The organism is Pseudoclavibacter sp. JSM 162008 (assembly GCF_041366455.1).
GTDB lineage: Bacteria > Actinomycetota > Actinomycetes > Actinomycetales > Microbacteriaceae > Pseudoclavibacter.
Window position 1 is genome coordinate 1 of the sequence record NZ_JBEWYX010000008.1, and the last position, 57,671, is coordinate 57,671.

A 57,671-nucleotide genomic window follows, 5' to 3' on the forward strand; every position below is an offset into this window, starting at 1 on the left:
GAGGGTAGCGTTACGCATGTCGAGGTCTCTCGGATGGGTGTGTAGGAACTTCCATCATGGGAGACCTCGACCTCTACCAGCGCAACGACGCACTCCCCCACTCCTACACTCTCAAACGCGATGAGCCGGTAAGGCTCTTCCCAGATGAGGGTGTAGGTCGGCCGGGAGCGTCGGTCCGCAGATAGACGTCGAGGTCTCCCGACGACGGAGGTTCCTACGCCATCCGTCCGAAAGACCTCGACGTGACCGACGCTACCCCGCCGGCCGGCTTCGGCCGCCCTGACCTGACCGCCTTCGCGTCTCATCCCAGTCGACCCTGATCGAGTCTGCTGACCCCCTCGACGAGCTGCCCGGTCTCCTGGGCGAAGCTGATCTTGCTGCTGCGCCAGTTCCCGCTCTTTCGATCCGACGGGGCCAACGGCGTCGAAGTCGCCGCCCTCGTGCACGACGAGGAGCTGGCAGATGCCGAGCTCGCCCGCGAGCTTCTGCTGCGCGAGCTGCGCCTCCAGGCCCGCGATGGTCTTCATGTCTCGCCAGCCCTCTTCACGGGCGACGACGAACTTGCGGCCAGAGCGCTTGTCGGACAGCACGGACATGACCCAGGACTGATTGACGGCCTGCGCGATCGCCAACGCGTCATCGCCTCGCGCGGCCACGGCCTCCGTGTCGAACACCGTGTATGGGCTGTCTGCGTCGAACTGCACAGTGGACTCGTCCTCGAACATGCCGGACAAGTTGCCCTCGGTCAGGCGATGCAACGCAGCTCGCAGCTCGCGACCGGCTGCCTGCATGTCACCCATCTCTGGATCAGTGACGTCACCGCGGGCGATAGCCGCGAGCGTTGGCTTGTCCACAGGCTGCTGCAACCCTCGGCGGAATTTCTGCCTTGGGTTTCTGCTCGCCCGCCCCTGCCCCAAACATGGTCGGCATGAGCGGGTCGAGAAGGCGGAACTGCACCAGACGGTGGCCCCCGATGGCACGCCCTTCCGCGTCACGGCTTCCTGCCGGATACACGAACTGCACGACTTCGAGGAACCCATGCTCCTCGAGGGTGCGGCGGGCCTTGAGGAACGCGTGACGGCCCAGCTCCAGGCTCTCGCGCACGCTCTCCTGCGTGAGTCGGTAACCGACGCTGTGGGAGCGAATGAACAGGTAGATCGAGAGCGGGTTCCCGACGATCTTCGGGTACCGCACCCACCAGTTGCGCACCTGAGAGAACTCACGGTCGATCGCGAGCTCTTCACGCAGGAACTCTCCCTGCAGCGGTTCAGCGTTCAGGCGCATGAATCAGGGCCACATCGCGAGGGCGCTGGATACGAGGCAGTCGAACATCAGCGCCAAGATTCGAGGACGGCGACGCTGGTACTACGACGAGGTAGTTCAAGTGGCCAGAGTCCTGGAGACATCTGTTGCGTACCTGACCGGCGAGGTCGACGATGATGCGCCGTTGCGTACGGTCGAGCAGGGAGAAGAGTGGGCCCGGTGGGGCTCGAACCCACGACCCGCGGATTAAAAGTCCGATGCTCTGCCAACTGAGCTACAGGCCCCACAGCCGCCTGGCGTGCGGCGACCGTGGGGAATCCTATCGCGAATCGCGGCCGAGAACGGGCTCCGCGAAGCGAGCGGTTTGTCGGCGGCCGGGTCCATACTCTCGTCATGGCAGGAACGAAGACGAAGCCGTCAGATGTCTCACCCGATCTCATCATCGACCAGGCGGAGCCCGCGGGTCGCCGCGAGGACGCGCGCATCCTGAAGGAGATCATGGATCGGGTCACGGGCGAGGAAGCCGTCGTGTGGGGGCCGACGATGATCGGCTACGGCACCTACCACTACACGTACGCGAGCGGCCATTCGGGCGACGCGATGATCCTCGGATTCTCGCCGCGCAAGGCGTCGATGTCCATCTACGGCCTGCAGATGTGGGCTCCGGATGGCCTCGTCGAGCAGCTCGGCAAGGTGAAGCTCGGCAAGGACTGCATCTGGGCCGGCCGCTTCTCCTCCCTCAACCTCGAGGTGCTGGAAGAGCTGGTTCGGATCGCCTGGTCGAAGCGGAAGGAACTGCAAGCAATGTTTCCGGCGGGTGCCTGAGCGACAGCACCCCGATGACCCTCTCCAGCGGGCCCACCCCGAGATACCGGCGCCACAGCGTGGCGAACAGCATGCACACCACCATGATGGCCACCATCGTCAGCACACCCTGCGGCTGCCGGTAGATGAGCCCCGGCCCAGCCAGCCAGTTCTCCTCGCCGAGCAGCAGCTGCGACCAGATCGCCGTCAGGATCAGCACGTGCAGGCAGTAGATCGTGAACGCCATCGTGCCCATATCGGCAAGCGGCCTCGTCAGCCGGGCGAACCACGTGCGCATCCGCTCACCCGAGAAGTCGCCGAGCAGTTGGATGCCCGCGTACGCGAGCAGCGCGAGCCCGAGATCACGAGCCTCATCACCATACGAACCGGACTGGGCGACCCCCGTCGTCGCCTCCTCCCAACGGCGCATGAGCAATGATGCACCGAGCAGCACCGCTCCCCCGCCGAACACCCACGCCGTACGGCGCAGATCGCCGAGCTGCCACCGCGCCAGCAGGAAGCCGATCAGCAGCATCGGCAGCAAGTTCGTGAGGCGGTAGGCCGAACCCAGCACCGTCCAATCCAGCAGCAGCGCCGTCGGGTCGTACATCGACGTCGGCGAGAACGCCGACGTGAGCGCCCAGTTGCGGGCAGCCTCGTTCACGAGCGGCGCCGCCGCCAGGAACACCAGCGCAGCACCCGCAGACCACGCCGCAGGAAGGAAGAGGAACGGGGTCGCCGCGAGCATCATGATGCCCAGGAAGTCCAACACGATGAGCACGCCAGAGAAATTGATGCTCAACAGCAGGCCAACGAGGATGAGCACGATCGACTTGATGACCCACGAGATCGCGAAGAAGCTCTTCCGGCGCGCATCCCACCGCGAAGCCTCCCGCAGCTGGTAGCCCGCAGTCACACCGATCACCAGCGCGAACAGCGGCGACGCCGCATCGTTGAGGAAGTGGAACAGCACCTCCAGCGCCCGCGGCTCGCGGTCGTCCAAGAACACGACCGTGTGAGCGATGATCATGGCGAAGATCGCGAAGCCGCGCACCACATCGAGGGAATTCAGGCGCATGCGTCGATCTTCGACGCCGCCGAGCCGACGGTCAAGCTCGACGAGCGACGCGCCGCGCACCAGCGATAATGAACGAGTGCTTCCCACCTTCGTGATCTTCCCTGTTCTCGTCGCCTGCGTCCTCATCGCGAGCGGAGCCCTGAAGCTCCCCCAACGCTCCCGCACGCTCCAGTCGTTCGCCGCGTTCGGCGTGCCCGCGATGCTCCGGAAGCCCTGGACCGCCGTCGCCCTGCCCATCGGCGAGATCATCCTGGGGGCAGCACTCCTCCTCCTGAGCGGCCCCGCGTACCTCGTCGCCGCCGGCCTCAGCACCCTCCTCATGGCCGCCTACCTCGCCGTCGTCGCCCGAAGCGTCGCCAAGCGCCAGGCGGTCGACTGCAACTGCTTCGGCGCCCTCAGCACCGAACCCGTCAGCCAGATCACGATCTGGCGCAACGCCGGCCTCACCCTCGCCGCCCTGCTCGCGACGGTCATCCCTGGCATGGCCCTCGGCGTGCCGACCCAGCTGGCCCTCTTCTCCCTGGCCGACTGGATGTGGCTCGTCGCGATCGCGATCGTCGCCCTGCTCGGCATCGTCGCGAGCCTCGTGAAGACACCGGCTCCCACCGTGACGTCGACGGCCGGAGCGGCCAGCTCCGGGCAGGATTTCGAACTCGTCGAGCAGGGCCCCGACCTCATCTCGGACCCGAGCGCGCGCGACATGATTCCCCACAACCTCGAGCTCGTGTCGGGCGACGGCTCCCCCGAGCTGCTCTACAACCTCGTCGTCATCCCCCGCAAGACGACCATCCTCATCTTCGCGAGAGTCGGATGCGGCTCCTGCGGCCCCGTGCTCAGCCAGATCGGCGACTGGTCGCGGCGCATGGGCGACGACGCGCAGATCATCGTCGCCACCTCCTCCAGCCGCGCCTCCATCAAGAAGAGCTACCCGAGCGCCCTCCCCTCCACCTACTTCGGGGCGAAGGCGGTCACCGAGTACTTCGAAGCCGAAGCCACCCCCGCAGCACTCCTCCTGGCCGCCGACGGCACCATCGCATCCGTCCCCGAATACGGCAGCGAGGTCATCACGGAGCGCGTCGAGCAGCTGCTCGCCTCGTTCGACGCGCAGCGCCAGGCTCAGCCTCAGGGCTGAACCGCTCGGCCAGATCCCGCTGCAACTCCGCCGCACGGCCGAAGCGCGCGGCACCTTCCTCCTCGTAGCGTGAAGGTGTCGGGATGCACCCCGGCCGAGCACTGGAGGATCAGCATGAGCGAGCAGTACGTTGTCATCACCGAGACCGTGAGCATCAGCGCAGTCGGCACCAAGCTCGGGCACTCCGAGCCAGTGAGCACCGAGGCCGAAGGGCTCGAGCTGCTCGAGCAGGTCGCCCGCGGAGTGTTCCCCGACCTGCACACGCCCCACCGCCCCGGCCGCACGTTCCGCGTCAGCGAGACCGAATACGTGGACCGCCGCGAAGGCAAAGCCCTGCCGAAGAAGCAGACCCGCATCACGCTCACAAGAGTCGTCGCGACACGCGAATGACCGACTGAGCGCGCGGCCCGGTGGGGGCATCGATCAGATGCATCTGCCGGGCGCACCCGTGCGAAAAACAACACACGCTCGAAACAGCCGCGAAACCGGACCAGCCGAGACTGACGACACCCCCGTCGTCCCCTCCTCGCAAAGGTCTCCGTTGCCACACAAGCCCGCATTCCGCCGAGTCACCCAGATCACCGCCGCCACCGCCCTCTGCTCCGGCCTGGCCCTGAGCGCCGCCCTCACCGCACCGTCAGCATTCGGTGCCCCAAGCACCGAGGTCACGCTCCCCGCAGCACCAGAGGTCGTGAACCTCAGCATCACGGATGCGCTCGTGCTCCTCGAAGCGGGACGGACCACCTCCGTCGACCTCACACAGCGGTACCTCGGCCGCATCGCCGCCTACGACGACCCGTACGGCGACCAGCCCGGCCTGGCAGCCGTGATCCTCGCCAACCCGGAAGCGCTCAGCACGGCCGCCGAACTCGACGCCGAGCGCGCCGCCGGCACCCTGCGCGGGCCGCTGCACGGCGTCCCGATCCTCGTGAAGGACAACTACGCGACGTTCGACATGCCCACGACCGCCGGCAGCGCATCCCTGCACACCTACCAGACCGAGCTCGACTCGACAGCGGTGCAGCGCCTCCGCGACGCCGGCGCGATCATCATCGCCAAGACCAACCTCTCCGAGTTCGCATGGCACGGAACCTACACGCTGAGCTCCGAACGCGGGCGCACCAACAACCCGTACAACCAGGCGAACAGCGCCAGCGGCTCGAGCGGCGGAACCGGAGCGGCCGTCGCCGCTGCCTTCGCACCGGCCGGACTCGGCACCGATTCCTGCGGCTCGATCGTCGGCCCCAGCGCCCACCAGAGCCTCGTCGGATACCGCCCGACGATGGGCCTGACCAGCGTCACCGGCATCGTGCCGCTATCGCTACGGCAGGACGTCTCCGGCCCCATGACCACCACGGTCACCGACGCCGCACTCCTCATGGAGGTGCTCGCCGGGTACGACCCGACCGACTCGCAGACGGTCATCGCCAACGAGCAGGACACCACTTCCTACGTCGAGGGCCTCAGCGACTCGGCCCTCGAAGGGCAGCGCATCGGCTACATCCGCTGGGACTACGAGGAGAACCCCGACCGCCCCGGCCTCGCCGAGACGACTGCCCTCATCGATCAGGCCGTCGAGGACCTGCGCGCCCAGGGCGCCGAGGTCGTCGAGGTGCCGGCCTTCACGAGCGAGTTCCTCACCGGCACGCTCAAGAGCGGCGGCTGGATCGACATGCGCCCGAGCATCGACTCGTTCTTCGCCAGCACGGCCGCGTCCTGGCCGGAGGGGCTGGCGGAGCTCACGGGCGACCCGGACGAGCTGACCTTCGCCGACGTCATCGCCGACGGGAAGTCGTCGATGACGCAGGACGACATCGACTACTTCCTCAGCAACGAGGACATCCCGAACGCGGCCTACGACGCCGCCGTGGCGGAGCAGGATGCCGGGAAGGCCGCGATGGACCAGTTCTTCATCGACAACGACCTCGACGCCCTCGCGATGCCGACGAGCGCGACCTCCGCGACGCCAGATTGGGCCGGCACCACGTTCTGCGACCTCGGCGCGAACACCGGCATCCCGACCGTATCGCTGCCCGCCGGCTTCACGTCGACGGGCGCCGCGGTCGGCCTCGAGCTCGCCGCACCGCGCAGCCAGGACGCCGCACTCCTCGCGATGTCCTACGACTACGAGCAGGCGACCCTGCACCGGGTCGCCCCCTCGACGACCCCGGAGCTGGCAATCGAAGTGCCGACGCCCACGCCGACACCAACCGCAGGCCCAGTCGAGACGGCCGCCCCGCCGACGGCAGAACCCACGGCGGAACCCACCGCTGTCCCCACGCCCGGCACGACCGTCGCGCCGACCGCATCCGCAGCCCCGCCCGTGACGGCACCGACGTCGACGGCTGAAGCCGGCGGCAGCCCCACCCTCGCCCAGACCGGCGCGACTGACGCGTCGTGGCTCGTGACGCTCGCCGTCGCCCTCGTGGCCGGCGGTGCTGGAGTGCTCGGCATCACCGCGGTGCGCAAGCGACGGCCCCAGGCTTAGCGCGCGGCGGCCGCGGCGTAACGACCTCAAGTCCGCTCCGGAACCCGCACGCTCCACCCGGGGCGGTCTTGTGGTCGTCAAGACCCGACCTTGACGACCACAACACCGCCCTCGCCTTGGCATCGCGGGATCCGGGAGCGACGGCAGAGGGCCCGAGCAGTTCGATGAACTGCTCGGGCCCTCAGCCGTGACTGTGGCTGCTAGACCGCCGGGTTGAGACGCTCGGCCTGCTCGACGACGTTCTCGAGCAGCAGCGCGCGAGTCATCGGCCCGACTCCGCCCGGGTTCGGCGACACCCAGGCCGCCACATCCCAGACACCGGGGTCGACGTCGCCCGCGACCTTCGACTTGCCCGTCTCCGGGTCCTCGACACGGCTCACGCCGACGTCGAGCACCGCGGCGCCAGGCTTGACCCACTCGGGGCGCACGATGCCGGCGACACCCGCCGCGGACACGATGACGTCGGCCTCGCGCGCGAGCACGCCGATGTCGGGCGTTCCCGTGTGCGTGAGGGTGACCGTCGCGTTGTTCTCGCGGCGCGTGAGCAGCGGACCGATGGAGCGGCCGACCGTCACACCGCGTCCGATGACGAGCACGTGCTTGCCGTTCAGCGAGATGTCGTTGCGGCGCAGCAGCTCGATCACGCCGCGAGGCGTGCACGGCAGCGGCGTCACGATCGGGTCGTTGGCGTTGAGCACGAGGCGGCCCAGGTTGGTGGGATGCAGGCCGTCCGCGTCCTTCGACGGGTCGATCCGCTCGAGCACGCGGTCCTGATCGATGTGCTTCGGCAGCGGCAGCTGCACGATGTACCCCGTGCAGGCGGGATCCGCGTTGAGGCGATCGATCTCCGCCTCGAGCTCCTCCTGCGTGGTCTCCGTGGGGAGGTCGACGCGGATCGACTCGATGCCCACCTCGGCGCAGTCGCGGTGCTTGCCCGCGACGTACCACTTCGAGCCAGGGTCGTCGCCGACGAGGATCGTCCCGAGTCCTGGCACGACGCCACGCTCCGCGAGCGCGGCTACGCGCTCGCGAAGCTCGGCCTTGATGTCGGCCGCGGCCTTCTTGCCGTCGAGTGCGGCAGCGGTCATGCTTCGCCGAGGCCCGGGTAGAGCGGGAACGCGTCGGCGAGCGCCTTCGTGCGAGCACGCAGGGCGGGCACATCCGCGTCAGGGAGCAGTGCCAGCGCGATGACGTCGGCCACCTCGGTGAACTCGACGTCGCCGAAGCCACGGGTCGCGAGCGCGGGCGTGCCGATGCGCAGGCCCGACGTGATGAGCGGCGGGCGCGGGTCGTTGGGGACCGCGTTGCGGTTGACGGTGACGCCGACCTCGTGGAGGAGGTCTTCGGCCTGCCTGCCGTCGATCTCCGCGTTGCGGAGGTCGACGAGGATGAGGTGGACGTCGGTTCCGCCGGAGCGGACCGAGATGCCGGCGCCGGCGACGTCGGCCTGCTGGAGGCGGTCGGCGACGATCTTCGCGCCGCGCAGCGTGCGCTCCTGGCGGTCCTTGAAGTCGTCCGTCGCCGCGAGCTTGAACGCCGTCGCCTTGCCGGCGATGACGTGCATGAGGGGGCCACCCTGCTGGCCGGGGAAGACAGCCGTGTTGATCTTCTTCGCCAGGTCGGCGTCGTTGGTCAGGATGAAGCCGGAGCGGGGTCCGCCGATGGTCTTGTGAACCGTGCTGGACGTGACGTGCGCGTGCGGCACCGGGTTGGGGTGCAGGCCAGCGGCGACGAGTCCGGCGAAGTGCGCCATGTCGACCCACAGGTAGGCGCCGACCTCGTCCGCGATCTCGCGGAACTTCGCGAAGTCGAGCTGCCGCGGGTAAGCGGACCAGCCGGCGACGATGACCTTCGGCTTGTGCTCGAGCGCGAGCTCGCGCACCTGCTCCATGTCGATCTGCGAGGTCTCGGCGTCGACGCCGTAGGCGACGATGTTGTAGAGGCGGCCGGAGAAGTTGATCTTCATGCCGTGCGTGAGGTGTCCGCCGTGGTCGAGCGAGAGACCAAGCAGGGTGTCGCCCGGGCGCGCGAGGGCGTGCATGACGGCGGCGTTGGCGGTTGCGCCGGAGTGCGGCTGGACGTTCGCGAACTCGGCCCCGAACAGCGACTTGGCGCGCTCGATGGCGAGGTTCTCGGCGATGTCGACGACTTCGCAGCCGCCGTAGTAGCGGCGACCGGGGTAGCCCTCGGCGTACTTGTTGGTGAGGACGCTGCCGGTGGCCTCGAGGACCGCGCGCGGAACGAAGTTCTCGCTGGCGATCATCTCGAGTGTCGAGCGCTGGCGGTCGAGCTCCTGCTCGAGGACCGCTGCGATCTCGGGGTCGACTTCACTCAGTGGGGAATTGAACGTATCGGTCACGAAGGCTCCTTCAGAAAACCGGATGGCACGGCGAACATGTGGTCGTGAACCGGCGAGCCCAGGCGAACGGCTCGAAACCCGAAGAGCCGCTCCCCGGTGGTGACCCACCTGAACGCCAGTCGCGGCCGTCAGAAGTCTAGCGCGACTTGCCTGGTCGCCGCGAGAGCAGCGTGACGAGCCAGGTGAGCGCGACCCCGAGCACGACGAGGCCGATGATCGTGAGCAAAACCGGCGCGTAGCCCTGCTCCGTGGGGTTCAGGAAGGGGTAGGGGTACCAGCCGATGAGGTTGCCGCGCACGAGCGAGAAGGCCGCGTACCCGGCGGGGAATATGAGCCAGATGAGCGCCGTGCCGAACCGGATGCGCTTCGCCGGCCGGTCGATGAGGAGATCGATCAGCATCACGACCGGCATGACGTAGTGGAGCACGGTGTTGTTCCACGGGACGGCGGTGAAGTCCACGTCGGTCAGGCCGGAGAGCAGCAGCGCGAAGCCGATGCCCACGATGAGGATGTAGACCGTGACAGCGGCGCGGAACGCGTTGATCCGGGCCCCCTGCGCGTTGGCCGCCGTCGCGACGGCGCTGAGCAGCAGCGAAAGCACGACGAGCATGTTGGTCTCGATCGTGAAGTAGGCGAAGAAGTTCTCCGGCACCCAGGTGCCGCGCTCCACGATCGTCGCGATCTCCGACACGATCGAGGAGAAGGCGAGCAGACCGAACCCGACCTTCGCGGTCACGAGCGCTGGGCGGTGAATGGACGAGGCCACGGTCATCCTTCTGTCGGCGATGAGGGAACAGGGAGCTACGCTGCGCCTGGCGCCTCGGCGAGCCCGCCGCGGGAGCCCGGAGCCGCAGACATGAGGCTACGCGGTCAGGCGCGTTCCTTGCGGTAGTCGGCGGGTGTCATGCCGAGTCGCGTGAGGAAATGTCGCCGCATCGTGGTCGCGTCCCCGAAACCCGCCGCAGCCGACACATCGCTGAGCGAGACCTGCGGCTGCTCGACCAGGAGCGCCGCCGCCGATTGGACCCGGCGTGCCGCGATGAGCCCCGCGATGCCGTCGGCCTCATCGGCGAGATCGCGGTACAGCTTCCGCCTGCTGATGTGCAGGGCGCGCGCGATGCTGTCCGCGTCGAAGCCCTGGATGACGTGGTACTTCTCGATGAGTTCGCGCACGGCCTCCTTCATCCGCAGCGAATGCTGGGCGGGTGTCAATGCCGGAAGCGTCACCTGCGCGAGGACAGCCCGCAGCAGGTCGTGGAGCACGGGTTCCATGCTGACCGGCGACCGGCGACCGCCCCCGGTGCCCGACGTCGCCTCCACCAGGTAGCGGCCGATGAACGCCAGGAAGGCAGCGGTCAGCGCCGTCTCGGGCAGGCGGACGGCGCGGTCGCTGACGGTGATTCTCGCATCGTTCGCGACATCGTCGAGGGGCACGGTCAAGCCGAGCGTCTCGATGGGGCCGAGACTCGCCGTGACAAGTGGTTGCTTCGAGTTCACGACGAGGACGTCGCCGGGGTTGAGCACACCAGAGAGGCTGCCGGTTCGGAACTTGAGCGACCCGCGGATCATTCCGATGACGACGAGCTTCTCGCTCTCGACGCGAGAGATATCGACGCCCTCGCGTTCCGAGCCGGAACTCCGGCGAAGGCTGCCGAAGAGCTGCACGGTTCCGACGTGGGTATTCAGGATGTACGCGTGGAAATCCGCGCCCGCCGCGGCATTCATCGTCGTCGATGTGCCCGTGAATTGGGCCAACCCCGGCTCTCCGCGGAATTCCTCGAATGCGCCGGGATCTACGTCATCGGCGGAGAAGAAGCCTGACGACTCCCCCGAGTGCGCGATCCTACCGAGCCACTCACTGAGATCCTGACGTGCATTCCCCGGCACTGAATACCCCCGACACCAGCCTGCCCAACCTTCGGATCAGAATACCGAGAGAAGACGGGCTGGAGAATCGCGGGGGTATTCAGCGACCTCGAATGTGATCGAACATCACCGAGAGAGAAGACCCTCGGTGAGCGCGTTCGGCGTGCCGAAACGGTGCGCCGTTATGGACACCGCCTGCTCCCGAAGGAATGGCAGCGTCTCCACCCGACCGGACTCGGTCACTGCTCCCGAGTAGATCGCCAGGTCCACCCGGCCGTCCACGGCACGCGCCAACGCGACCGCATCGCCACCGATGAGACGCATCCGCCCACCTCGAAGCGAACCTGCGACCGAGAGGAACTCCGCGTCGGACTCAGCCCGCATGCGCACGCCGGCCCCCGCGAGCGCTGCCTTGGCCGCCGAGGGCAGCTCGACGCCCGTCGAGACCCGCAGCTGCGCTCCGGCGACGAGTCCGGCCGCGACGACCCGCAGGAGATCCGCGACGCGTGCATCCTCGGAGAGCCGCACCGTGATCTCACCCGGGAACGTCAGGTACCGGAAGACGTTGCGCTCGGCGTACAGCCCCTGCACGTCGCGGTCGCGCCCGAACTCCTCAGTCCAGGCCTGCGCGTCGCTGCCGAGCGCGCGTTCGAGCATCGCGGTGTCAGCACTCGTCAGCACCGCCGGCTGCGCCTTCGCGATCGCCACCGCAGCATCCAGGAGCGTCTGCGCGCTGGCGTTCGAGACCGGTGCGATGTCGACGGCGCGAGCCCGCTCCCACGTCCCGAGGCCGACGAGGTAGTTCGGCCCGCCCGCCTTGGTCGTGCATCCGACCACCGACTTCTTCCACCCGCCGAACGGCTGGCGCTGCACGATCGCGCCCGTGATGCCCCGGTTCACGTAGAGGTTTCCCGCCTGGATCGTGTCGAGCCACTGCGCCACCTCACCGCGGTCGAGCGAGTGGATGCCGGACGTCAGCCCGTAGTCGACCTCGTTGACGATCTCGATCGCCTCCTCGAGCGTGTCCGCCGTCATGATGCCGAGGATCGGGCCGAAGTACTCCACGAGGTGGAACTCGGAGCCGCGCTGCACGCCCGCACGCACGCCAGGACTCCAGAGCTTCCCACTGTCGTCGAGCTGGCGAGGCTCGACCACCCAGCGCTCCCCCGCGCCGAGCGTCGTGAGCCCGTCGAGCAGCTTGCCAGAGGCCGGCGTGATGATCGGCCCCATCTGCGACGGCGCGTCCCACGGGTAGCCGACCGTGAGCGAGCGCACCGCGTCGAGCAGCTGCTCGCGGAAGCGGCGCGAGCGCTGCGCCTGACCGACCAGCACCACGAGGGAGGCGGCGGAGCACTTCTGCCCTGCGTGGCCGAACGCCGACGCCACGACGTCCTTCGCCGCGAGGTCGTAGTCCGCGCTCGGCGTCACGATGATGGCGTTCTTGCCGCTCGTCTCAGCGAGCAGCGGCAGCTCGGGGCGGAACGACCGGAACAGTTCGGCAGTCTCGATGCCACCAGTGAGGATGACCCGGTCGACCGACGGGTTCTTGATGAGCTCGCTGCCCAGCTCACGGTCGGAGAACTGCACGTACTGCAGCACCTCCCGCGGCACGCCGGCCTCCCAGAGCGCCTCGACCATGACGGCACCGCAGCGAGCCGCTGGCCGCGCCGGCTTGATGATGACGGAGGCGCCCGCCGCGAGCGCGGCCAGGGTCGATCCAGCCGGGATGGCGACGGGGAAGTTCCAGGGCGGCGTCACGACGATGACCTTCGACGGCACGAAGGATGCGCCGTCGACCTCGTCGAGGCCACGGGCGAGCTCCGCGTAGTAGTGCGCGAAGTCGATGGCCTCAGAGATCTCGGGGTCTGACTGGTCGAGGGTCTTACCCGCCTCGGACGCGGCGACCTCCATGAGATCAGCCCGACGCCGCTCGAGCGCATCCCCCGCCCGGTGCAGGATCTCGGCACGCGCTGCGCCGGACAGGGCACCCCACGACTGGCTGCCCGTAACGGCACGCGTGACACGCGCATCCAGTTCGCCGGCAGTGCCGACCGTGTTCGCCTCGATGGTCTCTTCGCCGAGCGTGGACGCCTCCGCGCGTTCGCGGATTCCACGCGCCCACGCCTGGTTGACGGGCAGCGACGGGTCCGTGTCCGGAGTCTCCTCGAAGCGATCAGCGGGCAGCGGGGCTGGCTCCGCCGTGCGGTCCTGCACTCGGTTGCTCGCTGGCACCTCACGGTCGAGCACGTCGAGCGACGCGATGAATCGCTGCGATTCGCGCTCGAAGAGCTCCTCGTTGTCAGCCAGCTCGAACACCGCCGACATGAAGTTGTCCTGGCTCGCCCCCTCCTCGAGGCGGCGGATGAGGTAGGCGATCGCCACGTCGAACTCCTGCGGGTGCACGACCGGCACGTACAGCAGCAGCCCGCCGACTTCGCGCTTCACGACCTCGGCCTGGCTCTGCGCCATGCCGAGCAGCATCTCGTACTCGATGCCATCGGTGGCGCCCCGGCGCTGGGCGAGCAGCCAGGAGAACGCGACGTCGAAGAGGTTGTGGCCAGCGACACCCACGCGCACGTTCTTGACGCGCTCAGGCGTGAGCGCGTAGTCGATGACCCGCTTGTAGCTCGTGTCCGAATCCTGCTTCGTGCCCCACGTCGCGAGCGGCCAGCCGTGCAACGACGCCTCGACGCGCTCCATGGGCAGGTTCGCGCCCTTCACGAGCCGCACCTTGATCGGTGCCCCGCCACGCGCCACGCGCTCCGCTGACCACTCCTGCAGTCGGATCATCGCCCCGAGCGCGTCTGGGAGGTAGGCCTGCAGCACGATGCCGGCCTCGAGGTTCAGGAACTCGGGGTCGTCCAGGATGCGCGTGAAGACCGCCATGGTCATCTCGAGATCCTTGTACTCCTCCATGTCGAGGTTGATGAACTTGCGCGTCGGGCTCTTCACGGCGAGCCGGTAGAGCGGAGTCAGCTCCTCGACGACATCGGCGACGGCCTCGTCGAACGCCCACGGCTGATGCGGTGCGGTTGTGGAGGAGACCTTGATCGAGACGTAGTCGACGTCGTCGCGAGCCAGGAGCTTCGTCGTGCCGTCGAGACGACGCGCCGCTTCCTTCTTGCCGAGCACAGCCTCGCCGAGGAGGTTCATGTTGAGCCGCACGCCCTTGCCGCGGATCTTCTCGATCGCGGGCCCGAGCTTCGAATCCGTCGCGTCGATGATGAGGTGCCCGACCATGTCCCGCAGCACCTTGCGGGCGGCCGGCACGACGACGCCAGGCAGGACGGGCGCGACCGTGCCACCGACCCGCACGGCGCTCTTCATGTACCAGGGCAGGAAGCCGGGCACCTGATCGGCGATCGCGCCGAGCTTGCGCGCAGCGACCTTGAGGTCCTCGGGACGCACCACCCCGTCCACGAACCCGACCGTGAAGTCGAGACCCTGCGGATCCTTCAGCACGCCAGCGAGCTGAGCGGCGGATGCATCCACCGGGATCTCGGCCGCCTCGGTCAGCCATCGGCGCACGAGCGCGACAGCCTCCGGCGCGAGCTCGGTGAGGGAATCTGTGGGGAAGACAGGCGTCTCGGTGGCGGTCATGTGACCAGTATCGGCACCCGACTTCAGTTAGGTAAAGTGAAGGAAATTGACGCGTTTCCGTCAGTGCGTGTGATGATTGATCATGCTCGACGTACGCAAGCTCCGACTCCTCCGCGAAGTGCAGCTCCGCGGCACCCTCGCCGAAGTCGCCAAGGCGCTCAACTTCTCGCCGTCGGCCGTCTCGCAGCAGCTCTCGGCCCTCGAAGCCGAGCTCGGCGTCGAACTCCTCCGCAAGCACGGGCGCCGCGTGCAGCTCACCCAGCAAGCCGAGATCCTCGCAGGGCACACGGCCGAGATCCTCGAACGACTCGAGATCGCAGAGCAGGAGGTCCTCGCCTCCACCAGCCGCGCCGTCGGCACGGTTCGCATCGCCGTGTTCCAATCCGCGGCACTCACGCTCATCCCGCCGCTCCTCCGCGTCCTGGAAGAAGAGCACCCGGGCCTCCGCATCGAGATGGTGCAGCACGAACCGGAATCCGCGCTCTTCGACACCTTCGCGGGAGACTTCGACGTCGTCGTCGCCGAGCAGTACCCCGGCCACGCCGCGCCCCACCACCCCGGGCTCGACCAGCGGCTCCTCACCGGCGACGCGCTGCGCCTCGCCGTGCCCGTCGACTCCCCCGTCACCACCCTCGCCGACGCAGCGGAGCTCGCCTGGGTCATGGAACCGCAGGGCTCAGCATCCCGCCACTGGGGAGAGCAGCAGTGCCGCGTCGCGGGCTTCGAACCCGACGTGCGCTACGAGACCGCCGACCTGCAGGCGCAGATGCGGTTCATCGAGACCGGCCACGCGGTCGGCATCCTCAACGACCTCACCTGGGCCCACTCCACGCCCAACGTGCGATTCCTCAGCCTCGCGGGTGCACCACGGCGCGAGATCTTCACGTCGATCCGAACCGCGAGCGCGGCGTCGCCGACCATCGCCGCAGTGCGCGACGGACTCCAGCGGGTCGCCGACGACCTCAGCGCGACCGGCCTCAGCACCGCCGCCATCACCCTGCCCGCGGCGACCCCGGCGGCGTTCAGCTCGTCCGGCGTCAGCTCGTCTGCTGCAGCGGACGCCTAGCCAGCACCGCGTCGAGCACCAGCGCGCTCACCAGGCCGAGCCCGACCATCGCCAGGAAGAACACCGGCAGCGCCACGAGCCCCGCCGCATCCAGCAGCAGACCGCCCACGAGCGCACCCGAGCCGATACCGAAGTTGAAGCCCGACGTGTACAGCGCGCTCGACAGGTCGCGGTGGCGCGACGGGGCGGCGTTCAGGATGCGCGACTGCAGCAGCGGCGGCAGCACGCCCATCCCGAGCCCCCAGATGACCAGCGCGATGAGCGCCACCGTCGTGTCGTGCGCGAACAGCAGCAGCGTCACGGCGATGAGCATGAGGCCGTAACCGGTCGCGAGGCCGACGCGCGGCCGTGCCGTGAAGAACACACCGGCGAGCGCCGTCCCGCCCGCCGAGGCGATGCCGTAGGCGAAGAGCACGAGGCTCAGCGTCTCGACGGGGAAGCCGATGACGTCGAGCGAATACGGCGAGATGTACGAGTAGAAGGCGTACTGAGCCGTCATCGTGATGAGCGTGATCACGCACAGCAGGATCACCGTCAGCAGCGAGCGCTGCGCGAAGCGGACGCGCTTCGCAGGCACCGCATCCTCGTCCGAGTCATCCGGAAGCGCGATCGGGCGCGTGTAATAGGAGTCGTCGAGGTGGTTGACGCGTGGCAACAGGAACCAGAGCAGCACCGCGACGAGCAGCGTCACGACCGCGAGCGAGCCGAACGCGAACCGCCAGCCGAACGCCTGCCCGAGCGCGGTGCCGATCGGCACTCCGAGGACGTAGGCGATCGCGCCGCCGCCGAGCGTGATCGACACCGCGCGCGTCAGCAGCTCCTTCGGGGCGATGAGCGAGATATAGGAGGCGACAACCGCCCAGAACACGCCGTGGGCGAGGCCCGTGACCACGCGCGTCACGACCAGCCACGCATACGTGGGCGCAAACGCCGACGCTATGGAGCCGATCGCGAAGACCGCGAGGACCACGACCAGCAGCGCGTGTCGAGGGACGCGCTTCGTGAGCGCCGTCAGCGGGGTGCTCGTCAGCACGACCGTGAAGGCGAAGATCGTCATGAGCCAGCCGATCTCCGCGCGCGTAGCGCCGAGGTCGACGGTCATGAGCTCGAGCAGGCCAGTTGGCAGCATCTCGATCGTGACGCTGATGAACGTGGAGAACGCAAGCGCGATCAGGGGGACGAGCGGCAGCCTGGGGGCAGACGTCAGCACAGGAGCAGAGAGAGAAGTCATTCGCAATATCCGAACGGCGCACTCCGGGCGAGCGGGAAACCTCGCCAGGGAGTCGACTGCGTGCGTACCGGCACGCCGGGGGCCGAGCGATACGCACGACCACAGTGAAGTCTACCCCTCAGGCGCAGGACGGCTACCCTGATGTGGTGATTCAAGAAGCAACTCGATGGGTGCTCACCCTCAACTGCCCAGACCAGCCCGGCATCGTGCACGCCATCACGGGAGCCATCGTCGACTCCGCGGGCAACATCGAAGAACTCCAGCAGTTCTCCTCGACAGACACCGGTCGCTTCTTCATGCGCGTCGACATCCGCACCGACGCCAGCCGCGAGGACCTCCTCGCCCGCCTCGAGCCAGTCGCCGAGCGCTTCAGCGCCGAGGTCTCCCTCGACGAGGCCGGCCGCCCCGTTCGCACCCTCATCCTCGCGACGAAAGCCGGCCACTGCGTCAACGACCTCCTCTTCCGTCAACGCTCCGGCCACCTCCACATCGACGTCCCGCTTGTCCTCGCGAACAACGAGGCCCTCGCGAGCCTCGCCGAGTTCTACGAGGTGCCATTCGAATACCTCCCCGTCACCGGGCCAGACGAGAAAGCGGCCTTCGAGGCCCGCATCCTGCAGGTCGTCGAGGAGCAGCAGATCGAGCTGGTCGTCCTCGCCAGGTACATGCAGATCCTCTCCCCCGAGCTCTGCGCAGAACTCGCCGGCCGCGCCATCAACATCCACCACTCCTTCCTCCCCGGCTTCAAGGGCGCGAACCCGTACCGTCAGGCGCACGCCCGCGGCGTCAAGCTCATCGGCGCGACGGCGCACTTCGTGACGAGCGACCTCGACGAGGGCCCGATCATCGAGCAGAACGTCGTCCGCGTCGACCACACACGTGCGCCCCAGGAGCTCATGGCCATCGGCCAGGACGAAGAATCGCGCACCCTCACGCAGGCCGTGAAGTGGTTCTCCGAGCACCGCGTGCTGCTCGACGGGCAGCGCACGATCATCTTCCACTGACGCGAATTCCGCTCGCTTCGGTCGGTCTGCTGCGGCTGGCCAACTTCCGTGATGAATCGCTCACTTCGGGTACGCCAGCGCTCTGAGCTCGCCTCCCATCACGGAAGTTGGACACATACTTCGCAGCAGGGGACCAGTGGATGGCGACGACTCCACAGGAGGCCAGCTTCCTGTTCACGGGTCGGTAGATCTGCGCTGTGCTGGGCGCATGCCAGAACCAGCAACTGCGAGAGCGCCCGTGCGAACCAACGGAGGGGTCTTCTCGCGCGCTGAATGGAATGCAGAGGGCGGAACTCGCCGCGGGTTAGAGGCATCGCTCAAACAAGGGACCTTCTGGCGGGTTTCGCCTGGCTGGTTTGCCACGCCAGACGCGTCCGCCGCAGTCGTTGAAGCTGTGCGCCTGCACGGTCGCGCCACTTGCCTCACGGCTCTCAGTTCGCAAGGAGTATGGACTCCGCCTCACTCCGGGGTGCATGTACGAATCGCAGCGAGCGCACTCGGCATCACGCGCACAACGTCTTCCAACCCCCGCACAGGCGAAGTGGTCCTGCATCGAGCCTCAGTCCATCAAGCTCGCCCGCTTGAGAAGCATGCGGTTGACGACGTCGATCTTGCTCTCGAATGCGCGCTCCTGTGCCTCCCCGAACGCGACCTTGTTGTCGTCGCCGACTCGGCGCTCCAGTTGCGCCTCATCACGCGAAGCTCGCTCACCGCGCTGGCCGCCCCGCTCGCCGTGAGCGCGCGCGAGAAGCTGAAATTCGTGGATGCGCGGAGCCAATCCTGCACGGAGAGCATCGTCCGGTTGTGGCTCCAGCTGCGCGGCGTGCGCGTCACTCCGCAGTTCCACGTGGTCGGCGTCGGCGATGTGGACCTGCTTGTCGGCGATCGCCTCGTCATCGAGTGCGACTCTAAGGAGTTTCATTCCGCGGAGTGGCACTCTCGGAATGACCGCCGTCGAGACCTGGTGCTGAACAGGCTCGGATACCGAGTCCTGCGCTTGACCTACGAGCAGGTGATGTTCCAGTGGCCGCGTGTCGAGGCCACACTGCGGGCACTTCTCGCCGAAGGCAGCCACCTACGCGGCTCGCGCCGACGGCCCGGCGCCTGACCCGCTTCCGAGACGAGACGACGCCAACGGGCCCCGGGCGCCTCAGCCACGCGCATCCAACACGGAAATTGGACCGGCCGGTCTACTGCGGGTGCCGTTGGCAGGCGTCAAAGGTCGTCGCTGAGTGCTCCGCTGCCAACGAGCAGCGCCGCGGCGCTGCCGCCCACGGCCTCTTGACGCCCAAGGCACCCGTGACGGCGCCCGGCATCCGTGCCTGACGCTTGCCCTGACCGACTTGCGTGACGAAAACGCTCCCGACGCCCGTCAGCACGCCAGATCTTCCCGTCCATCACGGAAGTCGGCCACGCGCTATGACGGACGTGGCTCAGGCCGCAGGCACCCGCGCGGGAATGCGCTCCATTACGGCCTCGATGATGCGTTTTCCGGCTGAGTCGCGGAGCGTCATGAGCGATTCCGGGTGGAACTGCACGGCGAAGATCGGGAGGTCCCGGTGCTGGATCGCCATCGGGATGCCGTCGTCGTCGGATGCGACGAGCACGAGGCTCTCCGGCATCGTCGCGGGGTCGATGTGGAGCGAGTGGTATCGGCCCGTGACGAAGCGCTCCGGCAGGGCGTCCAGGAATCCCGGGTTGGTCACGACGACCTCCCGCTCCTGCCCGTGCAGCGGGTACCCAAGCTGTCCGAGGGATGCGCCGAAGTACTCCCCGATGGCCTGCTGCCCGAGGCAGACGCCGAAGATGGGAAGCGAACGGTCGACGATCTCGTCGAGCAGCTCGGACGACTTGAAGTCGCTCGGCGCGCCGGGCCCGGGCGACATGACGACAAGCGACGGCTGCTGCTCGTCCAGGATGCGGGCCATCTCCTCGCGCTCGATGCCACCCTTGGGGATGCGCACGGTGCGGACTTCTGCGCCGGTCTCGCGCATGTAGCCGGCCAGCATCTGCACGAACGAGTCCTCGTGGTCGAGGAACAGGATGCGGTGACCGCGTCCGCTGGATGCGGGTGCGGTCTCAGCGGGGGCCTCGGGAACTGCGGACTCGGCGGCGGCGTCGAGTGCCTCGAGGAGCGCGGACGCCTTCATCTCGGTCTCGAGCTCTTCGGCGGCGGGGGTCGAGTCCATGAGCAGCGTGCCGCCGGCGCGGACCTCGGCGATGCCGTCGCGAATCATCGCGGTGCGGATGGTCAGCCCGGTGTTGACGTCGCCGTTGGCGAGCAGCACGCCGATGGCTCCGCCGTACCAGGTGCGCGGGCTGCGCTCGTGCTCGTCGATGAAGCGCATGGCCCAGATCTTCGGGGCCCCGGTGACGGTGACGGCCCACATGTGGGTCGCGAACGCATCCAGCCCGTCGAACTCGGGGCGCAGTCGCCCCTCGACGTGGTCGACCGTGTGGATGACCTTCGAGTACAGCTCGACCTGGCGTCGGCCGATGATCTTGATCGACTCGGGCTCGCAGACGCGCGACTTGTCGTTGCGGTCCACGTCGGTGCACATGGTGAGCTCGGAGCGGTCCTTGTCGCTGTTGAGGAGCTCGAGGATGCGGTCGGCGTCTTCGATCGCGTCGGCCCCGCGGGCGATGGTGCCGGAGATGGGCACGGTCTCGACGCGGCTGCCCGCGACGCGGACGAACATCTCGGGGCTGGCGCTCACGAGGAACTCCTGCCCGCCGAGGTTCATGAGCGCGCCGTACGGTGCCGGGTTGTTGCGCTTCAGGTAGGCGAAGACGTCGGCTGGGGTGGTGCGGACGGGGCGTCGGAAGGCCTGACCGGGCACGACCTCGAACAGGTCGCCGCGGGCGAAGGAGGCCTTGGCCGACTCGACGAGCGCCGCGTACTCCCCTGGCTCGTGGTCGCGCGATGACTGCGCGGATGCTGCGGGTGCGACGAAGGGGCTCGGCACCTGGGTGCGTGGCATGCCCTCGGTCGAGGTGATGCCGTCGGAGAACTCGAAGTCGTGGCGCGTGGCGTCGCCGCGCTGGCGGTCGACGGCGAGCACGGAGTCGGGCAGGAACACGACGAGGTCGCGCTGGTCGCCGCCGTTCGGGGCGTCGAGGGCCTCGATCTGTCGCACGAGGTCGTAGCCGAACGAACCGTAGAGGCCGAGGTGGGGCGCGTCGTCCGGCATGGTCTCGATGATGGCTCGCAGCACGCTGAAGCTGGAACGCCTCCGCGTGCGCTGCTCTTCCGGGATGATCTCGTCGCGCTGCGAGGTCACGTCGATCTCGACCTCGCCGTCGGCGAGCACCCGCACCGTGACGCCATCCAGGCGCTCGAACGCCTCGGTGAAGGCTTTCAGCGGGATGCTGCCGCGCTCGTTGAGGGCGCGCATCCGCAGGGCGAAGCCTCGCCCCTCGATCATGAGCGGAGGATCGATGAACCCGATGTCCCATCGCGTGTACCTGCCCGGGTACTCGACGCCGGACGAGAGGACGACTCCGTAGCGGTCGTTGAGACCGGTCTGGATGTCGTCCATCTCCTCCGGGCTGGCAGCACGGGAGGTGTGGGTGATCGTGAGCACTGGGTTCCTAGGTCTGGGATTCGGTCAGAGGCGTTCCGCGATGGCGGCGGTCGCGGTGCGCCACGCATCGCGCGTCGCGGGCTTGAGGCTGGACACGCTCAGCTCACCACCGCCGACGAAAGCCTGGTCGTACGGTACCTCAACGACGGCGCGGGTGAGCCGTTCGAAGTGGTGGCGCAGACGGACGGTGAGCGCCTGGTCCTCCTTCGCGGAGGGGCTCGAGAGGATCGTGACCGCGTTCTCGAGCTTGTCCCCGAAGCCCCGCTCTCGGAGGCCGTCGGCGAGCCAGGCTGCGGATGCGGCGGTGTCCTCGCGCGCGGTGGAGACGATGACGAGCTGGTCGGCGACGTCGAGGGCGGCTTCCCAGTTGCTGGCGCGCATGTTGTTGCCGGTGTCGACGACGAGCACACGGTAGAAGCGGCTGAGGGTGCGGTGCATGCGCGAGAACGCCTCTGCGTCGATGATGGCGGCCGAAGCGGCGTCGTCGTCGGATGCGAGCACGTCGAACTGGGCGTCGCCCTGGGGTCGTACGAAGCGGTCGACGTCGGCGATGGTCGCGCCTCCCGAGACCTCGAAGCGTGGCAGCTGCCTGAGGAAGTCGACGGCCGTGTTGCGGTGGCTGCCTGGGTGCGAGCGCCACCCGAGGGTGCCGCGCGTCTCGTTGTTGTCCCAGGCGAGCGTGTAGCCGCCGCGGATCTCACCGAACGTGGCGGCGATCATGAGCGTGGCCGTGGTCTTGTGGGCGCCGCCCTTGGGGTTCATCACGACGACGGTCCTGGATCCGTCGAACTGGCGCTGCACTCGGCGGATCTCGTCCCGCTTGATGCGCTCAGCTTCGCCCGGGCCGAGCTTGATGAGCCCTCCGGTGCCGACGCGCAGCGCGCTGCGCCATCCCTGCTGGGCGGGCGCTTCGGGCGCCGCCTGCTTGTCGGCGAGGAGGTCGGCGAGGGTCGGCGCGGAGGTGTCGCTCTTACGACGCTCCGGGGCGGTGCTGGATGCGGCCTTCGACACGGTGCCTGCCGAGGCGGATGCGGCGACCGGTGCGGTGTTCGTCGGTCTGGGCGGCAGGCCGGGTCGGATGATGTCGCGCGGTCCCGTCTCGACATTCTCGACCTCGTCGAGGTCGCGCTGCGCGCGGGCGTCGCGGGGGAAGCGCGGCTGCCACGGCTGGGTGTCCTCGAGGCCGTCTTCGTCGATCCGGTCCTCGAACCACACGGGTGGGGTCTCCGCCTGTGGCACGGGCGCGCCCTGCGTCGCGTCGTGGCGTTCGTCGTTGAGCTCCGGCGCGGGGGCTGGCCCGGCTGCCTGTCCCTGCGGCGGGCCGGGGATGACGCCATCGTCGTCGGACTCGTGGTCGAGCGCATGGTGCATCATCTCGACTCGAGGGATGCGCACGGTCTCGTGCACGTTGCCCTGCGGGAGGAAGCCATCGCTGTTCGCGCCTGTCGAGGCCTCGTAGCCGCCGTCGACGGCCGGCTCAGCCGAAATGCCCGACTCCGCTGGCTCGGCGTGCGCGAGCCGGTCGGTCAGCTGGTCGTCGCCTGGTGCGAGCTCGCCGACGTCGCCCGTCTCGACGAGGCTTCCATCTGGCGACACCCGGAGGGGGAAGACGCCGTCGATGTCGATCGTGCGGAGGTCGATCACGATCTCCTCGCGCGTCGCGCGATCGACGACGCGCGTCATGATCTCCGAGCGAAGCTCGTCCGCGTCGGCCGCGATGATGCGCTCGACAGCGCCGCCTTCCCGGATCTCGCCGACGCCGTCACGACGGATCAGCACCTCCAGTGCGAGGACGTCCGGTTCGGCATTGGTCATTGCTGCTCTTCTCACTTCAGGAGGTCGACGGAACGAATCCCAGACGGACAACGCTATCGCGTTCCGCTTCGAGGTCGGCGACGGTCGCGGCGAGGCGCGTCCGCATCAGCTCGCTGAGCTCGAGGCCCTGCACCACCTCCCACTGGCCGCCGCGCGAGATCACCGGCACTCCGGCGACGAGCCCCTCGGGGATCCCGTAGTGGCCCTCCGACGGCAGGGCCGCCGTCGTCCAGTCCCCCTCCGGTGTGCCGAGCACCCAGTCGCGCACGTGGTCGACCGCGGCCGAGGCCGCAGACGCGGCGGAGGACGCCCCGCGGGCCGCGATGATGGCGGCTCCGCGCGTCGCCACGGTCGTGGTGAAGTCGCCGTCGATCCACGCGTCATCGGCGATGCGCTCACGAATCGGGACGCCGCCGATCGTGCCGTGGTCGACATCCGGCACCTGCGTGTTCGAGTGGTTGCCCCAGACGTGGATGCGCGACACCTCTCCGGCGCCGACGCCTGCCTTGGCCGCGAGCTGCGCGATGGCGCGGTTGTGGTCGAGGCGCATCATGGCCGTGAACCGCTCCCCCGGCACGTCGGGGGCTGCCGCGCGCGCGATCACGGCGTTCGTGTTGGCCGGGTTTCCGACCACGAGCACGCGGATGTCGTCAGCGGCGTGCTCGCCGATCGCGCGCCCCTGGGGCGCGAAGATGCCGCCGTTCGCCTCGAGCAGGTCGGCTCGGTCCATGCCGTCGCGCCTCGGCATGGAGCCGACGAGCAGCGCGATGCTCGTGCCATCGAAGGCCGCATCGGCGTCGTCGAAGACGTCCACTGAACGGAGCAGCGGGAAAGCGCCGTCCGCGAGCTCCATCGCCGTTCCCTCGGCGGCCTTGACGGCCTGCGGGATCTCCAGGAGCCGCAGCTCGACCGGGGTGTCGCCGAGCATGGAGCCGGATGCGATGCGGAAGAGGAGCGAGTAGCCGATGTTGCCTGCTGCTCCCGTGACGGTGATGCGGACTGGCGAGGTGCTCATGCATCCACCCTATTCTCCGCAGGCCAGGAGCCGGCCGCACGCAGAAGCCCCGCACCCTGCCGAAGCAGGATGCGGGGCTTGTGAGGCGAGAGCCCCTGTGCCGTGATGTCGCCTACGCGGACACTCGTGCGGCGAGGTTCTCGGCGATCGAGTTCATGAAGTCGTCGGTCGTCTGGTGCGGGGTTCCCTCACCGACGAGCGCGGCGAGGTCCTTCGTCATCTTGCCGGACTCGACGGTCTCGATGACCACCTCTTCGAGGGCCTGCGTGAAGTCGATGAGGTCCTGGTTGCCGTCGAGCTTGCCGCGGTGCGCGAGACCGCGCGTCCAGGCGTAGATCGAGGCGATCGGGTTCGTCGACGTCGGCTTGCCCTGCTGGTGCTGACGGTAGTGGCGCGTGACCGTGCCGTGCGCGGCCTCAGCCTCGACGACCTTGCCGTCGGGCGTCGTGAGCACGCTCGTCATGAGCCCGAGCGAGCCGAAGCCCTGCGCGACGGTGTCCGACTGCACGTCGCCGTCGTAGTTCTTGCAGGCCCAGACGTAACCGCCCTCCCACTTGAGGGACGCCGCGACCATGTCGTCGATGAGGCGGTGCTCGTACGTGATGCCGGCAGCCTCGAACTTGTCCTTGAACTCGGCCTCGAAGATCTCCTGGAAGATGTCCTTGAAGCGACCGTCGTACTTCTTCAGGATCGTGTTCTTCGTCGACAGGTACACGGGGTAGCCGCGCGTGAGTCCGTAGTTGAGCGACGCGCGAGCGAAGTCGGTGATCGACGCGTCGAGGTTGTACTGCACCTGGGCGATTCCGTCGCCCGGCGAGTGGAAGACTTCGAACTTCTGCGGCTCGGAGCCGTCGTCCGGCGTGAACTCGACCGTGAGCTTGCCCTCGCCGGCGAAGCGGAAGTCGGTGGCCCGGTACTGGTCGCCGAATGCGTGGCGGCCGACGATGATGGGCTTGTTCCAGCCCGGCACGAGGCGCGGGATGTTCGAGATGATGATGGGTTCACGGAAGATGACGCCGCCCAGGATGTTGCGGATGGTGCCGTTCGGGGAGCGCCACATCTGCTTGAGGCCGAACTCCTCGACGCGTGCCTCGTCTGGGGTGATCGTCGCGCACTTGATGCCGACGCCGTGCTTCTGGATCGCGTGAGCCGCGTCGACCGTGATCTGGTCGTCGGTCTCGTCGCGCTTCTCGATGCCCAGGTCGTAGTACTCGAGGTTCACGTCGAGGTACGGGTGGATGAGCGTGTCTTTGATCTTCTGCCAGATGATGCGGGTCATCTCGTCGCCGTCGAGCTCGACAACCGTTCCTTCGACCTTGATCTTCGCCATAAAGTCCTCCTTCTGCGCGCGGTTTGCCTCCAGCCTACCGGGGACGCATTCGGAGAAATACTCAGACGGACCGCTACTCTGCATCCATGAGCGAGCTGTATATCGAAGAGCTGTCCGCCGACAACATCGTCGCCGCCAACACGCTCACGCTGAAACCAGGCCAGGAGGCGTTCGTCGCGCCCGTCTCGCACTCGATCTCGGAGGCCTACGTCAACCAGACGACGTCGTGGCCGAGGGTCGTGGTGCTCGACGGTCGGGTCGTGGGCTTCATCATGGCGAACTTCGATGAGGACGCCCCCGACGACCTGTTCAGGGCCACGATCATGCGCATGAACGTCGACGCGGACTTCCAGCGCCGCGGCGTCGGGTCGTTCGCCGTCACGGCGATCCTCGACGAGGCCGCACGCCGCGGGTTCGACAAGGTGACGACCATCTGGGAAGAGGGCGACCTGGGGCCGGGAGATTTCTTCCGGAGCCTGGGCTTCGTCGTCACGGGTGAGACGCAGTACGGCGAGACGATCGGTGAGCGCGTGCTCAACGACCACGGCACCGGCTCGCTGTGACGCGGGCCGATGCCGTGATTCGCTGACGCGAGCTCGAGCTGTGCCGCCGCCCTCGGCTTCCGCCTAGTAGGCGCGGGCCGAGAGGCAGGTGACGCCGCCCTCGAGCTTCTCGAACTCCGAGATGTCGAGGGACACGACGCTGTAGCCGAGGCGCTTCACGAGCTTCGCGGTCGCCGGGGCCGCCGCTGATACGAGAACGGTCTCGGAGTCGAGCGGCAGGACGCTGGCTCCCAGCAGCTCTGGTGCCTCGATGTAGCCGCCGAAGAGCGACGGCTGCTCGAGGGCCGGCGTCCACGCGATGACGGTGCCGTCCGGCAGGGCCGTCGCGACGGTCTTCAGGTGCAGCGCCCCCTCGATGGGCACCGCGACCACGCGGTAGCCGAGGTCGAGCGCGATCTCGCGGAGCGCGCGGATGCCCTCCGCGTTGGTGCGCGTGGAGGCACCCACGTAGACCGTGTCGCCAGCCAGGAGCACGTCCCCGCCATCCAACGTCGCCGGGGCCTCGATCTCCATCGTGACGAGCTCGGTCTCGGCGAGCGCCGCGCGCACGCCGGGCAGCTCGGCGCGCCGGGACGCCGCACCGCTGCGACCCAGAATCGCGACCTCACCCAGCACGATCACCTGGTCCTCGGTGAAGACCGAATCCGGCATGGTCTCAGCCGCAGGGACTTCGCGCGTCTCCCAGCCGTGCTCATCGAGCAGCGCCACATAGGACTCCCACTGCTCGTTGGCGCGATCCCGATCGACCTCGGCTCGATCCTGGAACGTGACCTGGGCATCCTGCGGGTTCGCGGCGGGGATGCGCACGAGCGCGAGCTTGCTGTTCGACTCGGAGAACCGTCGGAGCTCCCCCGCGTGCGCGACCCGCTCGGACACATCCCGGAGCATGTCGGCGACCTGCCGACGGAACAGGGCGGGCCCGATGATGGCCGTGTACACCGTGGCGGACACGAGGAACACGAAGTTGAGTCCGAAGAACTCCATGAAGATCGCCGACCAGGTCTCGCCAGTGAAGTCGGCACCGCCGGTCGCGAGCCGAACGACGTACCCGACCGTGCCAGCGATCAGCGCCAGCACGAACCCGGCGATCGCGGCGATCCACCAGTTCCTGAGCCAGCCGAGCCAGCCGACGAGCGTGACGAGGAACAGCAGAACCAGCACCGGCAGCGAGTAGAAGTCGAACGTGTTGCTGAGGGTGGTGAACGGCGAGAGGACGAGGGTCAGGTCGCGCTCGTTCATCACGACCAGGCAGGTGAGGAGCGTCGCCAGTGCAACCCCCATGGCGCTCACGAGCGCCGCGTTGAAGCGTGTTCCGCCGTCGAGCTCGCTCACGCGGGTGACGGGTTGGGAGGTGTTGGTGCTCAATTGCTGCTCTCGTGGAAGTCGGATGCGGGTTCGGGCGGACCTGCGCGACACGCAGATCGGCGTGGGTCAGTGGAAGAAGTGGCGCTCGCCCGTGAAGTACATCGTGACGCCTGCCTTCTCGGCGGCGGCGATGACCTCCTCGTCGCGGATGGACCCACCCGGCTGGACGACGGCGCTCACGCCAGCTTCAAGCAGCACTTCGAGGCCGTCCGCGAAGGGGAAGAACGCGTCGGACGCCGCGACGGATCCGGCGGCGCGCTCCCCCGCGCGCGAGACGGCGAGGTGGCAGGAGTCGACGCGGTTGACCTGGCCCATCCCGACGCCCACGGAGGCTCCGTCTGAGGCGAGGAGGATCGCGTTCGACTTCACGGCGCGGCATGCTCGCCACGCGAACTCGAGGTCCTCGGCGGTCTGACCTGCGGCAGGCGCACCCGCCACGAGCGTCCATCCCTCGATGAGCGACGCGTTCGGCTCGAAGCGATCTGCGCTCTGCACGAGGAAGCCGCCGGAGATCTGACGCACCTCGCGCTCCTCGAGGGCGGGGTTCGCCGGGAGCTGCAGGAGGCGGATGTTCTTCTTCGCGCTCAGCACCTCGAGCGCCTCCGGCGCGAAGCTCGGAGCGATGACGACCTCGGTGAAGATCTTGGAGAGCGTCTGCGCCATCTCGAGCGACACCTCGCGGTTCGCAGCGACCACGCCGCCATACGCGCTGACCGGGTCGCAGGCGTGGGCGCGACGGTGTGCCTCGGCGATTGCCTCGGCGGGTGCGAGTCCTTCCGGTGCCACGGCGATGCCGCAGGGGTTGGCGTGCTTGATGATGGCGACGGCTGGCGCGGCGTGATCGAACGCCGCGCGAAGCGCCGCATCCGCGTCGACGAAGTTGTTGTACGACATCTCCTTGCCGTGGAGCTGCTCAGCCTGGGCGATTCCCCGACCGTCGGCGCGGCCGTAGACGGCGGCGACCTGGTGCGAGTTCTCGCCGTACCGCAGCGTCGCGAGCTGGGTGCCCTGGAGCGTGAACGAATCCGGAAGCGTGTCCGAGGCGGTGGCCAGCATCGATCCGTCCCCGGCCTCTGCTCCCTCGACCTCTGCGATGTGGGAGACGAACCATGCGCCGACCGCCTGGTCGTAGCTCGAGGTGTGCTGGAACGCGGCCGCCGCGAGCGCGCGACGCGTCGACAGCGTGACGCCGCCGCCCTGGATCTCCTCGAGCACCTTGGCGTAGTCCCCAGGAGACGTGACGATCGTGGCGTTCGCGAAGTTCTTCGCCGACGCGCGCACGAGCGCTGGCCCGCCGATGTCGATCTGCTCGATGATCGCGGGCGCATCCGCCCCTGACGCCACCGTCTCCACGAACGGGTACAGGTTGACGACGATGAGCTCGAACGGGGCGATGCCGAGCTCCTCGAGCTGACGGACGTGGTCGTCGATGCGGCGGTCGGCGAGGATGCCGGCGTGCACCCCGGGGTGCAGCGTCTTCACGCGGCCGTCGAGCGACTCGGGGAACCCGGTCACCTGCTGCACGTCGGTGACGTCGAAGCCCGCCTCGCGGATGGTCTTCGCGGTCGATCCGGTCGAGACGATCTCGACTCCGGCGGCTTTCAAGCCAGCCGCGAGCTCGGTGAGGCCGCTCTTGTCGCTCACGGAGACGAGCGCGCGCTTCGGCTCGATGCGCTCGAGGGTCGTCAGCGACCCGTGGGAAGGTCCGTGGGAGGCGGGGGTGCTCATGCGGTGGCTCTTTCCTCGAGTGCGATTTCGCCGGAGGCGACGCCTCTGACGGTGTCTTCCAGCAGACGGCGCTCCGCGACCTTGATGCGGGCGTGGAGCAGCTCCTCGGTGTCACCGGGGAGCACGGGGATGCGGACGCGATCGACGATCGGTCCGGTGTCGACGCCGTTGTCGACGATGATGATGGAGGCGCCCGTCTCGGCGACGCCGGCCTCGAGCGCGTCGCGCACGGCGTGGGCACCGGGGAACTCTGGAAGGTACGCGGGGTGGGTGTTCAGCAGGCGCGGGGCGAGCGCATCCACCACGGCAGGCGGTACGAGCCGCATGAACCCGGAGAGCAGCGTCAGGTCGGGTTCGAATCGCTGTATCTGCGCCAGCAGTTCCTCACCCCAGGCCGCCCTGTCGGCGAAGTCCTTCGGCCGCACGACGAACGACGGGATGCGGAACTCCTCCGCGAGCGCGAGGCCAGCGGCCTGCGTGTCCGCGCCGATCGCGACGACCTCGGCCCCGATGGGCGAAGCGGAAGCGGCAGATGCCTGGAGTGCCTCGAGCAGCGCACGCAGGTTCGAACCAGCGCCGGAGATGAGGACAACGACCTTGAGCACCGGGTCAGTCTAGTCGAGTGGCGATTCCCGTCATCCCGAGAGTCGTCGCAGGCCGGGGCTCGTCAGTCGTCGATGTCGATATCGGCGTAGATGTCGGGCTCGTCGTCGTAGCGCGGGTTCTCGACCTTGAGCCGCTTCGCGCGGCGGATCTCCGACGTCTGGCGTTCCGCTGGCGGGTCGTCTGCCCGCACCTGGAGCGCTGTCCCCGGCTTCTTCTCGGACTCGCCCGGGTCCTCGAAGCGCTTGGAGACGGCGTCAGCCACCCACGGGCGCTCGTCGGCGCCGTCCCTTGACGAGCGACGCTTCGCGGCGGTCGACTTGGCCGCGGCGCCCGCGCCCTTCGCGGACGAAGCCGGCGCAGTCGATGCGCCTGCAGGCGCATCTCGCTTCGCGGCGTTCGCACTGGCGCGAGAACTCGCTGTCCTTGACCCTGCCTTCGTCTTTGCTGTTGCCTTCGCCGTCGACGTCGCGTCCACCGGCTCGTCGTTCTCCCGCGCATCGCGGCGGCGGTCGGACTCATCCGCGTCGTCGACGAACTCCTCGGTGGAGAGCGGCACGAGCGCGCCGACCAGCGCGCCAAGCGCAAGCGTCCCGAAGGCGCTCGCACCAGCGAGGAGCGGGAATGGCCCGACGTCGGCGAGCCGCCCAGGGCCGGCGGAGCCCCCCGCGGCGAGCGCCAGGACCCCGATAGCGACAGCGGCGACACCGGCGGCGACAAGCGCGACCGAGATGCGCGACCACACCCCGCGCGCGGCGCCAGCTGGCGCGTGCATCCGTACGCCGACCATCGCCGCGAGGCCGACGAGCACGGGGACCGCGATGACGGAGATCGCGAGCAGCGGCGGCGAGGCGGAGATCGCGCCGAGGAGCGGCACGACCGGCATCGGGCCGACCAGGGTCTCGGTCGGGGTGACACTCGAGCCGGTGCCGAGCGCGAAACCGGTGCCGAGCATCCACGCCGCAGACCAGACGACGCCGTTGACGGCGATCACGAGCTGGCTCAGGCCCACAACGATCGCACTGGTCACGTCGAGCGGCAGCGATTGGAACAGGGCCAGGACGCTCGCGAGGCCCACCACCACGGCGATGACGAGGAGCACCGCACCAGCACCAAGCACGCCCGTGATCATGATGCCGGCGGCCCGGAGACCCTGTGTGAGGAGCGCACGGCCGCGCGTTTCGAGGCTCGAGACGGCGGCTTCGATGGGGGCGACCTGCCAGGCCCTGGCTCCGATGAACGCGGAGCCGAGGAAGATGACTGCGCCCACGATCGTGGTCTGCCAGACGCCGATGTCGATGCCGCGACCGGTGGCCGCAATGGAGACGCCGGCGGCGCAGGCTGAGAAGACGGCGGTCGTGAAGAGCAGGCCCGGCCAGACCATGTCGGAACCGGCACGGATGCGCACACCCGTCACGCGAGCCAGCCACACGGTGATGAGCGTCAGGCCGAGCGGCATCACCCGCAGCGTGAAGGCAATCGCCTCGCTGCCTGCAGGGAGGAGGCCTGAGCTCGGGTCGATCGCCGCGTTCACGAAGCCGCCGAGCGAGAGCGCCCAGACGGCGGCCGCGTACTGGAACCCAGCCAAGAAATCACTGGCGAAGCCAGCCGTCGCCAACTGCACCGCGACGACCGCGATCAGCGGGACGCCGAGGCCGACCGCGGCCGCGACAAGCGCGTCGACGGCCGAGTACAGGTACGTGATCGGGCGAGGCATAGCACCCCGACGATAGCCGCTAACCTGCCGGAATGACTGGATCAACAGGCCCGCACGACATGACCGGCATCCGCGCCGCGATCGACTCCCTCGACGCGCAGATCGTCGCCCTCATCGGCCAGCGGCAGCGCTGGGTGGAGCGTGCAGCCGTCGCGAAACGAGGGCAGGACCAGGGCGCCGTTCGCGCTCCGGTGCGTGTGGAGCAGGTCATCTCCAAGGTGCGCTCGCTTGCCGAGTCGGCCGACGCGTCACCTGACGTCGTCGAGGCCACCTACCGCGCCATGATCGGTGCCTTCATCGAGCTCGAGCTGCGAGAGCAGGCCGGCGAGGCCCTCAACTCCGACTGGGACTCCGACTCGGACTCGGACTCGGCCTGACCAACTTCCGGGATCGCTCAACCCGCGGGCGAGCGAAGACGCCCCAACGGCGCCATCCATCACGCAAGTTGGCCAGGCCCGCGGCGGCGACCCGTGGGCGCGCGCGGCGTGCGGAGCGGCGAAGTGGCGTGCAGACGGGGTGCAGCTGCCGATGCCGCCGCGGCTGCTCAGCGCTCGAGGAGCTGCTGGAACGGGCCGCCCGCGTGGCGCAACCGCTCGGGCGAGCCGACCTCGACGATGCGGCCAGCGTCGAGGACGAGCACCCGGTCGGTGTCGCCGAGCGTGTCGATGCGGTGGCTGATCTCGAGGATGCTACGTCCAGCGGCCCACGCGGCGAGGCGCTCACGGACGGTCTGCTCGGTGGCCGCATCGAGCGCGCTGGTCGCCTCATCGAGCACCAGCAGCTGCGGGTCGGCCAGCACGGCTCGCGCGATCGCGACGCGCTGGCGTTGTCCGCCGGAGAGCCCGCCGCCGCGTTCCCTGACGGGGGTGTCGAGACCCTTCGGCTGCTGCAGCACCCACTCGTCGAGTGCTGCGACGCGCAGCGCGGCGAGGATCTCCTCGTCGCTCGCGTCGAGCTTCGCGAGCGACACATTCTGGCCGACCGTGCCGTCGCTCAGGTAGGGACGCTGCGGGACGAGGGCCGTACGGGTTCGCAGTTCGTCGAGCGTGATGTGCTGCAGCGGCTCTGGCGCGACGTCGGCGTCGCGACGGAGCGAGACCACCCCTCCGAGTGGGTCCCAGAATCGCAGGGCGAGGGAGGCGATCGTCGACTTGCCGCTTCCGGACGGGCCGACGACCGTCAGGTGCTCGCCGGTGCGCAGGTCGAAGGTGATGTCGTCGAGCACGACCCGGTTGGCGGAGGCGAGGGCTTCTGGATCGGAGCCGACTCCCGCCGGATACGCGAAGGTGACTCCATCGAAGGCGAGGGCCACCGGATGCTCGCGGTGCTCCTCCCGGACGGAATGGGCGTGGCCAGTTCCACGCGTCTGCGCGCGTGCATCCGTGACGATCGGCGACCGTTCGATGACCTCGTACAGGCGAGCGGCGCTTGCGAACGACGCGTTGAGGTCGGTCACGAAGCTCTCCACGGCTCGGGTCGGCACGAAGAGGCCGATGGCGACGGCGAGGGCGACGAGCAGCTGCGACCAGGTCAGGTCACCGGCCACCACTGCCGAGCTTCCGATGAGGAGGGCAGTGAGCACGGACCCCCACTGGAGGACGACGACAAGCGCGCCGCGCGCGGCGGAGATGCGGGACGCGAGCGACGACGAGCGAGCACCAGCCTCACCCCGCGCATCCAGATCGTCGAGGCGCGCTTCCGCATACTCGAAGGCCAGAATCTCCCGGGCTCCCTGCACGGAGTCGCTCACGTGCTGGGCGACGACGCCCTTCGCGGCGACGGCCTCCTGCGAGGCGCGCCAGCTCGTGCGGCCACCAAGCGCCGGGACGACGAGCACGACGAGCACGACGAAGGGGGCGATCGCGAGCGCGAGTGCCACCCCCTGTGTGACGCCGAGCCACGTGAGGGCGATGCCCGGGACGAGCACCGCTGAGATGGCTGGCGGCGCGGTGTGGGCGAAGAAGACTTCGACGCGGTCGATGTCGCGCGTGGCTCGCTCGCTGAGCTCCCCGCTGCCGGCTCCCTCCGTGGCCGCGGGCGATTGAGGCGCGAGCCGGGCGTAGAAGAGATCTCGCAGTCGAGCGAGCGCGGCGAACGCCACGAAGTGTCCGCTGAACTGCTCGAGGTAGCGCAGCACAGCCTTCGCCAGCGCGAGGCCGACCATCGTCACGACGGTGGCCGAGAGCGAGAGCCCGCCGGAGACGCCGATCACCGCGACGACGAGGATCGCGATGCCGGCCAGCTGACCGACGACCCGCAGCACGGTCGCCAGGGCGAGCGGCCACAGCAACGGCGCTGTCTGACGCAGCAGCCATGCGACCAGCTGCCCCCTGTTCGGCCGCTGTGGGGTGGACTGCTGCGGAACCGCTGGGGGCTGCTGTGCGTTCGTCGCCGCGTTCATGCGCGCTCCCCCGTTCGGGCAACGCTCGCGGAACCCCCTGGTTTCGCGCTCACCGCACCATCGCTCGCGGCGGATGCAGCGGGTGGGGCATCGACCGGTGCGTGTGCGTCGGGTTCGACGGATCCGAGACGCACGACGCGGTTCGCCGCAAGGATGCTCGTCGGCCGGTGAGACACCATGATCACGGTCCGCCCCTCGGCAAGGTTGCTCAATGCGCGCGTGATGAGCCGCTCTGAGCGCAGGTCCACCTGGGCTGTCGGCTCGTCGAGGAGCAGCACGCTCGCGTCGCGGAGGAATGCCCTCGCGATCGCGACGCGCTGCGCTTGGCCGCCGGAGAGCGCGAGTCCGCTCTCGCCGACCTGCGTCGCGAGTCCGTCTGGCGCACGCTCGAGGTCGCCGCGCAGCTCAGCCGCTTCGAGCGCGGCCCACAGCTCGTCGTCGCTTGCGCCCGGCTTCGCGACCCGCAGGTTCTCCGCGACGGTGCCGGTGAAGAGGAACGTGCTCTGCTCGACGACGGCGAGCTCGGCGCGGGCGTCTGCGCTTCCGGCGGGCGCTCCACCGACGAGAACCTTCCCTTCGCGAGGGGCGAGCAGCCCCTGGGCCAGGGTCAGCAGCGTCGACTTTCCCGAACCGCTTGGCCCCGTGATGACGATCCGCTCACCGGCCTCGACGCGGAGCGAGTAGTCGGTGAGGATGTTCGGCGCCTGGTCGTAGCCCGCGGTGACGCCCCGAAGTTCCAGGGCGGCGGGTCCGCCCGCGGCTGCGGGCTCACCTGTCGCTGTTCGTTCTGCAGGCCTGCCCGGCCGCGTGGCGATCGCGGCGCTCAGCTCCCGCTCGGCGCTCCGGCCCGTCATGCCGATGTAGAAGAACTGTCCGACGATGTCGACCGGCCCTGTCAGCAAGGTCGACAGAAGCACGATCGCGACTGCCTGCCCCGGCGTGATCGCGCCGTCGCCGAGGCGCCACACCGCGAGCGCGGCGGCGCCCGTGATCATGGCGAGCGAGAAGACGGCGTCGACGGCCAGGATCAGCACCTGGTTGCCTGCGAGCAGGCGCATGACGTTGCGCCGGTTCTGCTCGCCGCGGACCCGGAGCTCGTCCCCGACGCGCGTCGCCGCGCGGTTGAGGGTGAGCGTCGTGAGTCCCTGGATGGCGTTGAGGAACGCGGCGGAGAGCTGCGCGGCGCTGCGCCGGTAGGCGCCGGTCGAGGAGCGGAACGCCCGCTGCACGCCGATGATGATGAGTGGGATGAGCGGGACGAGCAGCAGCAGCAGCCCGGCGGTGAGCGGGTCGATCGCAACCGCGATGACAAGCAGCACCAGGAGGGGCGTGGTCAGCGAGGCGATGATCGGCCCGAGGAAGCCCGCCCGGTAGGCGGCTGCTCGTTCGACGGATGCGGTGGCGGTGCTCACGAGCGCTCCCGTGCGCTCCCTCCCGAGCGCCAGGGGCCCGACGGTGAAGAGCTCGCCGACGAGGAGGCGTCGGAGGTCACGTTCGGTCGTGCTCTTGCTGCGCTGGACGAGGATCGTCGAGCCCGCTGCGGTGGCCGCGGCGACGAGGACCAGGACCACGAGCAGCCCGATGACGCCCCCGCTCGGCGACGCACCCGCGAGAACGCCGTCGAGGACGCGCCCGACGAGCAGGAGCGCGCTTGCCAGCGCGAGGGCCTGGAGCCAGCCGAGCGCGAGGGGCCCGGCGATGCGGGACCGCGGGGTCGCCGCGACGATGCGCGGGTCCAGCGGGACGGACGCGGCACCAGGGTGTCCGCCAGGGTGTCCGCCTGGCCGGCCCCCAGGATGGCCTCCTGGTGTTCCGGCGGGGCGCCCGCCTGGGTGGGGGCCGGGGCGCGCCCCGGGACGCCCGCCCGGATGCGCTCCGGCGTGACCGTGCGGTCGTGCGGGGGCCGACTCTGGTCGTGACACGTGCATCCTGTCTCGGATCCTGGCCCGTCGGCGTGAATCCGGCGGAAGTTCAAGTGCGCGACGCGACGCGGGGGCGTCGAGTCGCGGTGAGACGAATGGGCTGCAGCCCGTGTTTCCACGGGGCTACAGCCCACTTCGTCGTGTGCAGAGCTGCTGCTCTGCGCTGGTTGCGAGGCGCCTCGCGGCGCCCGGCCGCTCGCTAGAGCGCTGCGTAGACCTCGCGAAGGAGGTTGGCCGTCTCGGTGGGCGTCGTGCCCACGCGAACGCCAGCGGCCTCGAGGGCCTCCTTCTTCGCCTGAGCGGTTCCCGCGGAGCCGGTGACGATGGCGCCGGCGTGGCCCATGGTCTTGCCCTCGGGGGCCGTGAAGCCTGCGACGTAGCCGACGACCGGCTTCGTCACGTGTGCCTTGATGTACTCGGCCGCACGCTCTTCGGCGTCGCCACCGATCTCGCCGATCATGACGATCGCCTTCGTGTCGGGGTCAGCCTCGAACGCCTCGAGGGCGTCGATGTGCGTCGTGCCGATGACGGGGTCGCCACCGATGCCGATGGCGGTCGAGATGCCGAGGTCGCGGAGCTCGTACATCATCTGGTACGTGAGCGTGCCCGACTTCGAGACGAGGCCGATGGGGCCAGCACCGGTGATGTTCGCGGGCGTGATGCCGGCGAGCGACTTCTCCGGCGAGATGATGCCGGGGCAGTTCGGGCCGATGAGGCGGGTCTTGCCGACGCTCTGCGCGTGCGACCAGGCCTCAGAGGAGTCCTTGACCGGGATGCCCTCGGTGATGGCCACGGCCAGCGGGATCTCCGCGTCGATGGCTTCGATGATGGCGTCCTTGGCGAAGGCCGGCGGCACGAAGATGACGGTGACGTTCGCGCCGGTGGCCTCGATGGCCTCCTTCACGGTGCCGAAGATGGGGAGTTCCTTGCCCGCGAGCTCGAGCGTCTGCCCGGCCTTGCGAGGGTTGGTGCCGCCGACGATGTTGGAGCCGGCTTCGAGCATGCGCGTGGCGTGCTTGGAGCCCTCCGAGCCGGTGATGCCCTGAACGATGATCTTGGAGTTCTCGTCGAGGAAGATCGACATTGTTGTTCCTTCTCTGCTTTTCTTCTGGCGACTCAGGCGCGGGCGGCGAGTTCGGCGGCCTTGTCGGCTGCCTCGTCCATGGTGGCGACGACGGTCACAAGGGGGTGGTTCGCCTCGGCGAGGATGCGACGGCCCTCCTCGACGTTGTTGCCGTCGATGCGGACGACGATCTGCTTGGTGGCTGCGTCGCCGAGCGTGTTGAGGGCGCCCACGATGCCGTTGGCGACCGCGTCGCACGACGTGATGCCGCCGAAGACGTTCACGAAGACCGACTTGACCTGCTCGTCGCCGAGGATGACGTCGAGGCCGGCGGCCATGACCTCAGCGGATGCTCCGCCTCCGATGTCCAGGAAGTTGGCGGGCTTCTGTCCGCCGTGCTTCTCGCCTGCGCCAGCGACGACGTCGAGCGTCGACATGACGAGGCCTGCGCCGTTTCCGATGATGCCGACGGAGCCGTCGAGCTTCACGTAGTTGAGGTCGTGCGCCTTGGCCTTGACCTCGAGCGGGTCGAGTCCGCCTGCCGCCTCGGCGAGCGCGACGTGGTCGGCGTGACGGAACTCAGCGTTCTCGTCGATCGTGACCTTGCCGTCGAGTGCGACGATGTCGCCGCCCTTGGTGAGCACCAGCGGGTTGACCTCGACGAGCGTCGCGTCTTCCTGGTTGTACACCTCGTAGAGCTTGACGAAGACGTCGGCGACCTTCGCGACGAGCTCTTCTGGGAAGTTCGCGGCGCGCGCGATCTCTTCCGCCTTGGCTGCGTCGATGCCGCGGATGGGGTCGACGGCGATGCGCGCGAGGGCCTCAGGCTTCTCGACAGCGAGCTGCTCGATCTCCATGCCGCCTTCAACGCTCGCCATGGCGAGGTAGGAGCGGTTGGCACGGTCGAGGAGCACGGAGAAGTAGAACTCCTGGTCGATGTCCGCACCCTGCGCGATCATGACCTTCTCGACGATGTGGCCCTTGATGTCGAGGCCGAGGATGGCCTCCGCAGCGGTGAACGCCTCATCTGGGGTCTTCGCGAGCTTGACGCCGCCGGCCTTGCCTCGACCGCCGACCTTGACCTGCGCCTTGACGACGGTCACGCCGCCGATCTTCTCGGCTGCGGCCTTCGCCTCCTCGGGCGTGTAGGCCACGAGTCCCTGGAGAACTGGAACACCGTGGGCGTCGAATACATCTCGCGCCTGGTACTCAAAGAGATCCACGTTTCATCCCATCCGCGACGCGTCGTCGCGTTCGTTCGCCCGAGCCTTCGGATTCTCGCGCTCGAGCCTTCAGAATTTGCAGAGCGGACCGCATCGCCGGCAGGCAGTGTGTGCCCGCCACCCGGCTAAACACGTCCGCCCTCCAGCCTAGTGCCCGCACGCGCCTCAGTTGGTCAGCTTCTCGATCGGCGCGAGCTTCACGAGCAACTTCTTACGCCCGGCACTGTCGAAGTCGACCTCCGCGATGCGCTTCGCCTCGCTGCCGAGGATCGCGCGCACCGTGCCCTCGCCGAAGTCGACGTGCGAGATGCGATCGCCGGCGACGAGCTCCATGCCGCTGTTGTCGCGCATCTGTCCCGTGACCTCGTTGATCCACTTCTGCTTCGGCTTGGCCTTGGGGGCCGTCTCGCGACCCGCATCCGAGTCTCGGAAGCGGACCGCGCTGGAGAAGCCGGCGCTGCCCGCGTCAGAGGAGCTCCTGCCGTAGCCGCCCGCCGTTCCGTAGCCTTCGCTGCCGAGCGGCTTGCGTGCTGAGGTGACCGATCGCTGCTCGTAGCCGCCACGGCCGCCTGCGGCACCGGGCGAGACCCGCCACTCGATGAGCTCCTCGGGAATCTCCTGCAGGTAGCGACTCGGGAGCGAGGCGGCCGTCTCGCCGAACTGCGAGCGCATCATCGCCAGCGAGAGGTGGAGGCGCTTGCGGGCGCGCGTGATGCCGACGTAGAACAGGCGTCGCTCTTCCGCGGGGCCGCCCGGCTCGTCGGCGGCGATGCGGTGCGGCAGCAGCTCCTCCTCGACACCCGTGATGAAGACCGAGTCGTACTCGAGCCCCTTCGCGGTGTGGAGCGTCATCAGCACAACCGCGCCTGACTCGTCGATGAGGTCGTCTGCGGCTGCGACGAGCGCGACGTCGGTGAGGAAGTCGATGACCGAGCCGCCAGCGTTGTTCTTGTCGAACTCGGCTGCGACCGAGATGAGCTCTTCGACGTTCTCGGCACGCGCCTCGTCCTGCGGGTTGCCGGTCTGGAGCAGCTTCTCGAGGTAGCCGGTGCCCTTGACGATCGTCTTGAGCGTCTGGCTCACGGTCTTGCGTCCCGTCGGCGAGTCGATGTCGAGGCCGGCCGTCGCGTCGTCGAGCAGCTTCGCGAGCTGCGCGATCGCGCCGGTGACCTTCGGCCCGAGCCCGAGCTCGCCGGCACGCCGCATGGCGTCGCGGAAGGTGATGCCGTACCTGTTCGCGAAGTCCCAGATCGCCGTCTCGGTGGCTGGGCCGATCGAGCGCTTCGGGGAGTTGAGGATGCGTCTCGTCGACAGCTCGTCCGCCGGGTTGACGAGGGCGGTCAGGTACGCGATGAGGTCCTTGATCTCGGCGCGCTCGTAGAACTTCGTGCCGCCCACCAGGCGGTACGGCACGGCGGAGCGGATGAAGATCTCCTCCAGCGCACGCGTCTGCGCGTTGGTGCGGTAGAAGACGGCCATGTCGTTGTAGCTCTGGCCGGCGTCGCGGAGCTTGTGGATCTCATCGGCCACGAACTGCGCCTCGTCGTGTGCCGAGAACCCGGTGAAGCCGACGATCTTCGCGCCCTCGCCGCCGTCGGACCAGAGCTTCTTGTCGACGCGGTCGAAGTTGTTGCGGATGACGGCGTTGGCTGCCGAGAGGATGTTCTGCGTCGAGCGGTAGTTCTGCTCGAGCAGCACGACCTTGGCGTTCGAGAAGTCGCGCTCGAACTCGCTGATGTTGCGGATGTCGGCACCGCGGAAGGCGTAGATCGACTGATCGGAGTCGCCGACGACCGTGAGCGATGCGCCGGGGATTCCGCCGCGCTCGTCGAGCTCCATCCGGGTGTCGAGCGGCACGTGCTGCGGCTCGACGGGCCTCGTGAGCTCCCGGATGAGCGAGTACTGGGCGTGGTTCGTGTCCTGGTACTCGTCGACGAGCACGTGACGGAACCGTCGCTGGTACTGCGCCGCGACGTCGGGGAAGGCGCGCAGCATCCACACCGTCTGCGAGATGAGGTCGTCGAAGTCGAAGGCATTGGCGCGGCGCAGCGACTGCGTGTACTGCCGGTAGATGTCGAGGAACATGGCGTCGCGGGGGTCGCTCATGTTGGCCTGGCGGGCGAACCCGTCGACGTCGGTGAGCTCGTTCTTGAGCTTCGAGATGCGCGACTGGACGCTCGAGACCGTGAACCCGAGCACATCAGCCTCGAGCGACTTCACGATGCGCTTGATGAGCGCCTTCGAGTCGGCGGAGTCGTAGATGGTGAAGCTCGTGGTGAAGCCGAACTTGTCTGCCTCGCGGCGCAGGATGCGCACGCAGGCCGAGTGGAACGTCGAGATCCACATGCCATCCGCAGCACCGCCCACGATGTGCTGGATGCGCTCGCGCATCTCGGCGGCGGCCTTGTTGGTGAAGGTGATCGCGAGGATCTGGCTCGGCCACGCCTCACGGGATGCGATGAGGCCGGCGATGCGGTGGGTGAGCACCCGCGTCTTGCCGGAGCCCGCACCCGCCACGATGAGCAGCGCGGGGCCGCGGTAGGTGACGGATTCCTTCTGTTGCGGATTGAGTCCGTCAAGGAGGTCGTTTTCAGAGGGATCGAAGACTGGTGGCAGTAGCGTCATGACTCGTTGATTGTAGGTGCGGCCACCGACATCGCGTGGGCCGCAGAAGGGAATCACCTTGACCACGCAGCTCTCCCCCGCCCGCCGCGCGCTCGGCGGCACGCTCTCCGTCTCCCCCGTCGCGCTCGGCGGCAACGTGTTCGGCTGGACCGCCGACCGCGACGCGTCGTTCGCGATCCTCGACGGCTATGTCGAGGCCGGTGGCAACTTCATCGACACCGCCGACGTCTACTCGGCCTGGATCCCCGGCAACTCGGGGGCCGAGTCCGAGACGATCATCGGCGAATGGCTCCGCTCGCGCGGGCGTCCGGAGGATCTGGTCATCGCGACCAAGGTCGCCCAGTTCGCCAAGCGGCCCGGACTCAGCGCCGACAATGTGCGTGCAGCGGTCGACGACAGCCTCAAGCGCCTCGGCGTCGAGCAGATCGACCTCTACTACGCGCACCGAGACGACCCGGAGACGCCCATCGCCGAGACGGCGGGGGTCTTCTCCGAACTCGTCGATGCCGGCAAGATCAAGGCCATCGGCGTCTCCAACTACTCGCCGACCCGTCTGCGCGAGTGGCTCTCCGCCGTCGAGAGCCACCGACTGCACCAGCCCACTGCGCTGCAGCCCGAGTACAACCTCCTCGAGCGCGACATCGAGGGCGAGCTCCTGCCCCTGGCACGCGAGGCCGGCCTCGGGGTCGTCCCGTACTTCGCGCTTGCGCACGGCTTCCTGACCGGGAAGTACCGCAAGGACGTCGAGGTCGACTCGGCCCGTGCGAGCTCCGTGGAGCAGTACCGCACCGATCGCGGCTACGCGATCGTGGATGCGGTTGCGGACATCGCGCAGGCCCACGGCACCCAGCCGGGAACGGTCGCGCTCGCCTGGCTCGCAGCTCAGCCCGGCGTCGTGTCCCCGATCGCCAGCGCCCGCACCGCTGAGCAGCTGCCGCTCATCACGGACGCGTTCACGCTCGCGCTCACCGACGACGAGCTGCGGACGCTCGACCGCGTCTCCGCGCAGGTCGCCTAGGCGCAGTCAGCGCCCGCTCGCTCCTCGCTCGAGCAGAGAGGTGCGAGAGATGCAGGTTCTCGGTCGCGGGAACCTGCATCTCTCGCATGTCTTGTCCGTGCGGCCGGGTCCGAGCGCTACGCGCGCGGCGTCTGCGCATCGACGAGCGCGCGGACGCGGTCGGGCGCATCCGCGAAGACGCCGTCGACACCCGTGCGCAGGATGCCCCGCCAGTACGCCTCGGGGCACCCCTCGAACGTCGTCGGCAGGAACGCGTCCTCCGGACGCAGGGTCCACGTGTACACCCCGAGGCCGCGCGCGTGAGCTCGCTCGACGAGCCTGCGACCCGCCTGGGGATGCGCGGCGCTCGCCTCGTCGCGCACCCCGAGCAGCAGGTGGCTGAGGCTGATGCCGTCCGCCCACCCCGCAACCGCATCCAGCCCCGGCCCCGTCAGGTCGCTGGCGTAGCTCTGCGCGCGGGAGCCGTCCCGCGCGAGCCGATCGTGCGGGGCCCCCTCGTCGTCGATCAGGTAGACCAGCGATGCGTCCGCCGCGATGCCTCGCCGCCGAAGGTCGCGCAGCACCTCGCCCTCGAAGCTCTCGATGACGAGTCCCTCGAGCGCGGGTAAACCCCACAGCCCGACCAGCTCGCGTTCGAGCAGCGCAGCCAGATCGAACCCGAGCTCGCGGAACCAGCTCGCGTGCTTGAGCTCGATCACCAGGCGTGGCCGTGCTCCCGCCGCGGTCCGCTCGTGCTCCACCAGCTCGACGAGCTCGCGAAGCCGCATCAGCGCCGACGTCCCGTCGCAGAGGGCATTGGCGGGGCGGATGTGGGGGATGCGCTCGACCGCCCGCAGCGACCCGAGCTGTTCCCACGTGAAGTCATGCGCAAACCAGTCGGTGAGCGACCCGTCCGGTGTCGAGCGGGTGCGAGCGGGCCCGAACTCGGTTGGGCGTGCGGCGATGTCGGTGCTCGCCCCGAGCATGGGCTCGTGGCGGATGAGGAGCACGCCGTCGCGAGTCGGGACGACATCCGGCTCGAGCGCATCGGCGCCCTGCCGCACGGCGAGGAGGTACCCCTCGGCCGTGTGCTCTGGCCGGTACGCGGGGGCACCGCGGTGGCCGATGACGAGGGGACACTTGTGCTGGCTTGGCGCGTTCACGCGCGCAGTGTGCCGGACCCAGGCGTACGGTTGGTGTCATGCGGCGAACACGTTCGGTCTATCGCGCTGGCGGCGGCTACGCGCTCCCCCTCATCGTCGATCTCCTCCTCGTCGTGGTGTTCGCGGTCATCGGCCGGATGAGCCACGCAGAGGGCCTCTCCCTTGCGGGAATCGTGACGACCGGCTGGCCGTTCGTCCTGGGCCTGCTTCTCGCCTGGGTGCTCGTGACGCTCTTCCGGTGGAAGCCCTGGCGCCCGTTCCCGGCCGGCGTCTTCGTGTGGATCGTGACCGTCGGCGGCGGGATGCTGCTGCGCCTCATGATCGGCGACACCGCCGAGGTCGCCTTCATCATCGTCGCCTCTATCGTGCTCGGCGCGTTCCTGCTCCTGCCGCGACTGCTGCTCGGCACGGGCCGCGACGCCCGCTCGACGAGCGACGCGAGGACCGCCGTCCGCTGAGGGCGCACACCTCCAAGTCGTATTCACGAACTCTTTCGTTAGAATCCCGGCAACCCCGTCTCTGGCGGGCATCTTGACCTTCGAGACAGAACGGACTCACGGACAGCCATGGCGAATTCCGCGCTAGAACGCAACCCCTACTTCAACGGGGAGGCACGCAGGCAGCACGGCCAACAGTTCGGCCAGGCGCCCACCGCTCCCTCCTACGGCAACGCACCGTCCGCGTCGGCCTACGGGCAGCAGCCTCCCGCGCCGCTCACGGCCGACCAGCTGAACGCACAGTTCCAGGCACCGCCCGCGACACCTGACCAGATGGAGCGGATGTCCTACGAGGACACCATCGCGAAGACCGCTGGCCTCTTCGGCATCGTGCTCGTCGCGGCTGCTGTGGCCTGGTTCGTGCCGATGCTCATGATCGCCGGCGCGATCGGCGCGCTTGTGCTCTCGCTCGTGCTCGCGTTCCAGCGCGAGCCCAAGACGGGCCTCATCTTCGCGTTCGCCGCGGCAGAGGGCCTCCTGGTCGGTGGCCTCTCCTCGATCCTCGAGGGGATGTTCCCGGGCATCGCCATGCAGGCCGTCCTCGCGACGTTCTCCGTGGTCGCCGTGACCCTTGTGCTGTTCCGCTTCGGCAAGGTCCGCACCTCGCCCCGAATGACGAAGATCGTGCTCGTCGCGATGCTCGGCTACGCGCTCTTCTCCCTCATCAACTTCGGCATGATGATGTTCGGCTTCGAGAGCGAAGCAGGCCCGTGGGGCATGCGCTCCATGGAGGTCTTCGGTATCCCGCTCGGCGTGATCCTCGGCATCTTCGCCGTCCTCATGGGCGCGTACATGCTCGTCATGGACTTCGAGCTCATCAAGAACGGCGTCGAGGGTGGCGCTCCCCGCAAGTACGGCTGGATCGGTGCGTACAGCCTCGTCTCCACCGTCGTCTTCATCTACGTGGAGATCATCCGCGTGCTGGCCATCCTGCGAGGCAACAACTAGCGCAGGACATCCCCTGGGATGTGAGAAGGGCCGCTCCGAGAGGAGCGGCCCTTCGTTCGTCTGACGTGCGGTGCGTGGCGTTACCGGCGCGCCGGCAGCGTCCGGTCGTCGAACCCCGCTTCGGGATCGACGTCGAGCAGGTACAGCTCGTCTTCACCGACGAGCTTGTTGCGCACGGCGTAGTCCACGAGTCGAGCGCGACGGTTGGTGGCGTAGGAGCGAGCCCCTCCGCGGAGGCCTTCCACGCCGATGCGGTCGAGCTTCTCGCACACGTTGTCGAGCTTGCGGTTGAAGGCGGTGACGGTCCAGCCGAGGCGTTCAGCGGCGCGAGCGCTCGTGGGGATGTCGCCGAGGCCGTGCTCGCCTCGCAGCAGGACCGATTCGCAGAGCGCGAGCAGCAGGAGGCGCTGTGCGGGGGTCAGCGCGATGTGCGTCAGCTCGCGCCCGGCGGTCTCCGGAGCTGAGCCGGGGCCGCCCGGCAGATCCATGTACACCGGTGAGGCGGCGTGCACCTTGACCTCGTACTGGCGCTCGCCGGCGGAGAAATGGATGCTCGTGCGTTCGAAGACGATCGGAAGGTGCGCGCCTGGCAACAACCGCCCCTGGACGCGCCCCGAACCGTCGACGACACTGAGCGTCATCCGGGTCCCGATGTTGGACACGAACCAGAGCCCATCCTTCGCGGCGATGCGGAGCAGCTTGCGGTGCAGGAACGGGTTCGCGTCGAGGCGGATGTCGGCGTCGCGCCCGATCTCGATGCGCTCGCCTGGCCGCACTGACGCCCACTGGCCCTGGTATTCGACGGAGAGCCCATGGTCGGGGTCCGCCTCGAGGAGCTGACCCGCGGCGTCCTGCAGCAGCTCATGGTCGACGAGATGACCTGAGGTCGAGTCCTCGCCCTGGGGCGTCGAGATCAGCCCTGTGTCGGCGGGTACCTGGGGAAGCGGGTCGGCTGGGAAGCGTGGTGCCATGTCGCGAACTCTCTGAGCGGGGAGGTGAAGTTGCACATCTGGGAACCCCTCAACCATGCCACCACCCAACGAGCATCACTAGCCACGATTCGCCCAGGTAACAGGCATTTTCTCCCGTCCGGGCACCCGAGGTTCCCGGCTCGGAAATCCGGAATCCCTGGCTCGGAAACCGAAAACCTTTCGCCTCCTCGGTTTTGATCACCCGAACCAGGCATTTATGTCCGGGCACATTTGCCCGGGGCGTTGCACCCGGACACCGGTCGCTCGCCGCCGCGCCGCGAGCTCCGGAACGCTGGTGTCGCGCTTCTGCTCAGATTTCACCCGATTTGGCACAGAATGCACGAACGGGGATGCACGATGTGCATCCCCGTCCGGCTCAGCTCTCGCTGAGGACTACTCCCACTCGATGGTTCCCGGCGGCTTCGACGTCACGTCGAGCACCACGCGGTTCACGTCGTCGACCTCGTTCGTGATGCGGTTCGAGATGCGCGCGAGCAGATCGTAGGGCAGACGCGTCCAGTCGGCCGTCATGGCGTCCTCGCTGGAGACGGGACGCAGCACGATGGGGTGCCCGTAGGTGCGACCGTCACCCTGAACGCCCACCGAGCGGACGTCGGCGAGCAGCACGACCGGGCACTGCCAGATCTCCGTGTCGAGCCCGGCCGCGGTCAGCTCCTGGCGCACGATCGCGTCTGCCTCGCGCAGCAGATCGAGCCGCTCCTGCGTGACCTCGCCGATGATGCGGATACCGAGCCCCGGGCCAGGGAATGGCTGGCGAGCGACGATGGGCTCCGGTACTCCGAGCTCGCGGCCGACAGCGCGGACCTCGTCCTTGAAGAGCGTCCGCAACGGCTCGACCAGCTCGAACTGCATGTCCTCCGGCAGGCCGCCCACGTTGTGGTGGCTCTTGATGTTGGCCGTGCCGGTGCCGCCGCCGGACTCGACGACGTCAGGATAGAGCGTGCCCTGGACGAGGAAGCGGATGCGCTCCCCCGACTCTTGCGCTTCCTTGATGAGGTCGACCTCGGCCTGCTCGAAGCTGCGGATGAACTCGCGGCCGATCGTCTTGCGCTTGTCCTCCGGGTCGGTGATACCCGCGAGTGCCGTGAGGAACTGCTCGCGTGCATCCACCGTCACGAGGCGCACGCCGATCGCGTCGACGAAGTCCTCTTCGACCTGACGGCGCTCGTCCTGACGGAGCAGGCCGTGGTCGACGAACACGCACGTGAGCTGGTCGCCGACGGCCTTGTAGACGAGGGCGGCGGCGACGGCGGAGTCGACACCACCGGAGAGGCCGCAGATGACCTTGGCGTCGCCGATCTGCTCGCGGATACGTGCGACCTGCTCGTCGATCACCGACGCGGGGGTCCAGTCGCTGGGAATGCCGGCGGCTCGGTGCAGGAAACCCTCGAGGAGCGCCTGACCGTGCTCGGAGTGCAGCACCTCGGGGTGCCACTGCACCCCGTAGAGGCCCCGCTCAGTGTTCTGGAACGCCGCCACGGGGGTGTCCTCCGTCGTGGCGAGCACCGTGAAGCCCTCGGGCGCGCGGGCGACCGAGTCGCCGTGGCTCATCCACACCGTCTGGTCGTCTGGCTGACCGTCGAGCAGGCTCGACTCGCCGCCTGCGAGCTTCACCGCGGTGGAACCGTACTCACGACGACCGGTCTTCGCGACCTCGCCACCGAGCTGCGTCGCCATGACCTGGAAGCCGTAGCAGATGCCGAGCGTCGGCACTCCGAGGTCGAGGATGCCCGAGTCGAGCGACGGAGCCGCCTCGGCGTACACGCTGGAGGGGCCGCCCGAGAGGATGATGCCGACGGGGTTCTTCGCGGCCACCTCCTCGGCCGAGATGGTGTGCGGCACGATCTCGGAGTAGACGCTCGCCTCGCGAACGCGCCGAGCGATGAGCTGGGCGTACTGCGCGCCGAAGTCGACGACGAGCACTGGGCGCTGATCTGTCGACTGCTGCGGAGCTGTGGCCTGCGGGTCGGTGGTTGCCATGGACACCTTTCGGGTGGTGCGGAGAGTGCGGCTGGGAAAGTTGGCGCGTCAGTTCGCGCGGCGCTGGTGCTCGGCGAGTGACTGCTGCACATCGCTCTCGAGCTGCTCGCGTTCCGACTCGCTCAGGCTCGCCTCGAAGTCGCGGAGCTTCTGCTCCTCACCGGCGGCGGCGAGTCGCTGTTCTTCTCGCAGCACGAGGTCGCGCTTCGCTCGTCGCGACATGAACCACTCGGTGACGAACGACAGGAACGGCACGACACCGCCAGCCGCCATGGCGAGGAGCCAGACGATGGGCCAGCGCATCTGCTGCCAGAGCACATAGGAGGCGACGAGGTACACGACGTAGAACCAGCCGTGCACGACGAGCACCCACAGGCTCAGGTTGAGCGCGGTCGTCGTGCCCTCCTGGACCAGCGCGATGACCCCGAACGGGCCGAACGCCTCGACCTCGAGGTGGAAGGCGTACTTGAGGAACATCTCGATGCACAGCAGGAGCAGGAGGATGCCGGTCACGTACGCCGTCACCTGATAGAAGCGGAGCGCCCGTCGGAAACCGGGGTTGGCGTTCAGGAGGGCGTCGTGAGGCATGGCCTCTAGTCTAGGCGAAGGGCCTCGCCCTTCGTTCGCTCGTCGAGCATGGCCTTGAGCCGGTCGCGCTTGAGCTGCTCGGCGAGCACGCTCGGCGCCTCGGCCGCTTCACGGCGCTCCTTCTCGTACTCGTCGCGGGCGAGCCGCCACCACATGAAGATCGCGAACCCGGCGAAGAGCGCCCACTCGATGGCGTAGAAGATGTTCAGCCAGTTGAGCTGCGGAGCCTCGAGGGCCTGGGGCGTGATGGCCTCGAGCTCCCCGCTGCCAGAAGCTGGACCGAGAACCGCCAGCATCGAGGGCTCGTCGAGGCTCACGTAGATGCCGTAGTTCTGCGCGGCCGGCTCTGCCCAGCGGTTGATGAGGTGCGTCGGCGCCATTGCGGTGAGCGCCTGCGCGTCGTCACCGCGATTGACCTGCGGCGCCTGCCCGTACTCGAGCCTGCCGGAGAGCTCGAGCTCTCCATCGCCCGCCGAGGCTTGCAGCCTCGTCGCCAGCTCGGTCGCCGAAGCCGCATCCTCCGTCCACCCGACCGCGACCGCAAGCCCCGGGGCCACCTCAGCCGCACCGGACCCGCCGGCCTCGTCATCCGTGACCGCCACGTGTCCGATCACCCAGTAGCCGAGCCGCTCCCCTTGGAGTCGTTCGGCGACGACATCGAAATCGCGGGCATCCACGACACCGGCGAACGTGACCTGCCGGCCGACGGCCGCATCAGCAACCCGCTGCTGCGGCTGCGCCAGCTCTCCGAGACCCACGGGCGGCTGCGTCGATTCCTGGGCGACGGTCCTGCCGTGCTCCAGTGAGAGGAACGCGGATTCCAGCTGCCAGCGCCCGAGCCACGCGAAGACCGACGCGACGACGAGTGCGAGGGCAAGCACGCCCAACCACTTGGGGCGCACGAGCACTCGACCCATCGACGGCGGCGCGGGATGAGCGCTGGCAGCTTCGGACATCAGGACTTCTGGGCGTCCTTCGACTCGGCCTTGACCGTCGCGGCCTCGACGTCTGCAGTCTCGTCGACCTCGATCATCGGCAGAGCCGGAGCAGTTCCGAAGGGCGTGTTGTCACCGGCGTGGCCGAGGACCGAGTCGATGTCGGGAGCTTCGAGGCGGATGCGGTCGGCTGACTCGTCGTCGGGCTGCTCCTGGCTCGCGATCTCTGCCGCCACTCGCTCGACGTAGGTGTCGATCTCGCGCTGGGTGCGCTCCTCGTCCCACCCGAGGGCGTCCGCCATGAGACGCGCGGCGACCGGAGCCGCCGAGATGCCGCGGTCCCACGCCTCGATGGAGATGCGGGTGCGGCGCGCGAGCACGTCGTCGAGGTGCAGGGCACCTTCGTGGGTCGCCGCGTACGTGATCTCCGCCTGCAGGTAGTCGTCGGCACCGGGCATGGGCTCCGCCAGCTTCGGGTTCTGACGGATGAGGTCGAGGATCTCGTCCGTGAGCGTTCCGTAGCGGTTGAGGAGGTGCTCGATGCGCACGCGGTGCAGGCCGAAGGCGCGGGCGATCTTCCCGCGACGGTTCCAGGCGGCCTTGTAGCCGACGGCGCCGAGCAGCGGGATGTCTTTGGTGGTGGAGGCGGGGATCTTGCCGTCGAGCGCATCCGCTGCCGCGTCGATCGCGTCCTTCGCCATGATGCGGTAGGTCGTGTACTTGCCACCGGCGATGAGCACGAGGCCGGGCACGGAGTGCGCAACCATGTGCTCGCGGGAGAGCTTCGAGGTCTCATCCGACTCGCCGGACAGCAGCGGTCGAAGGCCCGCGTAGACGCCCTCGACGTCGGCTCGGGTGAGCTTCACCGCGAGGACCTCGTTGACGTGCTTCAGGATGTAGTCGATGTCGGCGGCCGTCGCGGCGGGGTGCGCCTTGTCGAGCTTCCAGTCGGTGTCCGTCGTGCCGATGATCCAGTGGCGACCGTTCGGGATGACGAACAGCACGCTCTTCTCCGTGCGGAGGAGGAGGCCGGACGCCGACTGGAAACGGTCGCGGGGCACGACGAGGTGGACGCCCTTGGAGGCGCGGACCCGGAAGGAGGCGCGCTCGCCGACCATCTTGTTGGTGTCGTCGGTCCAGACTCCGGTGGCGTTCACGACCTGCTTCGCACGGATCTCGAAGCGCTCGCCGGTCTCGAGGTCGACGACCTGGGCGCCGACGACGCGCTGGCCGACCTTGAGGAAGCCTTCGACTCGCACGCGCGGCGCGACGTGGGCGCCGTAGAAGGATGCCGTGCGGGCGAGGACCGCGACGAACCGCGCGTCGTCGACGCCCGCGTCGTAGTAGGTGAGCCCGCCCGAGAACGAGTTCTTGGACAGCCCGGGAGACATCTTCGCGACCTGGCTGCGCGTGTAGTGGCGATGCATGGGCACGCCCGGCTTGACCTCTCCGGTCTTCGCGAAGAGGTCGTACATGAGCATGCCGGCGCCGATGTAGAAGCGCTCGAGCGGGTTCTTCAGCGGGTAGAGGAAGCGGATGGGCTTCACGAGGTGAGGGGCGAGGCGCTGCAGGAGCAGACCGCGCTCGAGCAGCGCTTCGCGCACGAGGCCGAAGTTCATCTGCTCGAGGTACCGGATGCCGCCGTGGATGAGCTTCGACGAACGGCTCGATGTGCCGGAGGCGAAGTCGCGCGCCTCGACCATGCCGACGCTGAGGCCTCGGGTGACGGCATCGAGTGCGGCACCCGCACCGACGACGCCGCCGCCGACGACGAGCACGTCGAGGTTCTTGGTCTTGAGGGACTCGATCGCCGCAGCACGTTCCTGCGGGCCGAGCTTGTCGCTTCGAGAGACGCTGTTCGCCATAACCTGCTCCTCGTTCTCAGTTGCCGCTTGTAGGGGAAGTCTGAACGCTCAACCTTTGACCGAGCCGTCAGCCGGCCCGACCGCGGCTCCGGCTAGGCCGTCGGCGTGTAGGGGGCAACGACCATCTCGGCGCGCTGGAACTCCTTGAGTCCCGAGTAGCCGGTCGTCGCCATCGAGTGGCGGAGGGCTCCCGTGAGGTTCGAGATGCCGTCGGCGCTGTCAGCGGGGCCCGCGACGATCTCCGCCATGGGAGCCACCTGCCCGACCTGCACGCGGTTTCCGCGCGGGAGCTTCTCGTGGCGCGCCTCGGCACCCCAGTGCCAGCCGCGACCAGGCGCATCCGTCGCACGTGCGAGCGCCGCGCCGATCATGACCGCGTCGGCGCCGGAGGCGATGGCCTTCACGAGCTCACCGGACGTGCCGATGCCGCCGTCCGCGATGACGTGCACGTAGCGTCCGCCCGACTCGTCGAGGTAGTCGCGTCGAGCACCCGCGACGTCGGCGATGGCCGTCGCCATGGGGGCGTGGATGCCGAGCACGCGACGCGTGGTCGACGCCGCTCCGCCGCCGAAGCCGACGAGCACGCCGGCGGCGCCCGTGCGCATGAGGTGCAGGGCGGCCGTGTACGTCGCGGCCCCGCCGACGATGACGGGCACGTCGAGCTCGTAGATGAACTGCTTGAGGTTCAGGGGCTCCTGGTTGTGCGAGACGTGCTCGGCCGACACGGTCGTGCCGCGGATGACGAAGAGGTCGGTGCCTGCCTCGAGCACATCGTTCATGAACTGCTGCGTGCGCTGCGGGGAGAGCGCACCTGCCGCGGGCACACCGGCCTCGCGAATCTGCTGCAGGCGCTCCTTGATGAGCGTGCCCTTGACGGGCTCGCGGTAGATCTCCTGGAGCTTGGCGGTCGCCTGCTTGGCAGGCAGATCCGCGATCTGCGCGAGCAGCGGGGCCGGGTCGTCGTAGCGAGTCCACAGGCCCTCGAGGTCGAGCACGCCGAGGCCGCCGAGCTTGCCGAAGCCGATCGCCGTCTCGGGCGACATGACCGAGTCCATGGGAGCTGCGATGAGCGGGATGTCGAACGTGAACGCGTCGATCTTCCACGTGATGGAGACATCCTCCGGGTCACGGGTTCGCCGCGATGGCACGATCGCCACATCGTCGAAGGAGTACACGCGGCGGGCTCGCTTTGCGCGGCCGATCTCGATCTCAGTCACCTGCCTAGCCTAGCCCTCCCCCGTGCCCGCTGCTGCGGCGCGGCGGCGGGGAGACCCCGACGCGCCACGCCGCTGCGACAGCTAGCGACGGTAGTTCGGCGCTTCCGACACCATCTGCACGTCGTGCGGGTGCGACTCCTTCAGCCCCGCGGGCGTGATGCGCACGAAGCGCCCCTTCGCCTTGAGCTCGGCCACCGTGCGAGCGCCGACGTAGAACATCGACTGACGCAGGCCACCCGTGAGCTGGAACACCGACTGGCGGATGGAGCCGCGGTACGCGACCTTGCCCTCGATGCCCTCCGCGATGAGCTCGTCGTCGCTCGGGACATCCGCCTGGAAGTAGCGGTCCTTCGAGTACGACGTGCGCTCGCCGCGCGACTGCAGGGCGCCAAGGGAGCCCATGCCGCGGTAGCTCTTGAACTGCTTGCCGTTGACGAAGATGAGATCACCGGGCGACTCGTCCGTGCCAGCGAGCAGCGAGCCCACCATGACGGCCGACGCGCCCGCGACGAGCGCCTTCGCGATCTCACCTGAGTACTGCAGTCCGCCGTCCGCGATGACCGGCACGCCCGCGGGAGTCGCGGCGAGCGACGCCTCGTAGACGGCCGTGATCTGCGGCACGCCGACGCCGGCGACGATGCGCGTGGTGCAGATGGAGCCGGGACCGACACCGACCTTGACCGCGTCAGCACCCGCATCCACGAGCGCCTGCGCGCCCTCGCGCGTCGCGACGTTGCCGCCCACGACCTGCACGTGCCCGATGACCGGGTCGCTCTTGAGGCGCCGGATCATGTCGAGCACGCCCGCGGACTGGCCGTTGGCCGTGTCGACGACGAGCACGTCGACCCCGGCCGCCACGAGGCGCTCTGCGCGCTCCCAGCCGTCGCCGAAGAAGCCGATCGCGGCTCCGACGCGCAGTCGCCCGGCGTCGTCCTTCGTGGCGTTCGGGTACTTGTCGCTCTTGTCGAAGTCCTTCACCGTGATGAGCCCGGCGAGCTTGCCCTCGTCGTCGATGAGCGGGAGCTTCTCGATGCGGTGCTTGCCGAGGAGCTTGTAGGCGTCGTCGCCCGAGATGCCGACGGGCGCCGTCACGAGCCCCTCACCGGTCATGACCTCGTGCACGCGCGTCGAACGCTTCTCGGACTCCGGGACGAAGCGCATGTCGCGGTTCGAGATGATGCCGACGAGCTTGCCGGTGACCTCGTCGACCACGGGGAGGCCGGAGACGCGGTACTGCCCGCAGATCTCGTCGACCTCCGCGACGGTCGCGTTCGGCGTCGTCGTGACCGGGTTCGTGACCATCCCGGACTCGGACCGCTTGACTCGATCGACCATCTCGACCTGGTCGTCGATCGACAGGTTGCGGTGCAGGATGCCCATGCCGCCCTGGCGCGCCATGGCGATCGCCATGCGAGCCTCCGTGACCGTGTCCATCGCCGCCGACACGAGCGGGACGCGCAAGGTGATGCCGCGCGTCAGCTGCGTCGTCGTGTCGACCTCAGACGGGATGACGTCGGTGTGCCCCGGGAGCAGCAGCACATCGTCGTAGGTCAATCCGGTGAAGCCAAAGGGGTCCGACTCGGTCATTACGCTCCAGGAGGTATCTGGGATGCGCCGCTCGGCGGCATCCGCGTGTGTGGGGAAACAGCTCAGTGGTGGTGGAACAGCGCGAACCGCGGACGCATTCCCGGGACGTCCCACTCCGCGGCCCTCGGGCCTCAGCCCCGTGTCGGCGGACCGAGCTGGTCAGCCACCGAGGGAATCCTGGCGCCAAGTCTAGCCGTCCGGACGAGGTCGATCGTGAAGAGGATGAGCGCGACCCAGACGATCGCGAACCCGATCCACCGCTCCAGCGGCATGGGCTCCGAGAAGACCGCGACGGCGAGCACGAACTGGAGGATCGGCGCGATGTACTGCATCAGTCCGAGCTCGATGAGGCGAAGGCGTCTGGCCGCCGCGGCGAAGAGGAGCAGCGGCACGCTCGTCACCACACCGGCGAAGAGGAGGACGCCCGTGTTCACCGCCGACACCGTGCCGAACGTGATCCCGCCGCCGAACAGGATCGTCCAGACGAGGCAGATCGCTCCGATGGGGAGGATCAGGGTCGTCTCGACGGCGAGCCCGCTCAGCGCGTCCGCCTGCACACCGACCCGCTTCTTCACGAGACCGTACAGCCCGAACGTCATGGCGACGCCGAGGCCGAGCCAGGGGATGCGGCCGTAGCCGAGCGAGATGACCAGGACGGCGACGAGCGAGAGGCCCACCGCAACCCACTGCAGCGGGCGCAGCCTCTCGCGGAGGAAGACGAGCCCGAGCGCAACTGACACGATCGGGTTCAGGAAGTAGCCGAGCGCGGCATCCAGCGTGTGCCCGGTGGCGACGGCCTGCACGTAGAAGAGCCAGTTCGCGGAGACCAGGACCCCGGCCACGCCGAGGCCGAGCACGACCCGCTTCTTCGAGATGAGTTCCCGGAACGGACGCCATGCGCGCATGACGAGCACGCCGAGCAGACAGAACACGACACTCAGGATGATGCGCCACGCGATGAGCTCGACAGGTGTCGTCGGAGCGGTCGCCACGACGTAGAGGGGCATGAACCCCCAGAGCGCATACGCGCTGAACGCCAGCCAGAGGCCGGACCGAGGAGATTCCGTCACCTCGCGATCGTACGCCCGAGCCGAGCTCCGGATGCACGAATGGCGCCCACCCGGAGGTGGACGCCATTGCGAGCCAGTCAGTCCCGAAGGACCTGGCAGTCTCAGTGGAGCTGGAGACTAGACGATCTTCGCGAGGATGTCGCGAGCCGAGAGCACGAGCAGCTCTTCGCCGCCGTACTTGACCTCGGTTCCGCCGTACTTGGAGTAGATGACCTTGTCCCCGACCACGAGGTCGAGCGGCACGCGGTTGCCGTTGTCGTCGATGCGGCCGGGGCCGACTGCGACGACTTCGCCCTCCTGGGGCTTCTCCTTGGCGGTGTCCGGAATCACAAGACCCGAAGCCGTGGTCTGCTCGGCCTCGACCTGCTTGATGACGATGCGATCCTCGAGCGGCTGAATGTTCACCGACACGGTTGACCTCTTTCTCAGCGATAGGAAGTTCAGAATTAGCACCCTCCCCATGAGAGTGCTAACTCCGAGTGTAGGGGCGATCCGGCGAGGGTTGCAACGCGGCGCCGTCTTCGGGCGTACGCCGGTAGCGTAGTGAACGTGCAGCGCGACGAACTCCTGGCCCTCCTCACGCCCGAGGCGATGACGCTGCTCGACGACGCCCCGGCCGTCGCGTCGTCCGCAGACGCGCTCGCGCTCGTGACGCGGCTCCGTGCCGCCGGCGGATCGCCCGCGACCGTCGCCGCCGTGGTGACGCAGGCGAAGCTGCGGCGTCGCGCGCTCGCCAAGTTCGGGCCCTTCGCCGAGCGGATGCTCTTCACCGACGCCGGGTTGCAGCAGGCGACCAGGTTGCAGGTCGCTGCCCACCACGCAGACCGGTTCCGTCGAGCGGGCGCGGTCAGCGTCGCCGACCTGGGCTGCGGCATCGGCGCCGACTCGATGGCGTTCGCCTCGCTCGGGCTCGAGGTGACCGCCTACGACCTCGACGAGGTCACGGCGGCGATCGCGGCGCACAACCTCGCACCGTTCCCCAACGCCGAGGTCAAGCACGGCAGGGCGGAGGAGGTCGACCTCGGCCGCTTCGACGCGCTCTGGTTCGACCCGGCTCGGCGAACGACCAGCGGCGGAAGCACCGCGCGGCACTTCGATCCCTCTGATTGGAGCCCGGCGCTCGACTTCGTGTTCGCGGCTGGCCGCGAGCGCCCTACAGGCGTCAAGCTCGGTCCTGGCATCGACCACTCGTACCTGCCGGAGGATGCCGAGACCCAGTGGGTGTCGTCTGGCGGCGACCTCGTCGAGGCGACGGTGTGGATGCACGACGCCGCGCGCGCGGGCATCCGCCGGTCGGCGCTGGTCATCGGCAAGCAGGGGGCGACCGAGCTCACCAGCAGCGAGGACGTGCACGATGCCGAGGTCGGCGAGCTCGGGGCCGTGCTCTACGAACCCGACCCGGCGATCATCCGCGCCCGCCTCATCGGCGACCTCGCGCGGTCGCTCGAGGCCACCATGATCTCCGAGAGCATCGCGTGGATGACGGCGGACACCTTCGCACCCTCCCCGTTCGCGAGCGCCTTCTTGGTCCGCGAGGTGCTCCCCCTGCATGTGTCATCGCTGAAGAGCGAACTGCGAAAGCGCGATATCGGCGTGCTCGAGATCAAGAAACGCGGCGTCGACATCGACCCGGCGGAGTTCCGGCGCAAGCTGGCACTCAAGGGAGCCAGCTCCGCCGTGCTGATCCTCACCAGGATCGGCGACAAGCGAGTCGCGATCCTCGCCGATCGCCTGGGCTGACGGACAAGACCTCAGACGGTCAGGACGACGATGAGCGTCGCAAGAGCGACCAGCACGGCCAGTCCACCGGTGATGAGGCCCACGATCCCGAGCGTGCGCCCGAGACCCTTGGGCGCACGGAGCCCGGCGATACCGAGCCCGACGGCTCCGAGGCCGAACACGAGCGAGACGATGTAGGCCCACCCCGGGAGCAGGAGGAGAAGAAGCGAGAGCGCGCCGAGTGCGACCGCGATGATGCCGAGCACGGGCGCTGGCGCCTTTGGCTGCTGCCCGTAGCCTTGCCCACCGAACTGCTGACCGGGCTGCTGGCCGTATTGCGCCTGCTGAGCGGAACCGAACTGTCCCTGCTGCGGCGCGCCGTACTGCGGCTGGCCGTACTGCCCCTGTTGCGCCGGAGCACCGAACTGCGGCTGCCCGTACTGGTCGTGCTGGGGTGCGCCGTAGGCCTGCTGCGCTGGAGCCTGCTGGGCAGACGGCGCCTGCTGCTCGTAGCCCGTGTACCCGGGCTGCTGCTGACCGTAGCCGCCGTCGCCGTGGCCATAGCCTGGCTCCCGACCGTAGCCGCCAGGCTGCTGACCGAACTGCTGCCCTCCCGGCTGCGCCTGCCCATACTGCTGGGACTGGTCGTATGGCTGCTGCCCGTAGGGCGCCTGCCCGTTCTGGGGCTGACCATTGTGGGGCTGCCCACCCTGGTGAGGCTGCTGAGGGTACTGGGGGCCGTTCGGGTCAGACATGGTGTCCTTCTCAGTCGTCGACAAGGCTGCAGGTGCTGCTCAAGCTTAGAGTGCGGGCGGAGACTTCCGCCCGCACTCCGGCCGGTTCTGTCAGCTGGTGATCAGTATCCGTATCCCGACATCTCGTTCAGGAACAGCGCAGCGCCGGCAATAAAAATGATGCCGACGATGGCCGAGATGACGATCGCGGCGATCGAGACCCAGAAGCCCCAGGTGCGGATCGCTCCGGCCTGCGGTTCGCGCTTCTTCGCCATGATCGCGCAGATGAGGCCTGCGACACCGAGCGGGAGCCCGAGGTAGAACTGGCCGAGGAGCCCGAGCAGGACGCCGACTCCACCGAGGGAGAGTCCGACGATGCTGAGCGTGCGCTTCGGCATCGCCGACTGCGTCGGGTAGCCGGGAGTCGCATAGCCCTGCGTGGCGCCGTAGCCCTGCGGCTGTCCCGGTCCCTGTCCCGGTCCCGGTCCAGGCGCGGACCCGTACGCGGGCGCCTGTCCTGCTGAAGGGGCCTGG

Annotated in this window: 46 protein-coding genes, 1 tRNA gene, 1 pseudogene and 1 riboswitch (1 of these 49 running past the window's edge); of the genes and pseudogenes, 13 read left to right on the plus strand and 35 right to left on the minus strand. The window is 68.6% G+C overall.

Annotation, left to right across the window (positions count from 1 at the left end; translation table 11 throughout):
• The 3 genes and pseudogenes from ABVF28_RS08220 to ABVF28_RS08230 form a co-directional block, all read right to left on the minus strand.
• A pseudogene (locus ABVF28_RS08220) lies at positions 1-725 on the minus strand (hypothetical protein); the annotation flags it as partial.
• Between the two features lie 91 nt (positions 726-816).
• Positions 817-1,284 carry a hypothetical protein gene (locus ABVF28_RS08225; protein WP_371030153.1) on the minus strand — a complete coding sequence of 156 codons (468 nt, stop codon included), beginning with the start codon at positions 1,282-1,284 and terminating at the stop codon, positions 817-819.
• 190 nt (positions 1,285-1,474) lie between these two features.
• A tRNA-Lys gene (locus tag ABVF28_RS08230) sits at positions 1,475-1,547 on the minus strand.
• A gap of 109 nt (positions 1,548-1,656) precedes the next feature.
• On the opposite strand from ABVF28_RS08230, the gene ABVF28_RS08235 reads away from it, so the two are divergent.
• Positions 1,657-2,088: a DUF1801 domain-containing protein gene (locus ABVF28_RS08235; protein ID WP_371030154.1), complete on the plus strand. Its 432-nt coding sequence runs from the start codon at positions 1,657-1,659 to the stop codon at positions 2,086-2,088.
• Here ABVF28_RS08235 and ABVF28_RS08240 read toward each other — a convergent pair.
• Positions 2,003-3,145 (minus strand): acyltransferase family protein, encoded by a 1,143-nt coding sequence (locus ABVF28_RS08240; protein WP_371030155.1) that lies wholly within the window; start codon positions 3,143-3,145, stop codon positions 2,003-2,005. The genes ABVF28_RS08235 and ABVF28_RS08240 overlap by 86 nt on opposite strands.
• 76 nt (positions 3,146-3,221) lie before the next feature.
• On the opposite strand from ABVF28_RS08240, the gene ABVF28_RS08245 reads away from it, so the two are divergent.
• The 3 genes from ABVF28_RS08245 (at position 3,222) to ABVF28_RS08255 (ending at position 6,765) form a co-directional block, all read left to right on the plus strand.
• Positions 3,222-4,277, plus strand: a complete 1,056-nt coding sequence (locus tag ABVF28_RS08245) for a MauE/DoxX family redox-associated membrane protein (protein ID WP_371030156.1) — start codon at positions 3,222-3,224, stop codon at positions 4,275-4,277.
• A 114-nt stretch (positions 4,278-4,391) separates the two neighbouring features.
• On the plus strand, positions 4,392-4,667 hold the full coding sequence (locus ABVF28_RS08250; protein WP_371030157.1) for a hypothetical protein: 276 nt from the start codon (positions 4,392-4,394) through the stop codon (positions 4,665-4,667).
• A gap of 151 nt (positions 4,668-4,818) precedes the next feature.
• Complete coding sequence (locus tag ABVF28_RS08255; protein WP_371030158.1) at positions 4,819-6,765, plus strand: amidase family protein; 1,947 nt, start codon at positions 4,819-4,821, stop codon at positions 6,763-6,765.
• Between the two features lie 200 nt (positions 6,766-6,965).
• Here ABVF28_RS08255 and ABVF28_RS08260 read toward each other — a convergent pair whose 3' ends face one another.
• The 5 genes from ABVF28_RS08260 to ABVF28_RS08280 form a co-directional block, all read right to left on the minus strand.
• Positions 6,966-7,853, minus strand: coding sequence for a bifunctional methylenetetrahydrofolate dehydrogenase/methenyltetrahydrofolate cyclohydrolase (locus ABVF28_RS08260; RefSeq protein WP_371030159.1), 888 nt, complete (start codon positions 7,851-7,853; stop codon positions 6,966-6,968).
• Positions 7,850-9,124: a serine hydroxymethyltransferase gene (gene glyA, locus ABVF28_RS08265; protein ID WP_104253973.1), complete on the minus strand. Its 1,275-nt coding sequence runs from the start codon at positions 9,122-9,124 to the stop codon at positions 7,850-7,852. Before glyA ends, ABVF28_RS08260 begins: the two co-directional genes overlap by 4 nt.
• 49 nt (positions 9,125-9,173) lie before the next feature.
• A riboswitch (ZMP/ZTP riboswitch) is annotated at positions 9,174-9,257 on the minus strand.
• A 3-nt stretch (positions 9,258-9,260) separates the two neighbouring features.
• Positions 9,261-9,890 carry a Pr6Pr family membrane protein gene (locus ABVF28_RS08270; RefSeq protein WP_371030160.1) on the minus strand — a complete coding sequence of 210 codons (630 nt, stop codon included), beginning with the start codon at positions 9,888-9,890 and terminating at the stop codon, positions 9,261-9,263.
• A 104-nt stretch (positions 9,891-9,994) separates the two neighbouring features.
• Positions 9,995-10,879 (minus strand): helix-turn-helix transcriptional regulator, encoded by an 885-nt coding sequence (locus tag ABVF28_RS08275; protein ID WP_371030161.1) that lies wholly within the window; start codon positions 10,877-10,879, stop codon positions 9,995-9,997.
• Between the two features lie 237 nt (positions 10,880-11,116).
• Positions 11,117-14,590: a proline dehydrogenase family protein gene (locus ABVF28_RS08280; RefSeq protein ID WP_371030162.1), complete on the minus strand. Its 3,474-nt coding sequence runs from the start codon at positions 14,588-14,590 to the stop codon at positions 11,117-11,119.
• Positions 14,591-14,672: 82 nt separating this feature from the next.
• On the opposite strand from ABVF28_RS08280, the gene ABVF28_RS08285 reads away from it, so the two are divergent.
• Complete coding sequence (locus ABVF28_RS08285) at positions 14,673-15,656, plus strand: LysR family transcriptional regulator (protein WP_104312772.1); 984 nt, start codon at positions 14,673-14,675, stop codon at positions 15,654-15,656.
• On the opposite strand, the gene ABVF28_RS08290 is transcribed toward ABVF28_RS08285, so the two are convergent.
• Entirely contained in the window at positions 15,628-16,887 is a 1,260-nt protein-coding gene (locus tag ABVF28_RS08290; protein WP_371030163.1) for an MFS transporter, read from the minus strand. The two genes, ABVF28_RS08285 and ABVF28_RS08290, sit on opposite strands and share 29 nt — an antisense overlap.
• Positions 16,888-17,033: 146 nt before the next feature.
• Between ABVF28_RS08290 and purU the strand changes: the two genes are divergently transcribed.
• Both purU and ABVF28_RS08300 read left to right on the plus strand, forming a co-directional pair.
• Positions 17,034-17,891: a formyltetrahydrofolate deformylase gene (gene purU, locus ABVF28_RS08295; RefSeq protein WP_371030164.1), complete on the plus strand. Its 858-nt coding sequence runs from the start codon at positions 17,034-17,036 to the stop codon at positions 17,889-17,891.
• Positions 17,892-18,099: 208 nt separating this feature from the next.
• Positions 18,100-18,999: an endonuclease domain-containing protein gene (locus tag ABVF28_RS08300; protein ID WP_371030165.1), complete on the plus strand. Its 900-nt coding sequence runs from the start codon at positions 18,100-18,102 to the stop codon at positions 18,997-18,999.
• A gap of 325 nt (positions 19,000-19,324) precedes the next feature.
• Here the strand turns inward: ABVF28_RS08300 and ABVF28_RS08305 are convergent, their stop codons facing one another.
• The 4 genes from ABVF28_RS08305 to ABVF28_RS08320 form a co-directional block, all read right to left on the minus strand.
• Positions 19,325-21,475 (minus strand): anthranilate synthase component I, encoded by a 2,151-nt coding sequence (locus tag ABVF28_RS08305; protein WP_371030166.1) that lies wholly within the window; start codon positions 21,473-21,475, stop codon positions 19,325-19,327.
• Between the two features lie 24 nt (positions 21,476-21,499).
• Positions 21,500-23,290 carry a chromosome partitioning protein gene (locus ABVF28_RS08310; protein WP_371030167.1) on the minus strand — a complete coding sequence of 597 codons (1,791 nt, stop codon included), beginning with the start codon at positions 23,288-23,290 and terminating at the stop codon, positions 21,500-21,502.
• Between the two features lie 16 nt (positions 23,291-23,306).
• On the minus strand, positions 23,307-24,305 hold the full coding sequence (locus tag ABVF28_RS08315; protein WP_371030168.1) for a malate dehydrogenase: 999 nt from the start codon (positions 24,303-24,305) through the stop codon (positions 23,307-23,309).
• Between the two features lie 112 nt (positions 24,306-24,417).
• A complete protein-coding gene (locus ABVF28_RS08320) occupies positions 24,418-25,635 on the minus strand; it encodes an NADP-dependent isocitrate dehydrogenase (RefSeq protein WP_371030169.1) in 1,218 nt (405 codons plus the stop codon).
• A gap of 86 nt (positions 25,636-25,721) precedes the next feature.
• On the opposite strand from ABVF28_RS08320, the gene ABVF28_RS08325 reads away from it, so the two are divergent.
• A complete protein-coding gene (locus tag ABVF28_RS08325) occupies positions 25,722-26,198 on the plus strand; it encodes a GNAT family N-acetyltransferase (protein ID WP_371030170.1) in 477 nt (158 codons plus the stop codon).
• Positions 26,199-26,261: 63 nt separating this feature from the next.
• On the opposite strand, the gene ABVF28_RS08330 is transcribed toward ABVF28_RS08325, so the two are convergent.
• From ABVF28_RS08330 to ABVF28_RS08345, 4 genes are all read right to left on the minus strand, one after another.
• Positions 26,262-27,563, minus strand: a complete 1,302-nt coding sequence (locus ABVF28_RS08330) for a dimethylarginine dimethylaminohydrolase family protein (protein ID WP_371030171.1) — start codon at positions 27,561-27,563, stop codon at positions 26,262-26,264.
• 66 nt (positions 27,564-27,629) lie between these two features.
• Positions 27,630-29,291 carry a bifunctional phosphoribosylaminoimidazolecarboxamide formyltransferase/IMP cyclohydrolase gene (gene purH / locus ABVF28_RS08335; protein WP_371030172.1) on the minus strand — a complete coding sequence of 554 codons (1,662 nt, stop codon included), beginning with the start codon at positions 29,289-29,291 and terminating at the stop codon, positions 27,630-27,632.
• Positions 29,288-29,896, minus strand: a complete 609-nt coding sequence (gene purN, locus ABVF28_RS08340) for a phosphoribosylglycinamide formyltransferase (RefSeq protein ID WP_371030173.1) — start codon at positions 29,894-29,896, stop codon at positions 29,288-29,290. Before purN ends, purH begins: the two co-directional genes overlap by 4 nt.
• A gap of 62 nt (positions 29,897-29,958) precedes the next feature.
• Positions 29,959-31,611 (minus strand): DUF6350 family protein, encoded by a 1,653-nt coding sequence (locus ABVF28_RS08345; protein WP_371030174.1) that lies wholly within the window; start codon positions 31,609-31,611, stop codon positions 29,959-29,961.
• Between the two features lie 32 nt (positions 31,612-31,643).
• On the opposite strand from ABVF28_RS08345, the gene ABVF28_RS08350 reads away from it, so the two are divergent.
• Positions 31,644-31,988: a chorismate mutase gene (locus tag ABVF28_RS08350; protein WP_371030175.1), complete on the plus strand. Its 345-nt coding sequence runs from the start codon at positions 31,644-31,646 to the stop codon at positions 31,986-31,988.
• 167 nt (positions 31,989-32,155) lie between these two features.
• Here ABVF28_RS08350 and ABVF28_RS08355 read toward each other — a convergent pair whose 3' ends face one another.
• The 5 genes from ABVF28_RS08355 to ABVF28_RS08375 form a co-directional block, all read right to left on the minus strand.
• Positions 32,156-34,012, minus strand: a complete 1,857-nt coding sequence (locus ABVF28_RS08355) for an ABC transporter ATP-binding protein (protein ID WP_371030176.1) — start codon at positions 34,010-34,012, stop codon at positions 32,156-32,158.
• Positions 34,009-35,934: an ATP-binding cassette domain-containing protein gene (locus ABVF28_RS08360; protein ID WP_371030177.1), complete on the minus strand. Its 1,926-nt coding sequence runs from the start codon at positions 35,932-35,934 to the stop codon at positions 34,009-34,011. The genes ABVF28_RS08355 and ABVF28_RS08360 overlap by 4 nt, the downstream gene beginning before the upstream one ends.
• A gap of 199 nt (positions 35,935-36,133) precedes the next feature.
• The gene (gene sucD / locus ABVF28_RS08365; RefSeq protein ID WP_068479974.1) at positions 36,134-37,018 is read right to left on the minus strand and encodes a succinate--CoA ligase subunit alpha; all 885 of its coding nucleotides are present in this window, start codon (positions 37,016-37,018) and stop codon (positions 36,134-36,136) included.
• 32 nt (positions 37,019-37,050) lie between these two features.
• Positions 37,051-38,220: an ADP-forming succinate--CoA ligase subunit beta gene (sucC, locus tag ABVF28_RS08370; RefSeq protein ID WP_104312680.1), complete on the minus strand. Its 1,170-nt coding sequence runs from the start codon at positions 38,218-38,220 to the stop codon at positions 37,051-37,053.
• A gap of 165 nt (positions 38,221-38,385) precedes the next feature.
• The gene (locus ABVF28_RS08375; RefSeq protein ID WP_371030178.1) at positions 38,386-40,845 is read right to left on the minus strand and encodes an ATP-dependent helicase; all 2,460 of its coding nucleotides are present in this window, start codon (positions 40,843-40,845) and stop codon (positions 38,386-38,388) included.
• 58 nt (positions 40,846-40,903) lie between these two features.
• Here ABVF28_RS08375 and ABVF28_RS08380 point away from each other — a divergent pair, with 58 nt between their 5' ends.
• The gene (locus ABVF28_RS08380; RefSeq protein ID WP_179556270.1) at positions 40,904-41,863 is read left to right on the plus strand and encodes an aldo/keto reductase; all 960 of its coding nucleotides are present in this window, start codon (positions 40,904-40,906) and stop codon (positions 41,861-41,863) included.
• 116 nt (positions 41,864-41,979) lie between these two features.
• Here the strand turns inward: ABVF28_RS08380 and ABVF28_RS08385 are convergent, their stop codons facing one another.
• On the minus strand, positions 41,980-43,005 hold the full coding sequence (locus ABVF28_RS08385; RefSeq protein ID WP_371030179.1) for a glycerophosphodiester phosphodiesterase family protein: 1,026 nt from the start codon (positions 43,003-43,005) through the stop codon (positions 41,980-41,982).
• 38 nt (positions 43,006-43,043) lie between these two features.
• Here ABVF28_RS08385 and ABVF28_RS08390 point away from each other — a divergent pair, with 38 nt between their 5' ends.
• The gene (locus ABVF28_RS08390) at positions 43,044-43,463 is read left to right on the plus strand and encodes a DUF3054 domain-containing protein (protein ID WP_104312683.1); all 420 of its coding nucleotides are present in this window, start codon (positions 43,044-43,046) and stop codon (positions 43,461-43,463) included.
• Positions 43,464-43,571: 108 nt separating this feature from the next.
• The gene (locus tag ABVF28_RS08395; RefSeq protein ID WP_371030180.1) at positions 43,572-44,450 is read left to right on the plus strand and encodes a Bax inhibitor-1/YccA family protein; all 879 of its coding nucleotides are present in this window, start codon (positions 43,572-43,574) and stop codon (positions 44,448-44,450) included.
• A gap of 80 nt (positions 44,451-44,530) precedes the next feature.
• Here ABVF28_RS08395 and ABVF28_RS08400 read toward each other — a convergent pair whose 3' ends face one another.
• The 9 genes from ABVF28_RS08400 to groES form a co-directional block, all read right to left on the minus strand.
• Positions 44,531-45,421, minus strand: a complete 891-nt coding sequence (locus ABVF28_RS08400; RefSeq protein WP_371030181.1) for a hypothetical protein — start codon at positions 45,419-45,421, stop codon at positions 44,531-44,533.
• A 393-nt stretch (positions 45,422-45,814) separates the two neighbouring features.
• The gene (guaA, locus tag ABVF28_RS08405) at positions 45,815-47,422 is read right to left on the minus strand and encodes a glutamine-hydrolyzing GMP synthase (RefSeq protein ID WP_179556267.1); all 1,608 of its coding nucleotides are present in this window, start codon (positions 47,420-47,422) and stop codon (positions 45,815-45,817) included.
• Between the two features lie 48 nt (positions 47,423-47,470).
• Positions 47,471-48,010, minus strand: a complete 540-nt coding sequence (locus tag ABVF28_RS08410; protein ID WP_371030182.1) for a DUF3817 domain-containing protein — start codon at positions 48,008-48,010, stop codon at positions 47,471-47,473.
• Positions 48,011-48,015: 5 nt separating this feature from the next.
• The gene (locus tag ABVF28_RS08415; protein WP_179556266.1) at positions 48,016-48,966 is read right to left on the minus strand and encodes an SURF1 family protein; all 951 of its coding nucleotides are present in this window, start codon (positions 48,964-48,966) and stop codon (positions 48,016-48,018) included.
• Positions 48,966-50,810, minus strand: a complete 1,845-nt coding sequence (locus ABVF28_RS08420; protein ID WP_104312688.1) for a glycerol-3-phosphate dehydrogenase/oxidase — start codon at positions 50,808-50,810, stop codon at positions 48,966-48,968. Before ABVF28_RS08420 ends, ABVF28_RS08415 begins: the two co-directional genes overlap by 1 nt.
• A 92-nt stretch (positions 50,811-50,902) precedes the next feature.
• Positions 50,903-52,027, minus strand: coding sequence for a GuaB3 family IMP dehydrogenase-related protein (locus ABVF28_RS08425; protein ID WP_371030183.1), 1,125 nt, complete (start codon positions 52,025-52,027; stop codon positions 50,903-50,905).
• Positions 52,028-52,108: 81 nt separating this feature from the next.
• Complete coding sequence (guaB, locus tag ABVF28_RS08430) at positions 52,109-53,614, minus strand: IMP dehydrogenase (protein ID WP_104312689.1); 1,506 nt, start codon at positions 53,612-53,614, stop codon at positions 52,109-52,111.
• Between the two features lie 131 nt (positions 53,615-53,745).
• Positions 53,746-54,684 carry an EamA family transporter RarD gene (gene rarD / locus ABVF28_RS08435; protein WP_258068284.1) on the minus strand — a complete coding sequence of 313 codons (939 nt, stop codon included), beginning with the start codon at positions 54,682-54,684 and terminating at the stop codon, positions 53,746-53,748.
• Between the two features lie 117 nt (positions 54,685-54,801).
• Complete coding sequence (groES, locus tag ABVF28_RS08440) at positions 54,802-55,095, minus strand: co-chaperone GroES (RefSeq protein WP_068479200.1); 294 nt, start codon at positions 55,093-55,095, stop codon at positions 54,802-54,804.
• A 138-nt stretch (positions 55,096-55,233) separates the two neighbouring features.
• Between groES and ABVF28_RS08445 the strand changes: the two genes are divergently transcribed.
• The gene (locus ABVF28_RS08445; protein ID WP_371030184.1) at positions 55,234-56,424 is read left to right on the plus strand and encodes a methyltransferase domain-containing protein; all 1,191 of its coding nucleotides are present in this window, start codon (positions 55,234-55,236) and stop codon (positions 56,422-56,424) included.
• Positions 56,425-56,435: 11 nt separating this feature from the next.
• Here ABVF28_RS08445 and ABVF28_RS08450 read toward each other — a convergent pair whose 3' ends face one another.
• The gene (locus tag ABVF28_RS08450) at positions 56,436-57,158 is read right to left on the minus strand and encodes a hypothetical protein (protein ID WP_371030185.1); all 723 of its coding nucleotides are present in this window, start codon (positions 57,156-57,158) and stop codon (positions 56,436-56,438) included.
• A 101-nt stretch (positions 57,159-57,259) separates the two neighbouring features.
• Positions 57,260-57,671 carry the 3' portion of a hypothetical protein gene (locus ABVF28_RS08455; RefSeq protein WP_371030186.1) on the minus strand. 332 nt of this gene lie beyond the right edge of the window, so the window shows 412 of its 744 coding nt (coding positions 333-744); the start codon falls outside the window, past its right edge; it ends in the stop codon at positions 57,260-57,262.

Bases quoted from the DNA above. Each gene is read 5' to 3' on its own strand.
- ABVF28_RS08225 (WP_371030153.1), bottom strand. From the start codon at position 1,284: ATGCGCCTGAACGCTGAACCGCTGCAGGGAGAGTTCCTGCGTGAAGAG.
- ABVF28_RS08235 (WP_371030154.1), top strand. From the start codon at position 1,657: ATGGCAGGAACGAAGACGAAGCCGTCAGATGTCTCACCCGATCTCATC.
- ABVF28_RS08240 (WP_371030155.1), bottom strand. From the start codon at position 3,145: ATGCGCCTGAATTCCCTCGATGTGGTGCGCGGCTTCGCGATCTTCGCC.
- ABVF28_RS08250 (WP_371030157.1), top strand. From the start codon at position 4,392: ATGAGCGAGCAGTACGTTGTCATCACCGAGACCGTGAGCATCAGCGCA.
- ABVF28_RS08260 (WP_371030159.1), bottom strand. From the start codon at position 7,853: ATGACCGCTGCCGCACTCGACGGCAAGAAGGCCGCGGCCGACATCAAG.
- ABVF28_RS08280 (WP_371030162.1), bottom strand. From the start codon at position 14,590: ATGACCGCCACCGAGACGCCTGTCTTCCCCACAGATTCCCTCACCGAG.
- ABVF28_RS08285 (WP_104312772.1), top strand. From the start codon at position 14,673: ATGCTCGACGTACGCAAGCTCCGACTCCTCCGCGAAGTGCAGCTCCGC.
- ABVF28_RS08290 (WP_371030163.1), bottom strand. From the start codon at position 16,887: ATGACTTCTCTCTCTGCTCCTGTGCTGACGTCTGCCCCCAGGCTGCCG.
- ABVF28_RS08300 (WP_371030165.1), top strand. From the start codon at position 18,100: ATGCCAGAACCAGCAACTGCGAGAGCGCCCGTGCGAACCAACGGAGGG.
- ABVF28_RS08310 (WP_371030167.1), bottom strand. From the start codon at position 23,290: ATGACCAATGCCGAACCGGACGTCCTCGCACTGGAGGTGCTGATCCGT.
- ABVF28_RS08315 (WP_371030168.1), bottom strand. From the start codon at position 24,305: ATGAGCACCTCGCCAGTCCGCATCACCGTCACGGGAGCAGCAGGCAAC.
- ABVF28_RS08320 (WP_371030169.1), bottom strand. From the start codon at position 25,635: ATGGCGAAGATCAAGGTCGAAGGAACGGTTGTCGAGCTCGACGGCGAC.
- ABVF28_RS08325 (WP_371030170.1), top strand. From the start codon at position 25,722: ATGAGCGAGCTGTATATCGAAGAGCTGTCCGCCGACAACATCGTCGCC.
- purH (WP_371030172.1), bottom strand. From the start codon at position 29,291: ATGAGCACCCCCGCCTCCCACGGACCTTCCCACGGGTCGCTGACGACC.
- ABVF28_RS08345 (WP_371030174.1), bottom strand. From the start codon at position 31,611: ATGCCTCGCCCGATCACGTACCTGTACTCGGCCGTCGACGCGCTTGTC.
- ABVF28_RS08350 (WP_371030175.1), top strand. From the start codon at position 31,644: ATGACTGGATCAACAGGCCCGCACGACATGACCGGCATCCGCGCCGCG.
- ABVF28_RS08355 (WP_371030176.1), bottom strand. From the start codon at position 34,012: ATGAACGCGGCGACGAACGCACAGCAGCCCCCAGCGGTTCCGCAGCAG.
- sucD (WP_068479974.1), bottom strand. From the start codon at position 37,018: ATGTCGATCTTCCTCGACGAGAACTCCAAGATCATCGTTCAGGGCATC.
- ABVF28_RS08375 (WP_371030178.1), bottom strand. From the start codon at position 40,845: ATGACGCTACTGCCACCAGTCTTCGATCCCTCTGAAAACGACCTCCTT.
- ABVF28_RS08390 (WP_104312683.1), top strand. From the start codon at position 43,044: ATGCGGCGAACACGTTCGGTCTATCGCGCTGGCGGCGGCTACGCGCTC.
- ABVF28_RS08395 (WP_371030180.1), top strand. From the start codon at position 43,572: ATGGCGAATTCCGCGCTAGAACGCAACCCCTACTTCAACGGGGAGGCA.
- ABVF28_RS08400 (WP_371030181.1), bottom strand. From the start codon at position 45,421: ATGGCACCACGCTTCCCAGCCGACCCGCTTCCCCAGGTACCCGCCGAC.
- guaA (WP_179556267.1), bottom strand. From the start codon at position 47,422: ATGGCAACCACCGACCCGCAGGCCACAGCTCCGCAGCAGTCGACAGAT.
- ABVF28_RS08410 (WP_371030182.1), bottom strand. From the start codon at position 48,010: ATGCCTCACGACGCCCTCCTGAACGCCAACCCCGGTTTCCGACGGGCG.
- ABVF28_RS08415 (WP_179556266.1), bottom strand. From the start codon at position 48,966: ATGTCCGAAGCTGCCAGCGCTCATCCCGCGCCGCCGTCGATGGGTCGA.
- ABVF28_RS08420 (WP_104312688.1), bottom strand. From the start codon at position 50,810: ATGGCGAACAGCGTCTCTCGAAGCGACAAGCTCGGCCCGCAGGAACGT.
- guaB (WP_104312689.1), bottom strand. From the start codon at position 53,614: ATGACCGAGTCGGACCCCTTTGGCTTCACCGGATTGACCTACGACGAT.
- ABVF28_RS08450 (WP_371030185.1), bottom strand. From the start codon at position 57,158: ATGTCTGACCCGAACGGCCCCCAGTACCCTCAGCAGCCTCACCAGGGT.